Here is a 55674-nt window from a genome sequence, read left to right as displayed (position 1 = left end):
GCCCGCGAGACTGGAGGGCAGCGGATCGATGCCCGGGACGACCATCGTCGCCAGGGTGAAGGCGGCGACGGCCAGGGCGCCGGCGGCCACGGCGACGAGAGTGCAGAAGGTGGCGGGGCGACTCAGAGGTGACATGCCTCCACGCTAGGAATCCGCGGATCCCGCGACCTCGCCCGCAGGAGGCGTCACCCTCACCCGTCCGGGTGATCCTTCCGGGCCCGCCCGGTCACCCGCGCGGACGCAACAGCCCGTTCTCGTACGCCCAGATGACGACGTGCACGCGGTCGGGCACGTCGAGCTTGGCGAGCACCGCCTTGACGTGCGTCTTCACGGTGTTCGCCGACAGGAAGAGCCGACGCGCGATGTCGTCGTTCGAGGCGCCGGTGGCCAGCGCGCGCGCCACCTCCCGCTCCCGCGGGCTGAGCCGTGCGAGCACCTCGGGCGGATCGACCGTCGGAGCCCCGTCACGCACGAACCCCAGCAGCGCCGCCGTCGCGCGCGGCGACAGCACGGACCCCTCCTCGGCCACCGTGACCGCGGCGTCGGCGAGCGCCTGCGGTGTCGCATCCTTCGTGAGGAAGCCGCTCGCGCCCTCGCGGATCGCGGCGTACACGTACTCGTCGAGGTCGAACGTGGTGAGGATCAGCACGCGGAGGCGGGGACGGATGCGCAGGATCTCGCGCGTCGCGGCGATCCCGTCCATCCCGGGCATGCGGATGTCCATCAGGACCACGTCGACGGCGTGGGCGCGGACGTGCTCGACGGCGGCCTCGCCCGACGCGACGGCGACGACCTCCGCGATGCGCGCGTCCCGTTCGAGGGTCAGCGCGATCGCGGTGCGCAGCAGCTCCTGGTCGTCCACGAGCAGCACCCGCACACTCATGCCGCGCTCCGCGTCACAGGGAGGTCGACCTGCACGCACCAGCCCGCGGGACTCCGGGGTCGTGCGGTGAGCGTGCCACCCGCCAGCCGCACGCGTTCGGCGATCCCGATCAGCCCGATGCCGCTGCCGAGGTCGGACTCGGCAGGACCAGTGCCGCCGTCGTCGGTCACCGTCGCCCGCAGCCGGCCGGGGAGCCAGCGGAGGCGCACGTCGATCACGACCGGGGCCGACGTGTGCCGCAGGGCGTTGGTGAGCGCCTCCCGCACGGCGTGATGCAGCGCGAGGGCGGCGTCGGCGCGCAGCGGACCCCGCTCGCCCGACTCCTCGAGCAGCGCCCGCACCGACGGAGTGCGCACGCTCTCCACGAGGGCCGCGAGGGAGTCGACCGTGGGCAGCGGTTCACGCGGCGCCTCCGGTGCCACGGTCGACCGCATGCTGCGCAGCGCCTCCCGGCCGGTGTCGACGACGATCGCGAGGGAGGCGTCGCTGCGGGCGGGATCGTCGTCGCGCGTCAGCCGAGCGACCTCCGCCTGGGCGATCATGACGGTCACGGCGTGGGCGACGACGTCGTGCAGGTCCCGGCTGATGCGGGCGCGCTCATCCGTGATCGCACGCGCGACGCGGGCCGTGGCGCGCTCCTCCGTCTGATCCCTGCGCACGCGGACGACGAGGCCGAGCGCCCAGGCGGCCGCGATCGCGCCGCAGAGGCCGACGAACGTGCCGAGCCGGAAGTCGCCGAGGTGCGGTTCGACCACCGCGATGAGGGCGGCGCCGCCGATGCCGCCCGCCAGCGCCAGCATCGGGAACGGCCGACGCGAGCGCGCGGCCACCTGGCCGACCACCAGCAGGTAGGCCGCGGCCGAGGGCAGGAAGGCGGTGGGGACGGCGGCGGTCGGCGACAGGAGGACGAGGACGAGCATGACCGCGTCGGCGGCGGCGAGGGCGGCGAGGGGATGACGGATCGCGACGAAGGTCGCGGCATGCACGAGCAGGCAGAGGGTGACGACGATGGCGAACGCGAACGGCTCGGGGCGGAACGCCGGGTCCCCCAGCACGGCGAGGCTCGATGGCAGCAGCACGATTGCGGCGATCACGGCGACGAGGAGGTCCACGCGCACCCAGGCGCGCCCCGTCGACTCGACCGCCCTGGTGTCCGACCTCATCGTCCTCATGCTTCCACCCCGCAGGCTCGCGCGGCTCACCCGGACGGGTGAGTTCCGCGGCCTCCGCCGTCGTCCCCACCCGGTGTCGCGGCGGATGGGCGGAACCCGCGGAGGGCCGCGTCCAGCGCCCCGCGCATCGCGGTGCGCCTCCCCTCACCGTCGACGCCGCGGAGAGCGGCGTCGATTCCGGCGCCCTCGACCGCTCCCAGCGCCGCTCCCACCATCGGCGCGACGTCGGCGGCGCCCGCGTCGGTGCGCGCCGAGATCTCCCGGGTGAGCGCGCGCGCCAGCGCCAGGAGCTGAGTGGCGAGGGCGCGCGGGAACTCGCCGCGAGCCCCGAGGGCCGCGCGGATCGATGCCTGCCGAGCGAGCGCCGCGTCGGTGGTGGAGGCGTCGATGAGCACTCGCAGGGCCTCCCGCACGCGGTCGGCGGCGTGCGGTGAGGCACTGTCGTGGGCGGCGCCCAGGGCGAGCGCCGTGAAGTCGTGCACGTGGGCGAAGAGCACGTCCTCCTTCGCGGGGAAGTGCACGTAGAAGGTGCGCTCCGAGACGTTCGCGTGGCGCGCGATCTGGGCGACCGTCGTGGCGTCGTACCCCTGGGCGTGGAAGAGCTCGGACGCGCTGGCCAGCACGGCCTGTCTGGTCCGCCGGCGTCGGGCCTCGTGCCCGTTCTCGTGCGCCTCTCGCATGAGTTGAGCCTAGCGTCGCCCCGCCATAAGTTTGCAGATCTGCACTCTTTCGTCCATGCTGTGATCATGGATGCCGACCCCCGCCTGTACGTGGTCACCGGAGCGGACTCCGGCCTCGGCCGCGCCGTCGCCGAGCGGCTCTCCGCTCAGGGCCGGGTGATCACGTGCGGCATCGGCGACACGGTCGACGTCCGTGCCGACCTGGCGACGCCCGAGGGCCGCGCGCGGCTGCGCATCGAGGTCGACGCGCGCAGCGGCGGCCGCGTGGACGGCGTCGTCGCGGCGGCCGGCATCGGCGCACCGCGGGTGGAGACCGTGGCCCTCAACTACTTCGGCGCCGTCGCCGTCCTGGAGGACCTGCGGCCGCTTCTCGCCCGGTCAGCCGCCCCCGCCGCCGCCGTCGTGTCCTCGTCGTCGACGCTGAACCGCGGGAGCGGTGCACTGGTGCGGGCGTGCCTGCGGGGCGATGAGGCGACCGCGCGGCGCGTGGCCGCAAGGCTCATCCGCACGCGCCGCGGCAGCCAGCTCTACCGCTCCAGCAAGATCGCTCTCAACCAGTGGATCCGGACCGCCTCCGTGCGGCCGGAGTGGGCGGGTCGCGGCATCGTCGTGAACGCGGTCGCACCGGGGATCATCGCCACGGAACTGGTGATGCAGAGCTGGGAGCGCGAGCGGCGCCTGCTGGAGACGGCGCTGCCGCAGCCGCTGGGGGCACCGGGGCCGGTCGCGTCCGTCGCCGCCCTGCTCGCCCATGCCGTATCCGCCGAGAACCGATTTCTGACCGGCCAGGTCATCTACTGCGACGGCGGGACCGATGCCCTGACGCGGGGCACCCGACCGCAGCGGATCTTCCTGCGCTACCGCCCCCGCGAGATCCGCACACTGCTGCGGGAGTCGCGCCGGCTCAGCGCGCCGCCGTCGCCGACCCGCCCGGACCTCACTCGGGGGGCGGGCAGCTGAAAGGATGTGTCCATGATCGAGGTGGACGGTGTCACGGTGCGCACGGGCGACCTGACCCTCCTCCCGGCCGTCACGGTGTCCGCGCAGCGGGGCTCCGCGCTGGTGATCCGCGGGGCGAACGGCTCGGGCAAGTCGACGCTGCTGCGCGTGCTGGCGGGCACCCGCATGCCCTCGCACGGCCGTGTCCGCATCGACGGAGAGCCGGTGACGCCGCGTGATCCCGGGTTCCGCCGCCGCGTCGCCGCGATGATCGGCCTGCCGCCGACCGCGCCCGACCTCACGGTGTTCGAGCACGCCCTCCTGGTGGCGACGACGTGGACGGACGATGCCGCCGGCGCCGCGGAGCAGGCGCGGCGCGTGCTCGCCGAGCTCGGGCTCACCCCCCTCGAGCACCGTTTCCCCCACGAGCTGTCGTCCGGTCAGACGCAGCTGTTCGGCATCGCGCTCGTGCTCGCGCGGCCGTTCGAGGTGCTGATCCTCGACGAGCCGGAGCAGCGCCTCGACCCTGAGCATCTGGAGACGATGATCGGCGTGCTGCGGGCGCGCCGCGCCGACGGTGCCGCCGTGGTCGTGTCGACGCACAGCCCCACGCTCGCGGAGGCGATCGCCGACCAGACGCTGTGGCTGGACGCGGCAGCGTGAGCACCCGCGTCACCGCGGCCGTGCGGGTCTGGCGTTCTCGGAGCGCCCGCACCCGCGCCGACCACGCGTACGCCGCGTACCTCGGGCTCCTGGTGGCGCTGGTGGCGGTCGTCCCCCTCGTCCGAGCGGCGTGGCTGGGTCTGACCGGTCCGCAGGCGACGCTCGCGCTGACCTCGGGCGAAGCGCCTGGCGCGACCGTCGCGATCGTCGCCGGGCTGTGGGGCGGGGCCCTGCTCTGTGGCCCGAAGAGGGGACCGGCACTGCGGGCACCATTCCTCACGCATGCCCTCGCCTCGGCAGAGCTCGGCAGGACGGACGTCTTCCGTGGCCCGGTGCTGCGGGCCGGCGTCGTCGTCGCGACCCTGACCACCGCGTCGGCGGCGATGGTGGGCCTTGCCGTGGCCGCGAGCCATGGAACCGGGATGCTCGATGTCACCGTGTTCGTCGTGGCGGGCGCGCTGGTCGGCGTCATCGCGACCATCCTGTGGCTGATCGGCCAGGTGTTTCCTCGCGCGGCGTTGCCGGGTGCGGCGGCGGTCGTCGCCCTCGGCGCCGCGACCACGGCCGCGCCGGGTCTGCGGCCGTTCACGCCCTGGGGCTGGGCCGGGCTCGCGTTCCCCGCCGGCGACGCACTGCCCGCGCTCGCCGCGCTGGTCGCGCTGAGCGCGCTGGCCGTCGCGCTGGCCGCCACGGTGCCGGCGCTGCTGGATCGGCTGGAGCTCACCGACCTGCTCGCCCAGTCGCTGCGCTGGGACTCGGCGACCGTGCGGGCGACGGGGATGGACTTCGGGGCCGCGGCCGCGGTCTACCGGACTCCTCCGCGGTTCGGTCGACGGGTTCGTGCCGTGCGGCCGCACCGATGGTCCACGGTCGTGCTGCTGCGCAGTGACGCGGTCGGAGCCGTGCGCACTCCCGGGCGGCTCCTCCTCGGTGTGGTCGCCGTTGCCGGCGCCGGCGTGCTGGGCGCGTTCGCCGTGGGCGCGTCGGGGCAGCAGTGGGCCTGGGGTGCGGCGGCCGGCGTGCTCCTGTTCGCCGGGCTCGGTCCCCTCACCGACGGGATCCGGCACGCCGTGGCCGCGGCCGCCGATCTGCCGCTCTATGGGATGAGCGACGAACGACTCCTCGCCGGACACGCCCTCTTCCCGGTGTCCGTCTCGACCGCCGTGCTGCTCGTGGTGGCGGCCGTGTGCGCGGCCGCGACGGGGTCGACCGTCTGGCCACCGGTCCTCGGAGTGCTGCTCCTCGGACTGTTCGGGGTCCTCACGCGGCTGGCGACCGCACTCCAGGGGCCGCTTCCGCCCGCGCTGCTCGCGCCGATGCCGACGCCGATGGGCGACCTCGGTGGCGCCGTGCGCTTCGCCTGGGCACTCCAGGGGGTGCTGCTCGCGGGGCTCGCGGGCGCCGCGACCGCGATGATCGTCGACGTGCCCGGCTTCGCGCTCGGCACCGCGGTCGTCCTGATCGGGCTCTGCGCGCACCGCTGGCGCCACCGGCACTAGGACCACCGGTGCGGGCCGTGCCGAGCGTGCCGAGACCCGGCCGCGGTCAGTTCAGGCGCTCGGTCAGGTGCACCGTGACGCTGTCGCCGTCGGTCTTGCCGATGCGCCGGCGGATGGCGGCCGCGACGGGGAGCTTGTGCGTGCCGTCGCCGAGGGCCATGAACGCGCCGCGGAAGGGTTCGCCGTCGACCGTTCCCGCGACCTTCACCAGGCCGCGCGTTCCGAAGATCGTCGCCGAGTCGGGCAGTTGCACGCACGTCCAGGTGTCGCCGTCGCGGACCTTGCCGAGCGTCGCGGTGAAGGTGATGTCGAGCGGAGTGCTGTTCGTCATTGTGGCTCCCGTGCAGTTCAGAGGAAGAGCCCGACGATGGCGCCGGTGAGCACGAGCTTCACGACCCAGTCGAGCAGGTGGACACCGGCCGCGGGCACGGCCGTGTTCTCGTGGATCACGCCGCCCGAGAGCAGGGTGAGGGGAAGCACGGAGAGCGCGAGCCCGAGCAGCGCTCCGGCTCCGGCGCCGTGCCACCCCGCGGTCGCCATGAGCCCGGCGATCAGCCCGGCGGCGAGCAGGCTGCGGACGACGACCGTGAGCATCTGCACGGCGACGGGGAGCCCGGGGCGCGGGGTGCTGGTCCGTGCGATGAGCGTCGAGACCGCGGGGATGGCGTAGAGCGCGGCGCTGGCGAGGAACGAGGCCACCGTGGCGAGGGCGATGCCGAGGACGATCATGAGCGGCTCCTTTAGTACCGATTGGTACGAAACTACGCTCGGCATAGAGAACTGTCAAGTACTAAAGTGGGCGGTATGACCTCGCGCGCCTCCGGCCCCGGCCGCCCGCCCGGACTCACCGGCGACGCCCTCCTCGCCACCGCGCGCGACGTGTTCCTGGAGCACGGGTACGCCGGGGCGTCCATGGAGGAGGTCGCCCGACGGGCCCGCATCTCCAAGGCCTCGCTCTACCGCGACCACTCCTCCAAGACCGAGCTGTACACCGCGGTCGTGCGGCAGTGGGCGGCCGCGGGCCGCGACGCGATGCGCCCGGCGCTCGAACGGCTCGCCGCCGACGACGATGTGCGCCGCGGCCTCACCGAGCTCGCGGAGACCATGCGTGCGGGGATCCTGAGCGAGCCCGTGCTGCGGATGCGACGCCTCGTGATCGCCGAGGCCCCGGCCCACCCCGAGGTCGCGCGGCTCTACCTCGAGGAGAGCTGGAACCGGAACATCCAGAACCTCGCCGACACGCTCGCGCAGCTCCCCGTCGACCGCGGTCTGCAGATCGACGATGCGCACGCCGCGGCCTCGGAGTTCACGTGGCTCGTGATCGGGCCCGCCCTGAACGCGCAACTGCTGGGGGTCGACGAGACGGGCGGCCCAGCGCCCCGCGCGGTGGACGCGTTCCTCGCCCGCTACGGACGGCCCTGACCCGTCAGTACAGTTGAGAAGCCGACTCTCAGTGACGCCGCGCTCGACGGAGTTGCCGAGTCGAAAGCCCCCGGCATACGCGAATCCCTCAAGAGGAGGACGACCATGGGACGAACGACCGGGCGCGGCCCCGATGACACGAAGCAGCTCATACTCGACGCCGCAAAAGCGGTGGTGATCTCTCACGGCGCAAAGGCGACGCTCGATGACGTGGCTGCGGCGGCCGGCCTCTCACGCGGCGCAGTCATCTACCACTACAGCTCGAAGAACGCGTTATGGACGGCTCTCGCGGAGCACGTCCTGTTCCAGTTCCGCACCCTGGTTCACGACCGTCTCGAGGAGGGTGACACCCCCGGGCGTCTAGCGCGGGCATTCATTGCGGCGTCACTCGATGGCGACCTGATCGAAGAGGTGGGTGAGCGACTCTTCCTCCTCGCATCGCTCGCTATCGCGCCCGGCGTAAAGGAGATAGTGGCAGCGGACAACACAGCCTGGAAGACGGCACTGGCGAACGATGGGCTGCACGTCGGTGCCCAAGCAGTGATATCGAGCTCGGTGGACGGAGCTGGGCTCGCGGCGGGCTGGGGACTTGCACCGTCGAAGAAGGAGTTGCGAGCGCTGCGAGGGGAACTCGAACGCCTGGCGACGCCTGAGCCCTGAGTGCACCACCACTGTCGAGCAGCTACCACGCCCTGGCCGGAGCATACCGGGCAGAAGAGGAACCTCCTCGGCCGGGTGCGTCGCGCCTGAGTTAATCCTGTGGAGATGTCGATGATGCAATTACTGTACTGACTAGTCAGTACAGTAAGAGCATCAGCCCTCACACCCCTCGGGAGATGGATCATGAACGCACTTGCCCCACGCTCAGTCGACGTTGTCGTCGTCGGTGCCGGCCTCGCGGGTCTTTCCGCGGCCGATCGCCTCTCTCGCGCAGGGCATGACGTCGTCGTGCTCGAAGGACGCGACCGGGTGGGTGGCCGCATCCTCACCACCGAGGTCGCGGGAGTTCCCGTCGACGCCGGCGCCACCTGGGTGGCCCCGCACCACACCGCCGTTCACGATCTGATGACCCGCTTCGGCCGCGAGCTGGTGCCGCAGTTCCATCAGGGCAAGGGGCTCATCTCCTTCAACGGCAAGCGCAAGGTCGAGGGACTCACGGCGATGTCGCCCGGCGGGATGGTCGACATCGCGCGCATCCTGAGCTCCCTGCAGAAGATGGTGGATCAGCTCCCGGTCTCGGAACCCTGGTCGCATCCGCGCGCGGCCGAGTGGGACTCCCTGACGGTCGGCGAATGGCTGACCTCGAAGCGTGCGACGAAGACCGCGCGGAAGTTCATGACCATGTTCACGCTCGTGCAGTGGGGAGCTCCCGTCAGCGACGTCTCGCTCCTCCACGCCCTGCGCTACGTCAAGAACCTCGGCGGCATCGAATTCATGCTCAAGGTGGAGGGCGGCGACCAGCAGGACCGGGTGCTCGGCACGACGCACTCGCTGGTCCAGCGGCTGGCCGACACCCTCGGCGACCGCGTCTTCCTCGACGCTCCGGTCGAGCGCATCACCACGGTGGACGATCTCGTCACCGTCGAGACTCGCGACCAGAGATTCGAGGCCCGCTACGTCGTCGTCACGACCTCGCCGACTCACCGCGCCAACATCGAGTTCTCACCGGCGCTGCCGGATCAGCATCGCGGACTCGCCCGGGCCTGGCGGCTCGGCGCGCTGAGCAAGGCTTTCGTCGCTTTCGACCGGCCGTTCTGGCGCGACGAGGGCCTATCGGGCGAATCCGTCTCCGATGACGAGACGGTGTTCCTGACCTTCGACGTCAGCCCGAGTGCAGACGGCCCGGGGATCCTCATGGTGTTCTGCGATGCGCGGGGCTTCGACGCCTACGACGAGGCCGAGCGACGCCGCCGCGTCATGAAGCACATCGCGCACCTCTATGGTGACCGGGCGCTGCAGGCGATCGACTACACCGACTTCGCCTGGGGCAACGACGTGTTCGCCCCTGGCGGGCCGAGCCCCGCCGTGCCGCCCAAAGCATGGACGACCTTCGGCCGCTTCCTCCGAGAGCCGATCGGCCCCGTGCACTGGGCCGGGAGCGAGACAGCCGACGAGACGTCGGGAAGCATGAACGGCGCCATCCTGTCCGGCCACCGTGCCGCGAAAGAGATTCTCGAGCGGCTGGAGCCGCGCGGGTGGTGAAGACAGCGCACGACCCGTGCGGCGACGCGAGGAGCGAGGTGCTACTCGGGAAGCGCCTCGCCCCTCGTCAGTCCGAGTAGCAGCCGTTCCGCCTGCGCGGCGTAGGCGGCATCGTTCTCACCATAGGCAACGGACGCAGCGACACCTTCGGCAGCGTGCCGCACGACCATGATCCGCTCTGGGGACAGCCCATCGAGAGCGAGCTGAGTCTCCCACCACGCCGCGTCAGAAGTGGAGAGCGCGACGATCTCGGGGATCTGATAAATGCCTGCCCAGGCCGGCGCCGTGGTGAAGTAGTGCGTCGTCGCTTCTCCGCCGGAGCAGAGCGCGCGCACGTAGGCCCGCAGCATCTTTCCGGGCTCGTTCTCCGAGAGATCCAGGAACTCCGCGACATGCTCCCGGAATTTGCGGTTCGAGTCCTCGACCAGCGCAAGGATGAGAGCATCCTTGCTAGGGAAGTGATGGAGCAGGCCCCCCTTTGAGACGCCCGCTCGCTGTGCAATCGCAGCAAGGGAGATACCGGTTCCGTGGGTGGCGAGGGCCTCCACGGCGGCATCCAGGATCACCCCTCTGGTGCGCTCGGCATTGCGACTCGTTCGCGCGTCCTCGGATGCACCCATGATGTCGATCTCCAATCCGACCCGGACACGGTCGTCCAACGCCACTCGGCCTTATACAAGGTAGTTGGTCAGTGCGCGTGCGATGGACTGGTCCTCGATGTCCTCGATGGACGCGACGATTCCGCTGGAAAGGGCAGAGCGCCGAGTCAGGTACTCGAGCAGACGCCCGTAGAGCTTTATGTGATCGGTGTCCGTGGGCACTTCGAGGCCGTTGAGAGTGAACTCGATTCCGGGTCGTGTCGCCGCGATCTGCGAGAACCCGGCGATCACGTCGCGCACTCCTTGGCGCATGTCCCTCCGGCTCCGGGGACTTCGCGCGTCGGTGTACGCGAGAAGCAGGCCAGTCGATGGGCTCGCGAGCCACCCGAGCTCCCTCTCGAAGGTCGCGTGCGTGGTCGCGGCGCGCTCGTGCCATTGACCCCAGTCCATGCCCTCGCCGAAGAACTCAGCGATCAAGATCACCGTCGTGCGGACCTCCCGCGGTTTCACGTCGGCGTTTCCGCCGTACACGGTCCGGCCCTGTAAGCGGGTGAGTTCCGTGAGCATCGCCAGCCGGGATGCCGCACCCCCGAGAATGCGGACAGCACCTCTGGGCGCAGTGACGTCAGTCATCGAGAGCCTCCTCGTACTCGAGTGCGAATGCCTGGTCTCGCGCGAGGCCTCCGCCGTCGATCGGAACGATCGCCCCCGAGATCGTCGCCCCGAGGGGCGAGCTGAGGAACGCGACGATACCGCCAGCTGCCGGCGACGCAAGCTCGGACGACAGCAGCACGGCATTCACCCGCACCGTGTCCGGCGAACTCCGGATCAGCGAAGCCATCGTGCGCTGGAGCCAACGATGCGCGACGGTCCTTTCGCCGTCGGACGCGAGTCGATGGAGGAGGATCACGTGAAGAGCAGCCTGTGCGGATGCGCGGACCATCTCCTTCACGGCATTGCGCACCCGCTGTCGTATCTCCTTGGTCTCGCGCGCGCTGCGCCACCAACGATGAGGAGCGCGGGCTGTGAGCGCATCGATGACGTCCACGTGGAAGATCACCGCATCAGGGCAGAGCCCCTGATCGGCGAGAAAGGACGCGACTCTGCGGACGGCGCGCTCGCCGATCTCGTCTTCGATCGCGACCCATTGACGTGTGGAGGAACTGTGCTGCGCGAGATCGCCGCCGGAGTTCGCGAAGCGCGTGGCGTAGGTCGAGCATCCCTCCGACGCGAGCGAACGCAGAATCACGCGATCGACCTCGTTACCCGGGCCGAACAGCACAACGGTGGTGTTGCTGAGCTCCAGCTCCATGATGCTCCTAGCGACTGCACGGTCGGCAGTACAGACTATTCAGATGTTACGACGAGACGGAGCATCCAAACCGATCATCTGCTGTGAGAAGCCGAATAGCTTTTTGTTCCGACCGTTTGGTCTTTAGAGTATGACCGTGACTTCTTCATCTGCCCCCGCGGCCACTGCTCCCGTGACTGCCCGCTCCTGGGCGGCGCTCGGCATCCTCACCCTGGCCGTGCTGCTCCTGGCGATCGACGGCACCGTCCTCGCGCTTGCCGTGCCCGCTCTGTCGGCGGACCTCGACCCCACAGCCACCCAACTGCTCTGGATCGGCGACATCTACTCCTTCGCACTCGCGGGTCTCCTCGTGACCATGGGCAATCTGGCGGACCGTATCGGCCGCAAGAAGCTCCTTCTGATCGGCGCCGTCGGCTTCGGGCTCTCCTCGATCCTCGCCGCGGCGGCACCCACCCCCGAGATGCTCATCCTCGCGCGAGCCGTCCTGGGCATCAGCGGCGCGACGATCATGCCTTCCACTCTCGCAATCGTGCGCAACATCTTCTCCGACCCCAAACTCCGGACCCGCGCGATCGCCGTGTGGGCCGCCGGCGCCACCGCCGGCGCCGCAGTGGGGCCGATCGTCGGAGGTGCGCTTCTGGAGCACTTCCACTGGGGCAGCGTCTTCCTCATCAACGTCCCGATCATGATCCTTGTGCTCGTCGGCGGGATCTTCCTGCTGCCCGAGTCGCGCGACCCCAACGGCGGGCGCATCGACCTGCTCTCCGCGGTCCTCTCGTTCGTCGGGATCTTGAGCATCGTCTACGCCATCAAGCATGTCGTCGGCGAGGGGTTCGATCTCACCGTCCCCGCGACGGTGGTTCTCGGCCTCGCCGCGATCTGGTGGTTCATCCGTCGCCAGCGTCGCGTGTCCAACCCCCTTATCGACGTCTCGCTCTTCCACTCACCGGCGTTCTCCGGGGCCGTCGTGGCCAACACCGTCGCGATCTTCGGCTTCGTGGGCCTGCTCTTCTTCTTCTCCCAGTACCTTCAGCTCGTGCGCGGTCTACGCCCGCTCGAGGCGGGCCTGGTCGAGCTCTCGGCGACGATCGCATCCATCATCGTCATCGCCATCGCCGGCTTCGCAGTCGGATGGATCGGCCGCGGCCGCGCCATTGCAACGGGCCTCGCCCTCGGCGCGATCGGTCTCGTGATCCTCGCGATCACCGAGGGATCGCCCGGGCTCGCGGGCATCATCGTCGCCTTCGCGGTCGTGGGTTTCGGCGCGGGCCTTGCGATGACCTTGACGACGGACGCCGTCGTCGGGTCCGCACCGAAGGAGCGCGCCGGTGCCGCATCCTCCATCGCCGAGACCGCATACGAACTGGGGGCAGCCCTCGGCATCGCGGTCCTGGGATCGATACAGACCGCCCTCTACCGCGCGAACCTGGCCGAAATCGATGACCCCGAGGTCGCAGCGACGGTGCAGGAGTCGCTGGCTGGAGCCTCGTCCCATCTCGATGCGACCGCGCCGGGTATTGCAGCAATCCTCGAGCAGGCGCAGCACGCCTTCACGGTCGGCATGCAGTGGACCTCCGTGATCGCTGCGGTCCTGCTGGCCATCGCCGCCGTCGTCGCCTGGTTCGTCATCCCGTCGCACCGCGAACGCACCACATCCGCGCATCACTGATGAATCACCACCAGGAGACCCCCATGACGACATCCCCCGCCCGCGTACAGAATCCCCGCGCAGTGAAGAGAGCCTCTCGGCCTCTCGCGCGCACCCGTCAGCGGGTCCTCGTCGTCGGAGCCGGCATCGCCGGGAGCGCCACCGCCTTCATGCTCGCTCGCAGCGGTTACGACGCGACCATCATCGATGCCGCAGAGGCGCCGTACGAGGGCGGGTACCAGATCCTGCTCGATCCGACCGCCCTCGAGATCATGGAGCAGCTCGGCGTCCAGGACATCGCGCACGAACTCAGCGCTCCGGATCCGCTCGTCTCTCTCCGGCGGAACGGCTCGCAGATCGCCGAGTTCGAGATGACCGGATATCGGATGGCGAGACGCGGTGACCTCGTCGGGCGACTTTCGACGCGCTTCGCGGAATCGGTTCCGACCGTCTTCGGCAAGGAGCTCGTGGGGATCGAGCAGCGGCTCGACGCCGTGCGCGCCCACTTCGCGGACGGCTCGGAGGACGAGTATGACTTCATCGTCGGTGCGGACGGACTCGGTTCGACCGTTCGCCGGCTTGCACTGGAGTCGAATCGATCCAGCGTCCACATCAACGGGCGCATCTGCCTCTGGGTCAACGTGCCCGGTCACCTCGAGGGTCCGTCGGACGCGGCCGTGCTCACCGGGAATCGCCTGGGCGCGCTGGTCTTCCCCTATCCCGATAAGGACGAGACGTTGGTCGTCACCACGGTGCAGATGGGTGCGAGGCATCGTTTCGATGCGGCCGATCTGCAGCCGCTTGCCGCGGACCTGCTCGCCGGATCGGGCTCCGATCTCGCTCATTTCGTCGACTCCGTGCGCCACGCACCTCAGGAACAGACCCGCGTGACCGCGTTCGCGCAGGTCCGTGCACCCCGCTGGCACTCGCGCAGAGTAGTGCTGGTGGGCGACGCGGCCCACTGCATCGACCCGCTCTCGGGTCTGGGGGCGCACGGGGGACTGCTGGGAGGCAGCATCCTCGCTCAGGAGCTGCGTCGCACGCCGCAGGACTTCCATCGCGCGGCGGACCGATACCAGCGGCGAACACGTCGATTCGTGTCGGGCGCGCAACGGGTCACCGCGGGGCTGATGGAGATCGCCACAGCGAGAGGCCTCGGTGATCGCCTACACGGCATGTCCGAGCTGGTGCAGGGCGCTGGACGCGCTCGGCCGGTCCGAGCACCACGCGCGCTCTACGCGGGGCGACGCCGGTGAGAGCCGCCGTGAGACGGGATCGGCGCGGCCCGGGCACGAGACACAGCACATCCCCCGGTCAACCGCTGAGCACGAACTGCAGCACCTGGATCGCGATCGCGATGACCAAGGCGTTGTAGAAGAAGGCGACCACACCGTGCACCAGTACGACGCGGCGCACGCGCGATGACAGCACATTCACGTCGGACGTCGCGAATGTCGTGCCGATCGTGAAGGCGAAGTACAAGAAATCGATCGGCGCAGGAGACATCGTTCCCGGGAACGCCATCTGCTGCTCCTGCGCCTCCAGCGCCGTGTAACGGTAGATGTTGGCGAAACCGACCTGCAGGAGCAGCCACGAGAGCACCACCCCCACAATCGCCGCCACCGCGAACGACGACACCTCGGCGACGACCTGTGCCTCATTGCGGGCGATGAGCGCGAGCACCGCCGAGTAGGCTCCTGTGACGCTCGAGAGGAGCGGTACGACCCAGGCCCAGCGCCGGTTCTCGCCGGCGGCACGGCGATCGGCGCGACTCTGCCGCGCAGGCATCCGCCAGACCAAGACACCGCCGATGGTCAGGTAGATCAGAGCAACGGCCTCCCACGCGATGAGCGCAGCAAGCTGACCCGTGATGACGTATGCGAGGCTGGCGAGGATGATCGCTGTCTCTGCGGCGTACGCCAGCCCTGTCTGCACGCGGGCATGCCGGCGGGAGTTCATGCGGTCAGTCTGACATCCCTAGCGACGGTCTCCACGCCAGACCACCGCCCGGATCGTCGTAGGAGATCGACGAGTCGAGGGAGGCGACGACGGGCACGCTGAAGAAGGCCCCCTGGACACACCGACCAGCGTCACCCCGAACATGACGAAGGCCCCGCATCCCAGTCATATCAACGGGAGTCGGGGCCTTCGTGGTGGCGGTGACGGTGGGATTTGAACCCACGGTAGGGGGTTACCCTACACAACTTTTCGAGAGTTGCACCTTCGGCCGCTCGGACACGTCACCGCGGATCAGTTTACGACACACGGGGCGGCCGCGCGAATCGAGCGGTCACCAGGCCGCGGCGACCGCGGCGTGGGTGCGGAGGATGCCCTCGGTCGAGCCGGCGGGTGCGCGGCCGATGCCGCACTCGGTGGCGACGCCGAACGCCGGCACGTACGGGGCCGCTGCGGCGATCCGTCGACGGGCGCCCTCCTCGCCGTCCTCCCGGTGCACGAGGCCGAGGTACAGCTCGTCCACGGGCTCGAGCTGTGCGAGCGGGGCGAAGTAGGCCGCGTCGTCGTGGGCGATCGGCACCGGGAGGTGCAGCCACGTGAGCGGTCGGGAGCTCGCGGCGGCCACGGCGTTCGCGTAGCGCACGAGGTTCCCGGCGTCGGACGGCTCGAAGAAGTGCTTCTCCCCCGCGTCGCCGTAGCAGAGGTGCACCCCCACCTCGACGTCGGCGGGCACCGCGTCGACGAGGGCGGCGAGGCGCGACACCAGCCCGTCGAACGGATCGCCCGGCCACCACGCCTCCATGACCGCGCCGTAGCCCGACGCGCGTTCGATGATGCCCATCTCGCTGGCCACGTCCCACTGCACGGCGAGGTCGTGGTGCGGGATCCCGGCGAGGATCCCATCGAGCTCGCGCAGGATCGCCGCGGTGTACACCGGCTCGATCGCCGCGCGGTCGTCGCCGTGGAAGAACGAGGAGATCACGGCGAGCGGCGTGGGCAGCGACACCTGGAACCGGGTGCCCGGCGCCACGACACCCTCCTCGCGGAGCCGGGTGAACAGGGCGTACGACTCGAGCGCGGCCTCGGCATACCCGAGCGGGGGCAGCTCGATGCGCGCGGGGTCGACGCCCTCGGTGAGGCGGAGCCCCCGCGCGTCGATGCCGGCCGGGAACGGGATGGGCTCGTCGCCGATCCGCTCGATGCCGTCGGCCTGGCCGATCACGTCGGGCTGGAACATGATCCAGTGGAACCGCTTGCCGACCTCGCCGTCGGGGAGGCGGCGCAGGCGGTCGCCGAGCAGCTCCGCCGCCGTGCGCATCGTGGTCTCGGCGTCGTCGTAGTTCACACTGCCCACGAGAAGGGCACCCTGGGGCTGCGTCATCGCCCCAGGATATCGGTGGGGTGCAGCGTGACCGCCCGCGCCTTTTGCCCGGTCGTGGCGCCCGGCACCTCCGCACCAGCCGGTTAGGATTGCCTAAGAACCCGCCGTCTTGGGGTGGCATCGACGGGAAGGACAGCAGCATGGCATTCATCACCTCGGAGGCTCTCGCCGACACCGGCTACGTCGTCCTCGACGACGACACGAGCCCCATCGATCCCGCCGAGTGGCGCGACCTGGAGTACGTCGGCTGGCGCTCGTCCGGCATCACCCGCTTCGCCCCGCTCACCAGCTACGCGGGCGACATCGACTGCAACGGCTTCTGGAACCGCACGCCTCCGCGCACCGACAAGGACGGCGTGTGGATCGACGCGCAGGTCGCGATCGCGCCGACGCTGCAGAGCCGGGCGCTGGAGCCGGGCGCGGGCATCGGCCGGTGCCGCGTGATCGAGCTGCAGCCCAACGACTACGCCGACGCGATCTACAACCTGCACCAGGACGACAACAACCGGCTCAACGAACCGGGCACGGGCTGGGTGGTTCGCGGCTACGTCAACCTCACCGACGACACGGAGTCGATGCTCATCCTCCGCTCCGACCGCTTCGACCCCGCGACCGAGGTGCGTCTGCCCCTGCACGCCGGCTCCCGCATCGTGATCGACACGCAGCGGTTCTGGCACGCCGTGTGGCACCGCGGCACGGCCCCGCGGTACGCCCTCATCACGTCGTGGACCAGCGGCCCCGAGCTCGACGCCTACATCGCCGCGCACCACGGAGACCCGCACCCGCCCACCGTCGAGCTCGACCCGCGCCTGGTCGAGGCCGCGCAGGTGGAGATGCACCGCCGCATCGAGGAGCGCCGCCGCGCGTTCGAGGCGCAGGGCATCGTGATGGAGCCGCCCGTCGACATGAGCGTCTGACCTCGATGTCCCGCCGCGACGCCGGTCGCGCGACGCCTCAGAGCGTGCGACCGCCGTCGAGCCGCACCACCCGGTCCACCGTTCCCGCGGGGGGATCCACGTGCGAGATCAGCAGCACCGTCTGGTCGCCCGCGGCGTCGAGCAGGTCGCGCAGCAGGGCGTCCGAGGCCTCGGGGTCCACACCAGCGGTCGGCTCGTCGAGCACCAGTACCGGGAACCCCCGGAGCAGCGCGCGGGCCAGGGCGATGCGCTGCGCCTGGCCGCCCGACACCAGCGCCCCGCGGTCGCCCACCCTGGCGTCGAGGCCCCCGCGGTCGCGCGCCCACGCCCCGAGCCCCACGCGGTCGAGCGCGTCGAGGAGCTCCGCGTCGGTCGCGGTGTCCCTGGCGAACAGGAGGTTCTGCCGCAGATCCTCATCGAACAGCTGCGGGTGCTGCTCGCACAGGCCGATCGTGCGGCGCAGCGCCGGACCCGACAGTGCCGCGGCGTCGCGCCCGTCGATGCGGTACTCCCCTGTCACGCGGAGGAACCCGACCAGGGCGGCCGCGAGCGAGCTCTTGCCCGCACCGCTCGGACCGGTCACGAGCACGCGCTCCCCGGGCCGGAGGTCGAGGTCGACGCCGCGCAGTGCCGGAACCCCTCCGGGCCAGTGCGCCGCGACCCCGCGGAGCGTGACCCGCGGTGTGCCGTCGAACGCGACATCCTCCCCCGCGTCCGTCCGCAGCTCCGACGGCATGCGCTCCGGCAGCACGTCCACGATGCGCTCGGCGCTCGCCCGCACGCTGCGCCACGAGGCCGCGGCGATCGGCACGGCCCCGAACACCTCGAACACCACCATCGGCACGAGCACCGCGACCGCGAGCCACGGCGCATCGATCGCCCCGGTCGCGAGTCCCGGCGCGGCCGCCGCGAGCGCCCACACCGACGCAGCCCCCGCCACGAGCGACACGGTGCCCGCGGCGACGGCCTGGGCGACCGAGGCCCTGCTCACGACCCGGCGCAGGGCGGCGTCGGCCACCCGGATGCGCTCGCGCGCCTGGCCCTCCGCCCCGTAGGCGAGCAGCACGTCGAGACTGCCGAGGTAGTCGACCAGGGCCGCCGACACCTCGGCGCGACGGGCAGACACGGCCGACTCGGCCCGGGAGCCGAACACCCACCCGAGCCCGATCGCGGCGAGCGCGGCGACGACCAGGCACACGGCGAGGGTCAACGCGGCCGCGGGCGACACGAAGGCGAGGAACCCCACGGCCCCCACGGCGACGAGCGCCGACACCGCGAGCGGCTGCACCACCCGCAACGGCAGGTTCTGCAGATTCTCCACGTCGTCGACGAGCGCCGCGAGCACCTGTCCCCGGTCGGTCGCGCCGAGCCCCGCGGGAGAGAGCGGGATGAGGCGGCGCACCAGGTCGGAGCGCGTCGAGGCCAGCTGCCGCAGCGCCGCATCGTGCCCGCTGAGCCGCTCGAGGTAGCGGGTCACGGCGCGGGTCACGGCGAAGAACCGCACCCCGACCACGGCCACCGACAGCGGCACGAGCGAGTCCACGATCGAGGCGCTCACGATCAGCCAGCCGCTCACCGCGAGCAGGCTCACGGCCGCGCCCGCCGACAGCACGCCCCAGATCAGGCCGGGCAGGAACCGCGCGACGGGCGGCTGCGCCAGGCGGAGCACCTCGCGCACCCGCCGGGCCCTGGTGGTCTCGCTCATGCGCTCACCCCCAGGGCGACCACGCGGTCGGCGATGTCGCGCGCCGACCGGCGGTGGGAGACCAGCACCACGGTCGCTCCGGCGTCCGCCCGCGCGCGCAGCGAGGACCACAGCCGCTCCTCCGTGGCGGGGTCGAGCGCGCTGGAGGGTTCGTCGAGCGCGAGCACGGCGTGCGGCATCCCCGCCTGGCGGTAGAGCGCCCGCGCCACCGCGACCCGCTGCGCCTGCCCGCCCGACAGTCCGCTGCCCTGCACGCCGAGCTCCCGCGCGGGGTCGATGCCCTCGGCGCAGGCGGCGTCGAGCGCCCTCCCCACCCGCTCCGCATCGGGCTCCGGGTCGCCGAGGGCGACGTTGTCCGCCACCGTGCCGCGGATGAGCCCGGGCGACTGGCCCGCCCACGCCAGCCACTCCGACGACGCGAGGCCGCGGACGTCACGCCCGGACCACGTCGCCTCGCCCGCGAACGGCACCGCGCCCCGCAGGGCCGCCAGCAGACTCGACTTGCCCGCGCCGCTCGGCCCCTCGATGAGGGTGATGGTGCCGCGCTCGGCGGTGAACGACACGGGCGGCAGGTCGCGCACGCGCAGCTGATCCACGACGAGGGCGCCGTCCGTGCGGGTTCGCGACTCCGGAGAACGGACGGCGGCTGCGCCGGGGACCGCGCCGGAGGCGCTCACCGCGGCAGGCGCTCCCGAGTCGTGTACGCCGGAGCCGTCGCCCCGCGCCTCGTCGAGCACCGCGAACACGTCCTCGGTCGCGGCGACCCCCTCCGCCGCCGCGTGGAACTGCACGCCCACCTGCCGGATGGGGAGGAAGGCCTCGGGCGCCAGCAGCAGCACGAACAGCCCGACCTCGAGCGTGAGCTCGCCCGACAGCAGCCGGAACCCCACCGCGACCGCGATGAGCGCCACCGCCAGCGACGACAGCAGCTCCATGGAGAAGCCCGACAGGAACGAGAACCGCAGCACCTTCATGGTCTCGCGGCGGTAGTCGTCGGCGGTGGCCTCGATGCGGTCGGCCGCCCGGGCGTCGCGGCCGAACAGGCGCAGCGTCGACAGTCCCTGCACGGTGTCGGCGAACCGGGCGGCCAGTCGCTGCAGCGTCTGCCACTGCCGCTTCTGCACGGTGCGGGTGGCGATGCCGATCAGGATGAGGAACAGCGGGATGAGCGGCAGGGTGATGAGGGCCGTGAGCCCGCTCGGCCAGTCCTGCCACCACATGACCGCGACCAGCACGGGTGTCGCGATCGCCGTGAGCACCAGCTGCGGGATGTACCGGGCGAAGTAGGCGTCGAGCGCCTCCAGCCCGTGCCCCGCGGTCACCGCGAGCGCCGTCTGGTTCCGCTGCGCCAGCCACCCCGGCCCGAGGCGCCCGACGGCCGCCACGAGCGCGGACCGCAGCTGCATGCCCGTGCGCGCGGCCGCCCGTGTACCCGCGGCGTCGGACGCGGCGATCAGCAGCCCGCGCACCAGGGCCGTCGCGAGCAGCGTGAGCAGCACCACGGTGACGTCTCGGCCGGCGATCGCTCCCGTGATGGCCTCGGTCAGCAGCCACGCGAACGCGATCGTGACCGCGGTCTGGGCGACGCCGATCACCGCGGAGGCCGCGAGGTACCCACGGGCGGCGGCCGCGTAGCGCAGCAGTCTCGGGTCGACGGGTTTCATGCGGGGGCGATCATCGGGGGCGGGGCAGGGTCACGCGTGGGCCGGCGCCCCCTCGATCGAGCTGCGGGTGACGCGCTTGCGGAACACCCAGTATGTCCAGGTCTGGTACGCGATGACGAGCGGCAGCGCGATCAGCGCGGTCCAGGTCATGATCTGCAGCGTGTACGGGGTGCTCGACGCGTTCGCGATCGTCAGGCTGAACGCCGGGTCGATGGTCGACGGCATGACGAACGGGAACAGCGCGGCGAACAGCATCACCACGGCCGTCAGCACCGTGACGATGCCCGCGGTGAAGGCCTGGCCGTCTCGGCCCCGCAGCGACAGCACGATCGCGGCGATGAGCGACACCGCGGCGATGGCACCGGCACCCGCGACCAGCCACAGCAGCGGCGCCTCCCGCCCCGCGGCGAGGAAGTAGGTCCACAGCACGGTCGCGGCGGCGGCGATCACGGTGGGCACGGCCGCGCGGGCAGCGAGCTTCCGGGCATCGGCGTGCACCTGCCCGTCGGTCTTGAGCGCCACGAACAGCACGCCGTGCAGGAAGAACAGCAGCAGGGTGGTCACGCCGACCAGCAGCGCGTACGGGTTGAGCAGCGAGAAGAAGCCGCCGACGTAGATGTGGTTCTCGTCGATCGCGACGCCCTGCACGATGTTGCCGAAGGCGACGCCCCACAGCAGCGCGGGCACGACGGAGCCGATCACGATCATCCGGTCGAAGCCCTGCTTCCACTTCCTGCTCTCCCGCTGGTGGCGGTACTCGAACGAGACGCCGCGCAGGATGAGCGCGAGCAGGATGAGCAGCAGCGGCAGGTAGAACCCGCTGAAGAGGGTGGCGTACCACTCGGGGAACGACGCGAACAGCGAGGCGCCGGCGACGATGACCCACGTCTCGTTGAGGTCCCACACCGGGCCGATCGTGTTGATGACCTGCCGGCGGGAGACGTCGTCCTTGCCGAGGAACGGCAGCGACATGCCGACGCCGAAGTCGAATCCGTCGAGCACGAAGTACCCCACGAAGAGGAAGGCGACGATCCAGAACCAGAGCGTTGCGAGATCCATGATGCTCCTTCCTCTCAGTACACGACCGACGGCAGCTGAGCCGTCTCCTCATGGGGCTGTTCATCGGTGTCCGGCCCCTTCTGGGCGGCCTTCACGATCAACCGCACCTCGACCACCGCGAGGGCGGCGTAGATCGCGGTGAAGGCGATCAGCGAGATGAGCACCTCGACGCCGCTGACACCGGGCGAGACGCCGTCTCGCGTGGACATCAGCCCGAACACGATCCACGGCTGCCGACCCATCTCGGTGAACACCCAGCCCATGATGTTGGCGGCGAGCGCGAGCGGGAACGACCAGATCGCGACCTTCCACATCCACGGGGCGACCGGCTTCTTGGCGTTCTTGCGGGTGACCCAGAGGCCGGCGACCGCGACGAGGGCGGCGGCCATGCCGAGGCCGATCATCCAGCGGAACGACCAGTACGTGACCCACAGGATCGGGGCGAAGTCGGTGAGGCCCGTGGCGGCGTAGGTCTGGGCGTACTCGGCGTTGAGGTCGTTGATGCCGTGCACGCACGCGTCGAGCGTGTGCGTCGACAGCAGCGACAGCAGGTATGGGACGCGGATGGAGAACAGCTCGGAGCTGCCGTCCGGCGTGCCGAGCGTGAACAGGCTGAAGGAGGCGTCCGGTCCGCACACGGTGTTGAACGTCGCCTCGGCGGCGGCCATCTTCATGGGTTGCGCGGCGTACATCGCCAGGCCCAGCTGGTCGCCGGTGAGCACCACGCCCGCGGTGGAAAAGATCATGGCCCACAGCCCGAACTTGAGGGAGACGCGCATGGTGTCGAAGTGCTGGCCCCGCGCCAGGTGCCAGGCCGAGACCGAGATGACGACACCGGCGGCGAACATGAGCGCGCCGAAGATGGTGTGCGGGAAGGCGGCGAGCGCCACGGGGTTGGTCAGCAGCGCCCAGAAGTCGGTGAGCTCGGCACGGTTGGTCGCCTCGTTGAACGTGTAGCCGACGGGGTTCTGCATGAACGCGTTCGCCGCGATGATGAAGTACGCCGACAGGATGCTGCCGATCGAGACGCACCAGATGGTCGCGAGGTGCAGCTTCTGCGGCAGCTTGTCCCAGCCGAAGATCCACAGGCCGATGAAGGTCGCCTCGAAGAAGAAGGCGAGGAGACCCTCGAAGGCCAGCGGGGCTCCGAACACGTCGCCGACGAAGCGGGAGTAGTCCGACCAGTTCATGCCGAACTGGAACTCCTGCACGATGCCGGTGACCACGCCCATGGCGAAGTTGATCAGGAAGATCTTGCCGAAGAAGCGGGTGAGGTGGAGGTACTGCACCTTGCCGGTGCGCACCCACGCCGTCTGGAAGATCGCGGCCACCAGGGCCATGCCGATCGTCAGCGGCACGAAGAGGTAGTGGTAGACGGTCGTCAGCCCGAACTGCCATCGGGACAGGACGAGCGGATCAAGCCATTCCATGCGCGACTCCTCTTCTGTCGGACTGCTGCGTCGTGGTGTCGCGCAGCTGCACCGTGCACTCCGATGGGCTCTGAGCGTCGCGCACGCACGCGGCGACGAGCGGTCCCCCGGCCTCGGTCAGCACGCTCTGCATGAGGCCCAGGTGCACCTGGCACAGGAGCGGGCGGTCTTCGGGACGGCCGGCGGCGTGCGGGCACGGGCTCAGGTCGACCGTCAGCACCCGGTCGTCGACGACCGGTTCGAAGCCGCTCTCCTCCAGGTGCTCGACCAGGGCGTCGAGCTGGTGCACGGCGTCACGGCCGAGGGCGCTCGGGGCCGCGGAGGGCACCACGCTGCGCAGCAGGTCGCCGCGACGGGCGGCCGCCTTGGCTTTGTCCCTGGCGACCGGGCTCGACGCGTCGGACGCACCGGTCGCGGCGCGGTAGAGCGTGCGCGGGCGGCCGCGGGTGGTGCGGTGCTCCACCTCGGGGATCACGTAGCCGCCCTCGATGAGGCGCTGCAGATGCTCGCGGACGGTGTTGGCGTGCAGGCCGGTGGCCGCGCACAGTTCGCCGATCGTGAGGTGCCGGGACGCACCGGTCACCCCCGCCTCGAAGAGCAGGTGCAGGATGCGCACCCGGGAGTAGCTCGAGATCGGTCCGCAGACGGACCCGCCGTTGGACATGTCTCCATTATTCTGGCGATCCACACCCCTGTTGGGGCACCGGGCCGTGAATAATCACCCGGGCGATAGGGATGTCTGATCCCGCCGATAGCCTGGGGGCATGGCCACCCGGAAACCCGCTCCCCCTGCGTACGTGTGCACGGAGTGCGGGTGGACGACGGCGAAATGGGTCGGCCGCTGCGGCGAGTGCCAGCAGTGGGGAACCGTGCAGGAGCAGGCCGCCCAGACCGGCATCCTCCGACGCGTGAACGCCCTCGCACCCACCGCCGATCGCGCCGCCCGACCGATCACGCAGATCACGACACAGGACGCACCCCGGCGCACGAGCGGGGTCGGCGAGTTCGACCGCGTGCTGGGCGGCGGCATCGTGCCCGGCGCCGCCATCCTGCTCAGCGGCGAGCCGGGCGTCGGCAAGTCCACGCTGCTGCTCGAGGTCGCCGCGCAGGCGGCACGTGCCGGGCGGCGGGTGCTGTACGCGAGCGCCGAGGAGTCCCCCGCTCAGGTGCGGCTGCGCGCCGAGCGCACCGGCGCGCTGCACGACGAGCTGTACCTGGCGAGCGAGACCGACCTCGCCACGATCCTCGGCCACATCGACGAGGTGCAGCCGCAGCTCGTGATCGTCGACTCCGTGCAGACGGTGTCGTCGTCACTGACCGACGGCGCGGCAGGACAGCCCAGCCAGGTGCGCGAGGTCGCCGCGACCCTCATCCGCGTCGCCAAGGAGCGGGACCTGCCGATCATCATCGTCGGTCACGTCACGAAAGACGGGCAGGTCGCCGGCCCCCGCGTGCTGGAGCACCTGGTCGACGTGGTGTGCCACTTCGAGGGCGACCGGCAGACGTCGCTGCGCTTCATCCGCGCGCTCAAGAACCGCTTCGGGCCGACCGACGAGGTGGGGTGCTTCGAGATGACCGGCGACGGCATCGCCGAGGTGCCGGACCCGTCCGGTCTCTTCCTGTCTCAGGGGGCGTCCGAGCCCGGCACGTGCGTCGCGATCTCGCTGGAGGGCCGCCGCGCGCTGCCGGTGGAGGTGCAGGCGCTCACGGTGCCCAGCAACGCCCCGAACCCCCGGCGCATCGTGCACGGCCTCGACGCGTCGCGCGTCGCGATGGTGCTGGCCATCCTGGAGCGCCGGGCCGGAGTGCCCACCGGCAGCCTCGACGTGTACGTCTCCACGGTGGGCGGCGTGCGGTTCACCGAGCCCGCGGCCGACCTCGCGATCGCGATCGCGGTGGCGGGGTCGATCCAGATGATCTCGGTGCCGCGCACGGTCGCCGCGGTGGGCGAGCTCAGCCTGGCGGGTGAGGTGCGGCCGGTCACGCAGGCCGCGCAGCGCCGGACGGAGGCGGCGCGGCTGGGCTACGAGCAGGTGGTCGACGACCGGTCGAAGACGCTGCGCGCCGCCCTGGGCGACATCCGCTCGCGGAACGCGGCCCGGCGTCCCGACCGCGACATCCCGCCGTTCTGAGCCGCGGCGCAGCGATCACGCGTCGAGCGCCTTGAGCAGCTCGACCGGATCCGCCTGCATGGGATGGGGACCGGCGATGTCGAGGAACACGGTCGTGATGGGGTGGGCGGAGAGGAACCGCCGCAGCCAGGCCGCGTCGTAGATGCCCACACCGGGCGGCAGGTTGGCCGGCTTGTTCTTCGCGTCGCTGAAGAGCAGCAGCGCCAGGTCGCCCGTGTTCGGGTCGCGGTACGTCCACACCTCGCCGCCGTCGAGCGGGTTGTCGCGCGCACCGGGCTTGATGAGCGGGACGACGGTCGTGCCGTGCCGCAGGGCCAGGGCGACCGCGGCCACGTCCTGCTTCTCCAGGGCCACCGCCAGCGCCTCGGACCGGAAGTCCTCGGGTGCGGGCTTCTTCTTGCCGGACTTCGCCTTCTTCGCAGCCATGTCTCCAGCTTAGGCATCGACACGACGAGCGCGGCTCCACGGCGACCTCCGGCCGGCGCGGGAAAAAGATTGGGGCCCTCTCGAGTCCTCCATTGGGGACTGGGGTACTCGAGAGGGCCCTCGGACTCTCGAGCGGCGGTGTCGAAGCGCTGGGGACGCTGTAGTTCGACGCCACTGGGGATGGCTTATGCCGCATAGGCGGAGAGTCATGTCTATGGTATCCCAAAGAACGACTCGTGTCAGCACAAGAGGCCCTCCGACGCGAAGGTCGCCGCAATTCGGATCGGTTGCCGCAGCAGACGAAGCAATCCGAAGCCGCACGGCCGGATCACCCGCGAAGCCGTAGCGTGCGATCAGTAGAGCAGGAACTGCGCCGTCGTGGCGCTGGGGAAGCCGCCGATCGACACGGCCACATGGTACGACGCGCCGCCGCCGGGCGCCCGCTGCCGGTTCTCCTGCGCGCACGTCTCCACGCTCGACCGGGTGCGGTCCCACACCACGGGCTCCTTGCTCACCACGGTCGATCCGGCGGTGAGCGTCGCGATCATGCTGCTCGGGTTCTCCTGGCAGTCCGTCGACCGCCACCACACGTCCGCGCCGCTCGACACCGTGAACACCTGGGTGCTCGACCCCACGTCGATCGTGCAGTCCGTGGTGCCCTTGTTCGTCAGCGAGATCGACAGGCGCGGGGTGACGCCCGCCGCGTAGGTGTCGGCGTCGGTGACAGCCGTGACCTCGATGTCCTTCGCCTGGCAGGCCACGACAGCGGGCGTCTCGGAGGCGCTCGGAGTGGGCGCCGGGCTCGCGGAACCCGTGGGCGGCGGCGTGGTCTCGGTCGTCGAGGAGGACGTCGGCGCCGGGGTCGCATCGGTCGCGGCGGCCCAGGGGCGCGCGACCAGCAGCCACACCGACACCCCGATCACCGCGAGGACCAGGATCAGCCCGAGCAGCACCACCAGACGCCGACGACGGTAGACGGCGGCGGAACGACGGGGCATGGTTCCAGGTTAAGCGATCGACCCCCGCGATCCTGGGAGGCGTCGTGCGCCCGTCGGACCTCAGAGCACCTTGAGCATGCGGGTGTTGCCGAGCGTGTTCGGCTTGACGTGCGCCAGGTCGAGGAACTCCTCGACACCCGCGTCTCCACTGCGCAGCAGCTGCGAGTACACGTCGGGATCGACGACCTGCTCGCCGATGGGGGTGAAGCCGCGGCGGCCGAAGAAATCCACCTCGAACGTGAGGCAGAACAGGCGCGTCAGTCCGAGTGCGCGCGCGTTCTCCTCCAGGCGCTCCACGATCGCACGACCGATGCCGTGGTGCAGCCAGTCGTCGCGCACGAGCAGGGTGCGCACCTCGCCGAGGTCCTCCCAGATCACGTGCAGGGCGCCGCAGCCGATCAGCTCGCCGTCGGCCTCTGCCACCACGAACTCCTGCACCGCGCCGTACAGCACCGCCAGGTCTTTGCCGAGCAGGATGCGCTGCTCCACGAGCGGCTGGAGCAGGTTGCGGATGCTGACGATATCGGCGCTGCGGGCGGGCCGGACGATGTAGTCGCTCACCCGACCAGCCTAGAACCGCACCCTCCGTGCGCCTCCCAGACACGAGGAAGGGGCGGATGCCGCAGCATCCGCCCCTTCACGTCCGGGCTCACGACCCGGGTGGGATCAGTCGTTGCCGGTGATCGCCAGGTCGGGCGTGCCGGCGATGGCGCCGCCGCCGGTGTTGACACCGACCGCGACCTTCTCGCCGCGCGGACCGTGCTCGAACAGGAACTCCCCGTCCTTCGCGTCGACCTTCACGTGGTCGCCCGAGTCGAGCTCGCCGTGCAGGATCTTCTCCGACAGACGGTCCTCGATCTCGTGCTGCATCGCGCGACGCAGCGGCCGGGCGCCCAGGGCCGGGTCGAAGCCGATCTCGATCAGACGCTCCTTGGCGGCCTGCGACAGCTCGATCGTCATGTCGCGGTCGAGCAGACGCTCGCCGAGGCGCTTCGTGAACAGGTCCACGATCTGCACCAGCTCGTCCTTGCTCAGCTGCGGGAAGACGATGATGTCGTCGACACGGTTGAGGAACTCGGGCTTGAAGTGCCGCTTGAGCTCCTCGTTGACCTTGCCCTTCATCCGCTCGTAGCTGGTGGCGTTGTTGCCCTCGATCTGGAAGCCCACGGGGCCGCCGGCGATGTCGCGTGCACCGAGGTTGGTGGTCATGATGATGACCGTGTTCTTGAAGTCCACGATCCGACCCTGACCGTCGGTGAGGCGACCCTCTTCAAGGATCTGCAGCAGCGAGTTGAAGATGTCGGGGTGGGCCTTCTCGATCTCGTCGAACAGCACCACGCTGAACGGCTTGCGCCGCACCTTCTCGGTGAGCTGACCGCCCTCTTCGAAGCCGACGAACCCGGGAGGGGCACCGAACAGCCGCGAGACGGTGTGCTTCTCGCCGAACTCGCTCATGTCGAGCGAGATGAGCGCGGCCTCGTCGTCGAACAGGAACTCCGCGAGCGCCTTGGCAAGCTCCGTCTTTCCGACGCCCGTAGGGCCGGCGAAGATGAACGAACCGGAGGGGCGCTTCGGGTCCTTGAGGCCCGCACGCTGGCGACGGATGGTCTTGGAGAGGGCCGCGATGGCCTCCTCCTGACCGATGACGCGCTGGTGCAGCGCCTTCTCCATGAAGACGAGTCGGCTGGACTCCTCCTCGGTCAGCTTGAACACGGGGATGCCCGTGGCCTGCGCGAGCACCTCGGCGATCAGGCCCTCGTCGACGACCGCCTGGGTCGCGACGTCGCCCGCACGCCACTGCTTCTCGAGGCGCAGCCGCTCGGCGAGCAGGCTCTTCTCCTCGTCGCGCAGCGACGCGGCCTTCTCGAAGTCCTGCTCCTCGGAGGCGAGCTCCTTCTGCTCGCGCACGGCGGCGATCTTCTCGTCGAACTCCCGCAGCTCGGGCGGGCTCGACAGGATCGACAGACGCAGGCGCGCGCCGGCCTCGTCGATCAGGTCGATCGCCTTGTCGGGGAGGAACCGGTCGGAGACGTAGCGGTCGGCGAGGTTCGCCGCGGCCACGATCGCGCCGTCGGTGATCTGCACCTTGTGGTGCGCCTCGTAGCGGTCGCGCAGCCCCTTGAGGATGTTGATCGCGTGCGGCAGCGTCGGCTCGTTCACCTGCACCGGCTGGAAGCGGCGCTCGAGAGCGGCGTCCTTCTCGAAGTGCTTGCGGTACTCGTCGAGCGTGGTCGCGCCGATCGTCTGGAGTTCACCGCGGGCGAGCAGCGGCTTGAGGATGCTCGCCGCGTCGATCGCGCCCTCGGCGGCACCCGCACCCACGAGGGTGTGGATCTCGTCGATGAAGACGATGATGTCGCCGCGCGTGCGGATCTCCTTGGTGACCTTCTTCAGGCGCTCCTCGAAGTCGCCGCGGTAGCGGGAACCGGCGATGAGAGAGCCGAGGTCGAGCGAGTAGAGCTGCTTGTCCTTCAGCGTCTCCGGCACATCGCCCTTGACGATCGCCTGCGCCAGGCCCTCGACGACGGCGGTCTTGCCGACGCCGGGCTCACCGATCAGGACGGGGTTGTTCTTGGAGCGGCGGGAGAGGATCTGCATGACCCGCTCCGCCTCCTTCTCGCGCCCGATCACCGGGTCGAGCTTGTTGTCGCGCGCGGCCTGGGTGAGGTTGCGACCGAACTGGTCGAGCACCGCGGAGCCACCCTGGGCGCCGGCGGGCGAGTCGTTGGTCTGCGCGCCGACCGACGCGGGCTCGCGCCCCGGAGCGCCGGACAGCAGCTGGATGACCTGCTGGCGCACCTTGTTGAGGTCGGCGCCGAGCTTGACCAGCACCTGGGCGGCCACGCCCTCGCCCTCACGGATGAGGCCGAGGAGGATGTGCTCGGTGCCGATGTAGTTGTGGCCGAGCTGCAGAGCCTCGCGGAGGCTGAGCTCGAGCACCTTCTTGGCGCGCGGCGTGAACGGGATGTGGCCGGTCGGCTGCTGCTGACCCTGGCCGATGATGTCCTGCACCTGCTCGCGCACGGCGTCGAGGGAGATGCCGAGCGACTCCAGCGCCTTGGCTGCGACGCCCTCGCCCTCGTGGATGAGGCCGAGCAGGATGTGCTCGGTGCCGATGTAGTTGTGGTTGAGCATCTTCGCCTCTTCTTGGGCGAGGACGACCACTCGACGGGCTCGGTCCGTGAATCTCTCGAACATGTTGACTCCTTATTCGCACGGGGCGAAGACGCATGAAGCGCTTGTACATCGAGAGTAACGACCAGGAATGCCGGGTATGCCCGTGTTCGCCGTGGGCATAGCGGGGGCTTGACCCGTTTATCGACAGTCGTTATGTTAACGAAAGTCGATAACCCCCCGATCTCCAGGAGGAGCCCATGCTCGCCACGGATAGACGACCCTCGCTCGCCGACGGCATCGCCCTCGGACTGATCGCGACCGGAGCCGTGAGCGTCGGAATCGGTGCGATCGTCGCCGTCGCCCAGGCCGCCGCCACCCTGTTCTCGCCGTCGCCGACGATCGCGATGCCCGTGCACGACGTCGACCTCACCGCCCTCGACGGCGTGGCCGGGATCGAGGGCGCCACCGTCGACTCCGCACTCGTCACCCTCACCGCGCCGCCCACCGCCGCCCGCTGGCTGCTGCTGCTGGAGACGGCGCTGCCCGCGCTCGCCACGGTCGCCCTGTGCGCGGTGGTCTGGTGGCTGGGAGTGTCCCTCATCCGCTCCCGCCCGTTCCGCGCCTCGCTCGGGTGGATGTTCGCGGTCGCCGCCTGCCTGCTGATGGCCGGCACGCTGCTCGGGCAGTTCGCCGGCGGCATCGGCCGGGCCGAGATCGTGAAAGATCTGGCCGCGACCGAACCCGGCGTCGAAGACGTGCTGTGGACGCTGCTCGTGCAGTTCGACCTGGCACCCGTGGGGTGGGCGTTCGCCCTGGCCCTCGTGGCGGGCGTGTTCGCCGTCGGCCGCCGCCTGCAGCGCGACACGGAGGGGCTGGTCTGATGATCACGTTCGGCTCGGAGGCCGTCTGGCCCTCGCTGCTCAACATCGCGATCGCCCTCGCCGTCGGCGCCGCCGTCGTCGCCCTCGTCGTCTGGAACAGCCGCCGGCGCGGCAGCCGCACGGTCACCCTCGATGCGGCGCTCACGCTGTCGGGATGGTGGGTGATCCTGTCGGCACTCGGCGCGGTCGCGGTCGTCGTCAAGGCGTTCGCGGTCGACTGGGCGGAGCTGCACGGGCGGACCGTCGTCTTCCTCGACTGGCCCGCCGCCCTCCCCTGCTCCGAGTTCGGCGACGGTGCGCACACCGCCCTCACCTGCGGCGGCACGGAACTGACGGACTTCACCGTGGGCAACGCCTCGCTCGGGCTCCGCCTCCTCGCCGCGGCGGCACAGCTCAGCAGCCTGGCGCTCGCCACGGTGCCCGCCGTGGTCCTCGCCCTCATCTGCTTCCACACGCTGCGCGGGCGGGCGTTCTCCCTGGTCGTGACCCGCGCCCTCGTCGGCGGTGCTGTCGCGCTCGTGGTGCTCGGCGTGGCCTCCGACCTGCTGAACGGGATCGCCGCCACGGCGGGCCTGCGGGAAGCCCTTCCCACCGACAGTCCGTGGTACCCCGCGGCGTATCAGCTCACCGTGACGCCGCTGCCCTTCGCCGCCGCGCTCGGCCTGCTCGCCCTCGCCGCCGTGATCCGGCAGGGCATGCGCGTCGAGCAGCAGCGCGCCGCCCTGGAGAAGGAGACGGAGGGGCTGGTGTGAGCCCGGCCGAGAGCGACGAGGAGTTCACCGGCATCCACTGCCGCCTGGACGAGCTGCTCGCCGAGCGCGGCATGACCCTCACCGAGCTGAGCGCCGCGGTCGGCGTGAGCATCGTCAACCTCTCCGTGCTCAAGAACGACCGCGCCCGCGCGATCCGTTACTCCACGCTGCGGGCGATCTGCGAGGCGCTGGAGTGCGACGTGGGCGACCTGCTCGTGCTCGCGGCCCGCTGACGCGGAGCATGGATGCGCCCCCGCACGCAAGCCCCTTCTATGAATCTGCTGTGGCGCACTAGCGTCGTCCGCATGAAGAAGCCAGCACCCGCGGCCCGCCCGGCCGCCCGCCTCGCTGCCCTCGTGCCCGCCGTCGCGCTCGCCCTGTCCCTCGCCGCGTGCGGCGGACCGGCCCGCCCGTCGTCCGACGAGGTGGCCGAGGGGATCCAGAAGGTGTTCGCCGGCACGAGCCAGGAGCAGGCGATGACCGACGAGGCCGCCAGCTGCCTCGCCGACGCCCTGGTCGACTCCGAGCTGAGCGACGAGACGCTCACCTACATCGCCAACGGCGAAGACAAGCAGAAGGACGAAGCCGACAAGGCGCTCACGACGCAGATCATCACCGACAACCTGAACGAGTGCGTCGCGCCCTGACCCCCCCGAACCCGGAGCATGACGGCTGCGGAGGGGCGGCCGTCATGCTTCGTCATATCCGCCCAGGGAATTCCCAGCCAGCTCTAGCGTTGAGCCTCATGGCGCGCATCCCGGCGCGCCGCGATCTCTGGAGTCCCCACCTCGATGAGCACCACCGCACGCGCCCAGAAGGCGCCAGACACCCGCGGGCCGGTCCGGAAGCTGCTGACCTCGTTCGGCTTCCAGATCATCGCCGCCCTCGTCCTCGGCATCGCCGCCGGCCTGATCGGCCGTCAGCTCGGCGCCACGGCCGAGAACCCCACCGGTCTGTCCGCCACGCTCGACACGATCGGCAGCTCCTACGTCACGCTGCTGCGCGCGGCGGTCGTCCCGCTGATCTTCACCGCGATCGTCGCGAGCATCTCCAACCTGCGCCGCGTGCAGAACGCGGCACGCCTGGCCGGTCAGACCATCCTGTGGTTCGCGATCACCGCGTTCATCGCCGTCATCATCGGCATCGGGCTCGGCCTCGTGATCCAGCCGGGCAACCGCGCCGGCGAGGGCCTCGAGCCCGGCGACCCCTACACGGTCGGCACGTGGTGGAACTTCCTCCTCGGCCTGATCCCCCAGAACTTCCTCGGCCTCACGGTCAGCACCTCCCCCGGCGCGACCGAGGGCGCGTTCACCTCCACGGTGGGCTTCAACATCCTGCAGGTGATCGTCGTCGCCGCGGTCGTCGGCATCGCCGCCCTCAAGGCGGGCAAGAAGGCCGAGCCGTTCCTCGTCTTCACCGAGTCGCTGCTCAAGGTCATCCAGCGCGTGCTGTGGTGGATCATCCGCATCGCCCCGATCGGCACGTTCGGCCTCATCGGCTCCGCCGTCATCAAGTACGGCTGGGAGAAGCTCGCGTCGCTCGGCTGGTTCGCCGCCGCGATCTACATCGGCCTCGCTCTCGTGCTGTTCGTGGTCTACCCGATCCTCGTGCGCACGCACGGCCTGTCGATCAAGCAGTACTTCTCGGGCGTCTGGCCGGCGGTGCAGCTCGCGTTCGTGAGCCGCTCCTCCATCGGAACGCTGCCGCTCACGGAGCGCGTGACCGAGCGCAACCTCGGCGTGCCCCGCTCGTACGCCTCGTTCGCGGTGCCGCTCGGCGCGACAACGAAGATGGACGGCTGCGCCGCGATCTACCCGGCCATCGCCGCGATCTTCGTCGCCCAGTTCTTCGGCATCGAGCTGAACTTCGTGCAGTACCTGCTGATCGTGATCGTCTCGGTCGTGGGCTCCGCCGCCACCGCCGGCACCACGGGCGCGGTCGTCATGCTCACGCTCACGCTGTCGACCCTGGGTCTGCCGCTCGAGGGCGTTGGCCTGCTGCTCGCGATCGACCCGATCCTCGACATGGGCCGCACCGCGGTCAACGTCGCGGGCCAGGCGCTGATCCCGACCATCGTCGCCAAGCGCGAGGGCATCCTCAACGAGGAGCTCTACAATGCGCCGCGCGAGGGCCTGCCGTTCGCCGACGACTCTTCCGACGACGACGCCCCCGAGGCCGACGCCGCCTCGGACACCGCGCCGGAGCCGGCCGGCGCCCGCTGACCCGTCACGCCGGAACGCCCCGTCTCCTCCGGGAGGCGGGGCGTTCTCGTGTGCGGGGCGCGGGGCGACCGCGTCAGACGCGGCCCTGCTGACGCGTGGCGCCGCGCGTGTCCATCGCCAGCTCCTCCGCATCCATCGCGGTCAGCAGCTCCCGCATGACCTCCTCGTCGAGGTTGCCCGCGTCGCGCTCGGCGACCAGGATCTCCCTCCGCACCTGCAACCACCCCTTCGACAGCGCGACCAGGTCGTCGAACGACGGACGGCTCGAGGTGTCCTCCACCCGCTGCGCCTCGTCGGTGTCCTTCTCCACCCTGGTCATGCGCTTCGTGAAGGCGTCGAACACGCTCAGGTCGACCGCACCGTGCTTCTGCTCCCACTCGACGCGCTTCTGCGCCAGGTACTCCTTGCCCGCCTCCCGGCTCTTGGCCTTGACCGCCTCGAGCGCGGCCTCGTCCTCCGCATGCTCGACGTCGCCCCGGATCCCGAGCCGCCGGATGAGCAGCGGCAGCGTCAGCCCCTGCAGCAGCAGCGTGCCCACCGTCACGATGAACGCCACGACGACGATCGCGTGCGAGGCCTCGGTGTCGAGCGTCGCGAGGTCGGCCGCGGCCACCGCGATCGCGAGCGTGACCACGCCGCGCATCCCCGCCCAGGAGATCACGGCGTTGTCCTTCCACGTGAGCTGGAGTCCGGCCATGCGCTCCCGCACGATCTGCGTGCGCAGCTCGTCCGCGCTGTACTGCCGCCAGCGCCGCGACCGCCGCCGCCGCTCGTCGAACTCCCCCGACGCGATCCCCCGGTCCATGCGCGCGAGACGACGGCGGTCCTGGAAGTTCGCCCACGCGCTGGTGGGGTAGATGTACAGGGGCCGCACGAGCAGCACCACCACCAGCACGGCGAGGGACAGCAGCAGGATGCGCCCCACGGACTCGCTGCTCAGGTCGCGGAGCACCCGCGGGAACTGCAGCCCGATGTACGCGAACACGAAGCTCTCCAGCAGCAGGTCGGCCGACAGCCACAGTGGCGCCTCCTGCTGCCTGGTCGTGTAGTCGGTGCGCGGGGCGTTGAACCCCACGTACAGCCCCATCGCCACGACCGCGAGCACACCGGAGCCCAGGAGGTGCTCGGCGATGCCGTACGCCCCGAACGGCGCGAGCAGCCCGAACGTGCCGATCACGACGGGGTCGCTGATGCGCATGCGCAGCTGGTGGAGCACGATCCCGAACACGAGCCCGACCGCGACGCCGACGCCCACGGCGACCAGGAACTGCCAGACCCCGTCCCACACCGTCAGGGTGGCCCCGGCGAGGATCGCCGCGAACACGCGGTACAGCGTGAGCGAGGTGGCGTCGTTGATGAGGCTCTCGCCCGACAGCACCGTCATGATGCGCCGCGGGAGCCCGAGACGGCGGCCGATCGCGGCGGCGGACACGGCATCGGGCGGTGCGACGATCGCCCCGAGCAGCAGCGCACCGGGGAGGGTCAGCGACGGCAGGATCCACCACGCCACGAGGCCGACCGCGAGCGCGGTGAGCAGGACGAGCCAGATGCCGAGCCGTCGGATCTGCGGCAGGCTGCGCTTGAACCCGACGAACGACACATCCAGCGCGGCGGAGTACAGCAGCGGCGGCAGCACCAGTCCGAGCAGCAGGTGCCCGTCGATGGGGAGGTCGGGCACAATCGGCAGGAACGAGGCGGCGAGCGCGACCACCGTCACCAGCAGTGGCGCGGGCCACCCGCGCCAGCGCGCGAACGCGGCCACGGCGACGGCTCCGACGAGGACGTAGAAGATCCCGGCTTCCATGGGGGAAGCGTAGCGTCGTCCGAGGACGGGTCAGCGGGTGGGGCGACGCCGCGCGGGCGTGCGGGCGGTCTCCGCGTCGAGCGCGTCGCGGAGTCCGGCATTCTCGTCCTGCAGGTCGAGCACGCGGGCGATACCGGCGATGTTGAGCCCGTCGCCGCGGAGCTCGGCCGCGCGTCGCAGCCGCTCGATGTCGTCGTCGCTGTAGCGGCGCGTGCCACCGTCGCTGCGGGCGGGGACGAGCAGCCCCTTGCTCTCGAAGAGGCGGATGGTCGCCTCCGGCAGGTCGACGAGCTGGGCAGCCACGGCGATGCCGTAGACGGGTGTGCGCGAGTCGCGTGCGGTCATCCTGACGTGTCCTCGGATCGGGGTTGCGAGATCGGTCATCTCGTTCTATAACAAATCTATACCCCACGTGCAGATAATCTGCACACCACCTCAGCCCATACGGGCCGCACGAAAGGAGAACCTCATGGCACTGACCTTCGATCCCTTCAGCCAGCTCGATCGCTTCGCCGCGAGCGTGCTGGACTCCGTTCGCGCACCCCGGTCGATGCCGGTGGACCTGTACCGCGACGGTGACCGCTACATCCTGCACGCCGACCTCCCCGGCGCCGACCCGGGCTCGATCGACGTCGACCTCGACGGCGGTCAGCTCACCATCCGCGCCCAGCGCACCGCCGACACGCGCGAGGGCGTGCGCTGGCTCGCCCGCGAACGCGGCGCCGGCTCGTTCCTGCGCCAGTTCTCGCTCGGCGACGGCGTCGACCTCGACAGCATCAGCGCCTCCTACGAGAGCGGGGTGCTGTCGGTCGTGATCCCGGTGAGCGAGCGCGCCAAGCCGCGCAAGATCGTCGTGGAGTCCGGCGAGCAGCGCCAGGCCATCGACGCCTGACCCGCGACGGGGCGGCGCACCCGCGCCGCCCCGTCCCCCTCCCCTTTCCTCCTCCCCGCAGAAAGGACGACCATGGCCCTCTCCCCCACCCTCGATCGCTTCCTCGCCGGCATGGAGTACCCGGCGACGCGCGACGACCTGCTGCGCGAGGCCACCCGCGACGGACTCGACGCCGACGACCGTGCCGTGCTGCGCACCCTCCCCGAGCAGAGCTACAGCGCCGCCTGGCACATCCGCTACCGCCTGGCCCGCGCCGCGCTCCGCGAGTCGCTGACCCCCGCCGCCCGGGCCGCCTGAGCCCGCACCCGCGCGGTCGCGTCACGGACGCACCGGTGCGAGGCCGGGAATGCGCGCGCGACGTCTCGGGTTGCATCCGGGGATGAACGACGTCGCCCTCTCCGTCCTCGACCTCGTGCCGGTCCGCTCCGGCCAGACCAGCGCCGAGGCCATCGCCGCCTCCCTCTCGCTCGCCGAGACCGCCGACCGACTCGGCTACCGCCGCTACTGGTTCGCGGAGCATCACAACATGCCCGCGGTGGCCTCGACCACGCCCCCGGTGCTGATCGCCGCGGCGGCCGCGCGCACCCGGCGGCTGCGCCTGGGCTCGGGTGGCGTGATGCTGCCGAACCACGCACCCCTCATCGTCGCCGAGCAGTTCGCGGCGCTCGAGGCCATCGCGCCAGGACGCATCGACCTCGGCCTCGGCCGCGCGCCCGGCAGCGACCCCGTCATCACGCAGCTGCTGCGCGGCAGCGGCACCACCAGCGACGTCGAGCAGTTCCCGCGTCACGTGCAGGACATCGCGGCGCTCTTCTCCGCCGACGGTGCCACGGTGCGCTTCACGTCGGGCGGCGAGTACACCGTGCGGGCCACCCCCGCCGCGACCGGCGTGCCCGAGGTGTGGCTGCTCGGGTCGAGCGACTACTCCGCGCAGCTCGCCGCCTCGCACGGACTGCCCTACGTGTTCGCCAACCACTTCTCCGGCCAGGGGCTGGAGCGGGCGCTCGACCTGTACCGCACGAACTACCGCCCCAGCGAGGAGCACCCGGAGCCGCGCACGTTCCTCACCGTCAACGCGGTCGCCGCCCCCACCGCGGACGAGGCCGAGCAGCGCGCCCTCCCCCAGCTGCGGATGATGGCCCGGCTGCGGCTCAACCAGCCCCTGGTGGCGCTGGAGACCGTGGAGCAGGCACTCGCCGCGGCCTCCGACGCCGCGACCGACCAGGTCGTGCAGGCCGCCCGGTCGCGGTGGTTCGTCGGCACGGGCGAGTCCGTCGCCGCAGAGGTGCGGGCCTTCGCCACGCAGCACGGCGTGGACGAGGTCATGCTCTCGCCCGTCGCCGGAGCGTTCGAGGCCGAGCCCGCCGACACCTCGCCCGGACGCACGCAGACGCTCGAGCTCATCGCGACCGCCTGAACCCGGCGCGAGGGGCTGGCCCCGGCCGACTCCGTTGCCCGGGCCCCGTTGCCCGGGCCCCGTTGCCCGGGTCGAAAACGCCCCTCCCACCCCTCTCCCCGGCACGTTTCCCACCCCGCACCCACCACGCGACCCGACCCGCTCGATGCCGGGTCGAAAACGCTCCTCCCACCCCTCTCCCCGGCACGTTTCCCACTCCGCACGGTAGCCATCCCTCCGTCACCGGCAAGGGCAAGGACGGGTTCTCCCCAGGGCGTGGACAGAGGGAACGAAGGGGCGCCGTGGCGATCTTCCGCTGAGGATCATGGCCGAGTGCGACATCGGATCCCTCTCCCGCCGGAACTCGGAACACGCTTCTCGGTGCGCGACGCCACGCTCGCGGGAATCGGGCGGAAGCGCTACTCGAGTGCCGACCTGCGTCGACCCTTCGCGGGAATCCGTGCGACGTCCGACCCGACGACGTTCGAGGAGCGCGTCGCGTGTTACCTGCCTCGGCTTCGTCCCGGGCAACTGTTCGCCGGACGCACGGCCATGCGGCTCTGGGGGCTCCCGCTACCGTTCCGCTGGCGGCCGAGCGAGCCCCTCGACGTGGCGGTGGCGACCGGATCAACCCCGCCCCGAACCGCCGGGGTTCGCGGGCGACGCATCGCCCCGGGTCGCGCCGTCGAAGAGCGCGTCGACGGAGCAGCGGTCGTCGACCCGATCGCGGCACTCTTCCTGTGTGCCCCGGAACTGGAAGACCGCGCCCTCACAGTCGCCCTGGAAGCGGCGATCGCCACGGCCTCCTGCTATCCGGGGCTGCGACCCGACCGTCCCCCGGCGACCCTGGACTCGATCGAGCGACGGCTGAGCGAGTGGGGCCGTTTCCCCGGCTGTGCGCGCGTGCGGGCCCAGCTTCCCCACACGCGCTCGGGTGCGGAGTCACCCAAGGAGACCGAGACTCGGCTGCTGCTCACCGGTGCGGGGCTACCGGAGCCGATGATCCAGTTCGTCGTGTCGGCCCACGGCCGATTCGTGGCCAGGGTCGACCTCGCGTACCCGCAGTGGCGCGTCGCCATCGAGTACGAGGGAGATGGGCACCGGACGGACCGCGATCAGTGGCGGGTGGACATTCGGCGGCAGCGAGACCTCGAGGATCTCGGGTGGGTCGTCATCCGTGTCACCGAGCTCGATCTCCGCGACGGGGGACGGTCACTCGTCGCCAGGATACGCAACGCGACGAGCACCCGCTGACTCCCGCTCGTGCCAGCGCACCGACGCGAGCTCGGCGGCGTCGACGCCCTCGTGCCCTGGGGCTGGCCCGCGCCTGCCGAGAGGCGTAGCCTCGGCGACAGAGAGAGGGGTTCGACGATGAGCACCAAGACACTCGCACTCTGGGTTGCCTACGGTCCGAACGGCGTGGTGGGCAGCATCCGTCACAACGACGAGGGGTACGTCGTGACCATGGCAGGCGCGGACGCCGCGACCGGCACGTTCCCGAGCTTGGCGTCGGCGAAGGGAGCACTCCATTCGCGGCTGGTGCCGGGGAGCGCGTGGCCCCTGTTCCAGGAGCACTGAGCGGGCGCCGCCTTGCCGCCTCGCCCGTCCGGGTCACTCCGTGCGGGATCGATAACGGGCCTACCCGCGGCGCCAGAGGGACGTTTTCCACCCGACACGCGCCCCGGAGCCGTCCCCGATGCGGGGTCGGAAACGTCGCGAAAGCGCCATCGGAGGCACGAATTCCACCCGGCACCGGCTTCCACCTCGGCACCCGCACGAGCCGCGAAGCCCGGGGACGGGTGTCAGGACTCGGGCTCGCCGGAGAGGATGCCGCGCAGCCAGTCGCGTGCCTCGATGAACACGTCGTCGGAGTAGCGGTCGGGGTACTGCACGATCTGCCGGTCGGCACGCGGGTACGACCCGAGGAACACCACGCGCGGGCTGAAGCGGCGGATGCCGAGCAGGGCGTCGGCCATGCGCTCGTGCTCGATGTGACCGTCGGCGTCGATCACGAAGCGGTAGCGGCCGAGCTCGTCGCCGATCGGGCGAGACTCGATGAGCGAGAGGTTGATGCCGCGGGTGGAGAACTGCTCCAGCATCTCCAGCAGCGAGCCGGGGTGGTCGTGGGGCAGCTCCACGATGAGGGAGGTCTTGTCGGCCCCGGTCGGCTCCGGGGAGCGCGTCGTGCGGGTGACCAGCACGAAGCGCGTGACGGCGGCCGCGTTGTCGCCGATGCCCTCTGCGAGCACGTCCACGTCGTAGTGCTGCACGATGCCGGGGGCCGCGATCGCCGCCTGGGCGGGCAGCGAACCGTCGAGCACGCCGATCGCCGAGGCCACGTTGCTCGCCGCCGGCACGTGTGAGTGCCGCGGCAGGTGCTCGCCGAGCCAGCCGTGGCACTGCGCGTACGCCACGGGGTGCGCCGCGATCACCTCCACCTGGTCGAGCGTGGTGCCGCGCGGGGCGACCAGGACGAAGTTGACCCGCACCAGGTACTCGCCGATGATGCGCAGCCCGGGGAGCGTCGCCAACGCGTCTTGCGTGGTGGAGACGCCGCCCTCGATCGAGTTCTCGATCGCGATCATCGCGGCGTCGCTGCGGCCCTCCAGCACGTCGTCGAGCGCCTCGCCGACGTTGTGCACGGGACGCCACACCTGCCCCCTGGCCTCCGCCACCTGGTCGAGCGCCGCCTCGGTGAAGGTTCCGGCTGGTCCGAGATAGCTGTACGTGCGGCGATCGGTCACGGCGTTCAGCCTATCCCTCGCTCGCGCACCGGCCTCCCGGATGTCAAGCGGATGCGCGCATCCGGATCACGGGGCAGACTGAGAGGATGAGCAGTCGTGCCGGCCTCCCCGCGGAGGAAAGTGACCTGATCGACGTCGACGAGCTGATCGCCGCCTACTACGACCGCGTGCCCGACCCGACGGTCCCGGCCGAACGGGTCGTGTTCGGCACCAGCGGCCACCGCGGCTCCTCGCTGACGAAGAGCTTCAACGAGAACCACATCCTCGCCACGACGCAGGCGATCGTCGACTACCGCGCCGCGCAGGGCATCACCGGGCCGCTGTTCCTCGGCCGCGACACGCACGCCCTGTCGCTGCCCGCCGAGCGCAGCGCGATCGAGGTGCTGCTCGCGAACGGCGTGGACGTGCGCGTCGACGCCCGCGACTCCTGGGTGCCGACGCCCGCCCTGAGCCACGCGATCCTCACGTACAACAGGGGTCGCGCGACCGACGACCCCGGCCGGGCCGACGGCATCGTGGTCACCCCGTCGCACAACCCGCCCCGCGACGGCGGCTTCAAGTACAACCCGCCGCACGGTGGTCCCGCCGACACCGACGCCACGGGCTGGATCGCCGACCGCGCGAACCAGCTCATCGCCGACGGCCTCACCGAGGTGAAGCGCGAGCGGTTCGCCGACGTCGACTGGGACGCGATCACCGGGTACGACTTCCGCGACGCGTACGTGCGCGACCTGCCGTCGATCATCGACCTCGACGCGATCCGCAGCGCGGGCGTGCGCATCGGCGCCGACCCGCTCGGCGGGGCGTCGGTGGAGTACTGGGCGCTGATCGCCGAGATGCACGACCTCGACCTCGACGTGGTGAACCCCGAGGTCGACCCGACCTGGCGTTTCATGACCCTGGACTGGGACGAGAAGATCCGGATGGATCCGTCGTCTCCGTCGGCGATGGCGTCCCTGGTCGCCCGCAAGGGCGACTACGACGTGCTCACCGGGAACGACGCCGATGCCGACCGGCACGGCATCGTGACCCCGGATGCGGGGCTCATGAACCCCAACCACTACCTCGCCGTCGCGATCGACTACCTCTTCTCCCACCGCGAGCAGTGGCCGCGCGACGCCGCAGTCGGCAAGACCCTCGTGTCGTCGATGATCATCGACCGGGTGGCGGAGTCGCTGGGCCGCCGTCTGCTGGAGGTGCCGGTCGGGTTCAAGTGGTTCGTGCCCGGGCTGCTCGACGGCACGGTCGCGTTCGGCGGCGAGGAGTCGGCCGGTGCGTCGTTCCTGCGACGCGACGGCTCCGTGTGGTCGACCGACAAGGACGGCATCCTGCTGTGCCTGCTCGCGGCGGAGATCATCGCGGTCACGGGCAAGACCCCGTCGGAGCGCTACGCCGAGCTGGAGCAGGCGTTCGGCGCCTCGGCGTATCAGCGCGTCGACGCCCCGGCGACGCCGGAGCAGAAGGCCACGCTGGGCAAGCTGGCGCCGGAGTCGGTCACCGCGACCACGCTGGCCGGCGAGGACATCACGGCGAAGCTGTCGCACGCCCCCGGCAACGGTGCGGCGATCGGCGGGCTCAAGGTGCAGACCGAGCACGCGTGGTTCGCCGCCCGCCCGTCGGGCACGGAAGACGTCTACAAGCTCTACGCCGAGAGCCTGCGCGGCCCGGAGCACCTCGCCGAGGTGCAGGAGGAGGCCCGCGCCGTGGTGTCCGCCGCTCTCGGCGACTGACACCCGGGCGACCCCGGCGGGATCGGAACGGCCCCGGACGCGGGTGGGGACGTTCGCGATCCCGCGCAGGGGTGGGACCGGAGGGCGGGGCGGTTCAGTCCGCGTCGGTGGAGGAGCCGAGCAGCTCGCGCACGCGACTCGACACCCGGTGGAACTCCGGCGTCTCCAGCACCTCGGCGTACCCGCGGCGGGCCGGGAGGTCGACCCGGTGCTCCTCCAGGATCCGGCCGGGACGCGGACTCATCACGATGACGCGGCTCGCGAGGTAGACCGCCTCGGCGACCGAGTGCGTCACGAGCAGGACGGTGGTCCCGGTGGCGCTCCAGATGCGGTTCAGCTCCACGTTCATGCGCTCTCGCGTCAGGGCGTCGAGCGCACCGAACGGCTCATCCATGAGCAGCACCCGCGGCTCGTGCAGCAGCGCGCGGCACAGCGAGACGCGCTGCTGCATCCCGCCCGAGAGCTCGTGCGGCAGCGACTTCTCGAAGCCGGTGAGACCGGTCATCTCGATGAGCTCCTCGGCACGGGCCTGGGCCTTGCGCATGTCCATCCCGCGCATCTCGGCCTGGAGGAGGATGTTGCCGCGGACGCTGCGCCATTCGAGGAGCGCCGCGCGCTGGAAGACGTACCCGATGTCCCGCCGGGGACCGCGGACCTCGTCCCCGCGGAGGCGGATGCTGCCGCGGCTGGGAGCGGTGAGTCCCGCCACGGCTTTGAGCAGCGTCGACTTGCCGCATCCGGACGGGCCGGCGATGGAGAGGAACTCGCCCTCCTCCACGCGCAGGTCGACCCCCTCGAGCGCGGTGACCTGACGGCGCTTGGAGGCGAACGTGATCGCCAGGTCGGAGACCTCCAGCGCGGGGCCGGTGGGCGTGGCCGCCGTGGCGCGCGCCTGCTGATCGTGGGTGAGCATGAGATCCGACCTCACTTCCCGGGGGTGAACGCGTCGTCGTAGTAGGTCTCGACGTCACCGTCGCCGGAGATGAGGCCCGCCTTCGACAGCACCTCGAGCGTGGCCTCCCAGTCCTCGGCGGCATTCGCTCCGGGAGCCTGGCCCTCGGTGGCGTCGGTGTGCAGCAGCTCGATGGTCTCCTCCCACTGGTGCAGCAGCACCTTCTGGGCCGGCATCTGCGGGTCCTTGCCCTCCATCGCGGCGACCGCGGCCTCCGGGTCCTCCTGCGCGGCCTCGAACGCCTCCGAGGTCGCGGCGACCAGCGCCTCGACGAGTTCCGGGTCGTTCTCGATCGTGTCGTTCGGGGCGATGAGGCCGTTGCTGAAGAAGTTCAGCCCCGCGTCGGAGTAGCGCAGGTACTCGACGTCCTTGCCGCTCTTGTCGGCGATGGTCGGTCCCTGGTCGTGGGCGAACCCGATGAGCCCGTCCACCTGGCCGGAGAGCATCGCGGCGATCTTGCCCGCGGCGTCGAGGTTCTGCTGGGTCACGTCGCCCTCGTCGAGCCCGACCGCCTCGAGGTACATCGGGAACGTCGTGGTCGGAGCGTCGCCGGCGGAGACCGCGATGGTCTTGCCCTTCAGGTCCTCCGGGCCGGAGATGCCGGAGTCAGCGAAGACCTGCACGGCCGACGGCGTCGTCTGGAGGAAGACGCCGACGCTCTTGATCCCGACGCCCTTGTCGATGTTCGCGAGGACGGCGGGGGTGTCGGCCCAGCCGAAGTCGACCTGGCCCTGCCCCACGGCCTGGGCGGTCTTGGTCGAGCCCTGCCCCGCCTTGATCGTGAGGTCGATCCCGTGCTCCTCGAAGATGCCCTGGTCGACCCCGTAGTAGAACGCGGCGTGCTCGCCGTAGGGGTACCAGTTGAGCATGAGCGTGACCGAGGTGAGCGCGTCGGCGTCGTCGCCGCCCTCGCCCGCCGGGGCCGAGGAGCCGCTGCACCCGGAGAGGGCGAGCACCGCCGCGGACGCGAGGGTGATGGAGCTGAGGATGGTGCCTGACTTCTTCATCAGTGCCTTCTTTCGTGGGTGCGAGGGGGTCAGAGTCGGACGGTGGCCGCGGCGACGTCGCGCTTGGACGCGTGCCACGGGATGAGGAAGCGCTCGGCGACCTGGATGATGCCGAAGAGGATCACGCCGAGAAGCGACATGATGATCAGCGCCGCGAAGAGCATCGCGGTGTCGAGGTTGCCGTTGGCCTGCAGGATGACGTAGCCGAGCCCCTCGTTCGCGCCGACGAACTCGCCGACCACCGCGCCGGTCACCGCGAGCGTGGCGGCGACCTTCAGTCCGGACAGGAGCTCGGGGAGAGCGGCGGGCAGCCGCACCTTGAGGAAGGTCTTGAAGCGGCTCGCTCCCATGGTCGACGTGAGCTGGAGGATCTCGGGATCGACGGTGCGCAGACCTGCGAGGCCCGAGATGACGACGGGGAAGAACGCCATGAGCACGGCGACGAGGATCTTGGGCTCGGCGCCGAACCCGAGCCACACGACGAACAGCGGCGCGATCGCGATCTTCGGGATGACCTGGGCGAACAGGATCACCGGGTAGAGCGTCTGCTCCAGGCCGCGGGAGTAGACCATGAGCACCGCCACGAGGACGCCGACGACGACCGCGATGACGAATCCGATCACGGTCTCGTAGGTCGTGACCCAGGTGTTCTGCGCCAGGTAGGCCGCGTTGTCGGTGAAGGCCGCCCAGGTGTCGGCGGGCGACGGGATGATGAACGCCGGCACCCACCCGAGGCTCGTCGAGACCCACCACAGGGCGATGACCGCGAGCACGAAGACGAGCGGGTGCCAGTGGCGGCTCCACCAGCGGACGATGCCCGCGGGCTCGGGTCGGTCGGCGGCCAGCGCCAGGGTCATGGTCGCGTTGGGGGCAGACGACATGTGGTCCTCGACATCTTCGTGAAGGATTCGGGAAAGCGCATTCCCGAGCGGTGTTGCGAGTCTATGCCGCCGGTTCCCTCGTGTCAACGCGCGCGGTTCGTCGAGGCGCGTGAGCTCGGGAATCCCCGACCGGGACGCGGGTCACCGGGAGCGCGCGAGGGCGGCGCCGGCGACGCGGAGCCAGCGGGCGGGGTCCTCGAGGGCGCTCTCCCCCGAGCCGGCGAGGACGGTGAGGGAGACGGTAGCGGCGAAGATCCCGACGTCGGCGTCGGGCGTGATGCGCCCCGCCGCGAGCAGGGGGCGTGCGCCCGCCGCGGCCGCCATCCCCGCGAGGAACGACGGCACCTTCCCGTCGCCGGACTGGCCGTCGTACGACCCCTCGCCCGTGACCACCACGTCGGCGCCCCGGACGGCGTCGGCGAGGCCGATGAGCTCCGCCACCTCGGCAGCCCCCGGGGCGAGGACGGCACCCCAGCGCACGAGGGCCGCCCCGGTGCCGCCCGCCGCTCCGGCGCCCTGGTGCTCCGCGTCCACGTCCAGCAGCGACGCGAGCCGGGCGAGCGCCGCGTCGACACGGGAGATGTCGCCCGGATCGGCCAGGCCCTTCTGCGGACCGAAGACCGCCGCGGCGCCGCGTGCGCCCGTGAGCGGATTCGTCACATCGGTGAGCACCCGCACCTCGGGAGCCGCCCGCAGGCCGTCGAGGTCGACGGCCGCGACGTCGTCCAGGCCCCGGGCTCCGGGCGCGACCGGGCGTCCCGCGCCGTCGAGGAAGCGGGCGCCCAGAGCGGTGAGCATGCCGATGCCGCCGTCGGTCGACGCGCTGGAGCCGATGCCGAGCACCAGCCGCGAGACGCCGTGGTCGAGCGCGGCGACGATGGCCTGCCCGAAGCCCGTGGTGTCCGCGTCCCACGGACGCGGCGCGGCGAGCAGCTCGATGCCCGACGTGGAGGCGATGTCGACCACTCCGGTGCCGTGCGGCGCACCGTCGTCGGGCGGCAGGAGGAGCCAGGACGTGTCGTGCGCGTCGCCGGCGGGACCGGTGACGCGCACGGGCATGCGCCGCGCCCCGGGGACGGCCGCCGCGAACGCCGCCACCGTGCCCTCCCCGCCATCGGCCATCGGGCGATGCACGAACTCTGCGTCGGGCTCGACCTCCGCCCACCCCGCGGCGAGTGCCTGCGCCGCCGCAGCCGCGGTGATGCTGCCCTTGAAGCTGTCGGGCGCGAGGACGACCCGGGTCACGCCGCTCCCGGGGTGCTGTCGCGCACGACCACCTCGAGCGCGAGCGGCGGCTGGGTCCAGTCGTCGTCGACGATCGCCCGGAAGGCCTCGTACCCGGCGTCGCTGAGCGGCACCCGGACCGTGGTGAGCGCGGGGGTCACATCCCGGCTGGACGGCACGTCGTCGAAGCCGCACACCGCGATGTCCGCGCCGACCTCGCGCTGCGCCGCACGGATCGCCGCCATCGCACCGATGGCCACCACGTCGCTGATCCCGAACACGACCGTGCCCGTCGGCACGCCCGCATCGAGGGCCGCGGTCATCGCCGCCGCGGCGGACTCGCGTCGGAAGTCACCGCGGACGGTCTGCGCCACCGCGCCGCCGCCCTCCTCGAAGCCCGCGCGGAACCCGGCGAGGCGGTCGTCCGAGGTGCGCACGCCCTCCGCCGCCCCCACGAGAACGGCCGAGCGGTACCCGAGCTGTGCCATCCGGCGGCCGAGGGCCGTGGCACCGGCGCGGTTGTCGATCTCGACGCGGCGCGCTCCCTCGGCCTCCGCGCCGAAGGCCACGACACGTCCGCCGAGTCGGGTGAACTCCGCGAGCTCTCGGGCCGTCTCGGCCTGGCCCTCCTCCTGCGTGCGTGACGCGGCGAGGATGAGGCCCTGGGGCCGCTGCCCGCGCAGAGCCCGCACGATCCGCGCCTCGCGGGCGGGATCGCGCTCCGTGATCGCCACGGTGACGACGAGACCCTGCTCGTCGGCGCCGCGCGCGACGCCCGAGGCGATGAGACCGAAGTAGGGATCGGCGATGTCGGCCACGAGGAGGGCGATCACCGGCGAGCGCCCCCGTGCGGTCGCCTGGGCCGAGACGTTGGCCGTGTAGCCGAGGGTCGCGGCGGCGGCCTCCACCCTCTCGCGGAACGCGGCAGCGACCTTGCGCTCTGACCCGTTGAGCACGCGCGAGGCCGTCGCGAGCGAGACGCCGGCCTCGAGGGCGACGTCGTGCAGGGTGGGCGCCGGACCGCGGGCGTGGCGAGGACGACGCGCGGTCGGCGGCTCCGCCGGGGCGGCTGGCGTGGTCATGCCCAGAGCCTACCGGCGGGCGCCTCGGGCCCCTCGGCCGGGGTCATGCGGGCCGGCCGAGGTAGGCGCGGAGGGCGGCGGCCTCCCCCGCGAGGTGCGCGGGGTCGTCGTCCGGGACGAACTCGAGCAGGGCGTCGCGGGGCGGTCGCTCCGCCGCAGCCGCCTCCGCGGCGACGCGCGTCCACAGCGCCTCCCGGGTGCGCAGCGGGTGCCGCTCGGTGCGCGGCCACCAGGAGAACACGTGCACGGCGCTCACGTGGGCGGCGAGCCGCCGGTACTCCTCGAGCGCCTCGGCATCGGGAGCCCCGACCGTCGGCTGCCAGTAGGTCGACAGCGCGGGATGGTCGACCTCGGCGAGCACCCGGAGGGCGGCCTCGGCCGTGTCGGCGAGGGTGCCGGAATGGAACTCGAGGGCGAGCCCGATCCCGCGGGCGGCCGCCTCGACCGCGGCGGCGCGGAGGCGCGTGACCACCTCGGCGCGCTCGCGAGGGGTCGCCGCGGCGGATCCGGTCGAGCCCGCCCACACGCGCACGCGGTCGGCCCCGAGTGCAGCGGCACTGTCGAGCACGGCCGTGAGGGACTCGGCCGACCCCGCACGGAAGTACGACCCGTAGGACGCGACCGCGAGCCCGGCGTCGGCCGTGAGCCGCGCCACCTCTTCGGCACGCGCGACATCGCCAGGCGGCACGTGCACGTCACCGCCCCACTCGATCACCTCCAGGCCCGCGGCTGCCGCGAGGGCGACGATCCGGGCGGGCTCGAGCGCGCGGAACGTCACCGAGCACAATCCTGGGCGCATCCCCGTCATGGCCTCATCATCTCAATCCCCCTCGTCGACGGGACCCGGTCACGGTGGCACGACCGGCGGTCATCGCAGGTGCGGGGAGACGGCCGCGGCGAACGACTCGGCCGTGCGCCGGACCACGGCGCGCGGATCGGCGGCCCAGACGTCCGCGCGGAAGATCTCGACCTCGATGTCCCGGTCGTAGCCGGTCGCCCGCACCGCGCGGGTGAGCACGCCGAAGTCGATCACCCCCTCGCCCGGATAGTGCCGCGACAGCAGCGGGTCGGCGGCGAGCGGCGTCTTCCAGTCGCACACCTGGTACGTGGCGATGCGGCCCTCGCGCCCGGCGCGCGCGATCTGATCGAGCACCTGGGGGTCCCACCAGATGTGGAAGGTGTCCACGGCGACCCCCACCACGGCCGGGTCGAAGTCGGCGGCGATGTCGAGCGCCTGTCCGAGCGTCGACACCACGGCGCGGTCCGACGCGTAGAGGGGATGCAGCGGCTCGATCGCCAGGGTCACGCCGGCGCCGCGGGCATCGTCGGCGAGGGCTCCGATCGCGTCACGCACGCGCTCCCTGGCGCCGACGAGGTCGCGCGACCCCTCGGGCAGCCCTCCCGCGACGAGCACCAGGACCGCCGTCGACCCCTCGGCCCCCGCCGCCGCGAGCGTCGCGGTCTCCTCGATCGCCCGCCGGTTGTCGTCCAGCGCGGCCTCGCGCGCGGGGCTGGCCGGGAGCGTGAAGAAGCCGCCCCGGCAGTGCGTGCTGAAACGCAGCCCGGAGTCGGCGAGCATGCGCGCCGCCCCCGCGAGGCCCACGTCCTGCACGGGCTCCCGCCAGAGGCCGATCGCCGCGAGCCCGGCCTCGGCCGTGACCTGCAGCGCCGTGGCGAGGTCGGCGTGCTTGATCGTGGCCTGGTTGAGGGAGAGACGCGGGTCGGGGAACGGGGCGGTCATGCGTCGACGCCGTTCAGCCGGAGGAGGCCGTGCCACCGCTCACGGGCGAGCTCCGGCCGCTCGAGGGCGAGCGCCGCGTTCGCGAGCTCCACGACGCGACTGAGGTGCGGGAGGCTCCGGGCGGAGTGGAGTCCGCCCACCATCTGGAACGCCGGCTGATGGCCGTTGAGCCACGACAGGAAGGCCACGCCCGTCTTGTAGTAGTAGGTCGGCGCGGCGAACACCTGCCGGCTGAGCTCCTCGGTGGGCCCGAGCAGTGCGAGGTAGCGGTCGGGGTCGTCCGCATCCAGCGCCTGGATCGCCGCCGACGCCACGGGGGCGATCGCGGCGAAGGCCCCGAGCAGCGCATCCGAGTGCCCGTGCGAGGCCGGCGTCGCACCGCCGGAGCCCAGGCTGTCGCCGCCGATGAGGCCGACGTAGTGGAAGTCGTCGCCCGTGAACATCCGCACGCCCGCGGGGAGCCGGTCGCGCACCCAGACCTCGGAGTCGGCGTCGAGCAGGCTCATCTTCACCCCGGCGATCGCGTCGGGGTGCTCGGCGATGATGTCGAGCAGCACCCGTGCCGCTTCTTCCCATCCGGCCGAGCCGTCCGCGGCCGCCGTCGGCGCGAAGTACCCGGCCAGCTCGGGGTCGAACGCGGTGCCGAGCCAGTGCAGCACCACGGGCGCGGACGCGCGGGACAGCACCTCCCGGTACACGCGGCGGTAGTCGTCGGCGCTCTCGGCCGCCCTGGCGAGGTGTCGCGACGCCATGAGCACCGGCCCCGCTCCCTGCTCCTCGGCGAAGTCCAGCTGCTCGACGTACGCGTCGACGATGCGATCGAGCGGGATGTGCGCGTCGTCGACCTGATCGGTGTTGACCCCGACCACGACCGACCCGCCCTCCTCGCGGGCGACCTCGGCGCTGCGGGCGATGAGCTCGCGCGTCGCGACCGCGTCGAGCCCCATGTTGCGCTGCGCGGTGTCCATCGCATCCGCGACGCCGAGCCCCCACGAGTACACGTTGCGGCGGAACGCGAGCGTCGCGTCCCAGTCGATGTCGGCGGGGCGTCCGGGGGTGTTGTCGGCGTGCGGCTTCGGCACCACGTGGGCCGCCGCGTACGCCACCCGGCTGCGCAGTGGTCCGTCCGGCCGGGTCACGGCGTCGGGCGCACGCAGCTCGACGCCGGAGGTGCGCCCGTCGGCGGCGAGCAGACGGAGGGCGCTCATGCCCGGTCCAGCGTCAGCGGTTCGAGCACGATCTTGCGGCCCTCGGCGCTGGACGCCAGGCCGGCTTCCGCGAACTGCACGCCGCGGGCCCCCGCCAGCAGGTCGAACGGGTAGTCGGTGCCTTCGACGTAGGACACCAGGTACTCCTCCCACTGCTGCCGGAAGCCGTTCTGGAAGACCTGGTTGGCGGGCACCTGCTGCCAGTCGGCGTCGTAGTCGTGGTCGTCCTCCAGGTCGGGGTTCCACACCGGCTTGGGGGTGGCGTTGCGGGGCTGGATCTTCGCGCCGAAGAGTCCGACCACCGCGGAGCCGTGCGTGCCGTCGACCTGGAACTCCACGAGCTCGTCGCGGTTGACGCGGACCGTCCACGAGGAGTTGATCTCGGCGACGACGCCGCCCGCCAGCTCGAAGATGCCGTACGCCGCATCCTCGGCCGTCGCGGTGTAGTGCTCGCCCTTCTCGTCCCAGCGGTCGGCGATGTGCACGGCCGCCTGGGCGTAGACGCTCGTGACCTCGCCGAAGAGGTTCTCGAGCACGTAGTTCCAGTGCGGGAACATGTCGGTGATGATGCCGCCGCCGTCTTCCGTGCGGTAGTTCCAGCTCGGTCGCTGCGCGGGCTGCCAGTCGCCCTCGAACACCCAGTAGCCGAACTCGCCGCGCACCGACAGGATGCGCCCGAAGAATCCGGAGTCGATGAGGCGCTTGAGCTTCTGCAGGCCGGGGAGGTAGAGCTTGTCGTGCACGACGCCGGTCTTCACGCCGGCGTCGCGGGCGAGGCGGGCCAGCTCCAGCGCCTCCTCCAGCGACTCGGCCGTGGGCTTCTCGGTGTAGATCGCCTTGCCCGCGGCGATGGCTTTGCGGATCGCGGAGGCCCTGGCCTTCGTCACGAGGAAGTCGGCGTAGATCTCCCACTGCGGGTCGGCGAGCGCGGCGTCGAGGTCGGTCGTCCAGTCGGCGATGCCGTGGGCCGCGGCGAGTTCCGCCAGCTTGGCCTCGCTGCGGCCCACGAGGATCGGCTTCACGGTGACCCGCGTGCCGTCCGCGAGCTCGATGCCGCCCTGGTCGCGGATCGCGAGGATCGAGCGCACCAGGTGCTGCCGGTACCCCATGCGCCCGGAGACGCCGTTCATGATGATCCCGATCTCGCGGGTCGTGGCCTGTGCCATCTCGGTCCGTTCCTTTCGGTGGAGGGGGATGCGCGGCCCGGATTCGAGGATGCGGGTAAGCGCTTTCCGAGATCATGGCACGAGAACGTCCACCCCGCAACCGCGGCGGACCTCGGGCGCGCACGGCCGGCCGCATCACCGCGCCGCCCGCCGGGTCACGCTTCCGGCGGCGACCCCGTGCTGGCGCGCACGTGCAGAGCCGGGGCCAGCGCCACCCGCTCCGCCGGGCGATCGGTGCCGTCGCGCAGGCGGTCGCGGAGCAGCTCCACAGCGCGGCGGCCCAGCTGCGGCTTCGGCGGGCGCAGCGCGGTGAGGGGCGGGGCCCCGTTCATCGCGATCTCATCGTCGTAGGCGAGGAGCGACACGTCGCCCGGCACCCGCCACCCCGCATCGACCAGGTGCTGCTGCAGCAGGAGCGCCTGCGGGTCGGAGTGCACCAGCAGCGCGGTCGTCGCCGTCGCCCGGATCTCGTCGAGGAGCGCGGCGACGAAGGGCCCCACCGCCGACCGATCCATGCGGTCGAGGGCGACCTCGCGGTCGACCCCCGGCTCGAGACCGAGCTCCTCGACCGCACGGCCCCACCCGCGGCGCAGGGCGGCGGAGGTCGGCGACTGCGGCGAGGTGAGGATGCCGACCCGCCGATGGCCGAGGCCGGCGAGATGACTCGCGGCGACCGCTCCCCCGAACGCATGATCGGTGACGACGCTCTCGAGACGCGTCAGCGCGAGCACGTCGGGCGCGCGACGCTCGACGAGCACGACGGGCAGGGGCAGCGCATCCAGCCAGGCGAGGAGGGCATGACCGTCCGCGCCCGCGGTCTCGGGAGCCACGATCAGCCCGTGGACCGTCCCCGACGCGACCAGGGCGGAGATCTGTCGGCGCTGGTCGGCGGCCGCATAGCTCGCTCCCCGGAGCACGATCTGCGTGTCGGTCTCGATCCCCGCCACGCGGGCGCCCTCCACCACCTGCGGCCAGTAGTAGCTCAGCGACGGCACCACCATGCCGAACCGTCGCGGAGCGGACAGCGGCCGAACCGCGGCCGGGTCGAGGGTGCTGCGGAGCGTGGCGCCGCCGTGCACGCGCGTGAGGAGCCCCCGCTCCGCGAGGTCGGCGATGTCGCGGCGGATCGTCAGCTCGGCCACGCCCAGGTCGCGGGCGAGCGCGGACACCCGCACGGCCCCCGCGCGCCGCAGCTCGTCGAGGATCCGCTCGCGGCGGGAGATGCCGAAGCGCGGCGCCTCCTCCCCGCCGCTCACGTCGCGGCCTCCCCGTGTGTCGTGGACGCACGGCACCGCTCGGCCGAGCGGGCGCGGTGTGGGATCGGCATCGGGACTCCTTGTTCGAGTGTGTTCGATCATGACAGAACCTGTTCGTCTCCGTTGCGCGCACCGCCCCGCCGTCCTTCACTGGAGCGGCACCGACGTCCGTCGCGCAGGCCCCGAGGAGACCATGTCCGCCCGCCCCACCGTCCTCGTCGCGATGTCCCCCGATGCCTGGGACCTCCTGTTCGACGGCCCCCGTCGCAACCGGCTCGCGGCTCTCGCCCTGATCGACGACCCCGTTCCCGTCACCGCCGTCGACGCCGTCGCCCCGCAGGAGCGCCTGGCCCGGGTGGAGGCGCTCGTCACGGGGTGGGGCGCGCCCGCGCTCGACGAGGCGGCCCTGGCCCGGCTCCCCCGGCTGCGCGCGGTGTTCCATGCCGCCGGGAGCGTCCGCGGCCTCGTGTCCGAGGCACTGTGGCACCGGGGCATCCTCGTCACCTCCGCCGCCGACGCCAACGCGGCCCCCGTCGCCGAGTACACCCTCGCGATGATCCTCCTCGCCGGCAAGCGAGCCCTCGTGCCCCTGCGGACGGCCGACCCGCAGCACGACCTCCGCACCGGCGCCCGCGTCGGCCGTCGCATCGGCAACCTCGACCGGACGGTCGGCATCGTCGGGTTCTCGCGCATCGGCCGGCGCGTGGTGGAGCTGCTCCGGCCGTTCCCCGGCATCGAGGTGCTCGTCGCGGATCCCTTCGCCGATGCGGCCGAGGTCAGGGCCGCGGGCGCCGAGCTCGTGCCGCTGGCGACACTGCTCCCCCGCGTGGACGTGCTGTCGCTGCACGCTCCGGCGCTCCCGGCGACCCGCGGCATGATCGGACGCGCACAGCTCGCCGCCCTCCGCGATGGCACGACCATCATCAACACGGCCCGAGGAGCGCTCCTCGACCACGACGCCCTCGCCGACGAGTGCACGGACGGACGACTCGACGCCGTGCTCGACGTGACGGAACCCGAGCCCCTGCCCGTGGACTCGCGGCTGCTGCAGCTGCCGAACGTCGCGGTCACCCCGCACCTCGCCGGCTCGCTCGGCAGCGAGACGCGGCGGCTCGCCGATGCGGCCCTCGACGAGCTGGAGGCCTGGATCGCCGGGGCTCCCCCGCTCCACCCCGTGCGCCCGGCCGACCTGGAGCACGGCGCGTGAGCACTCTCCCCCTCCCTCCGGAGGACCGCGACCTGTCGCCGTACACCGGCTGGGGTCGCGCGCACCTCCAGACGGTCGCCGACGCCATCCTCGACGGGGCCGCCCGGCACGCGAGCCCCACGGGCGCCGGTGTGCGCTATCCGGGCCGCTCTGGCGGGTTCGGCCCCGCGGTCGACGCCCTGGAGGGCTTCAGCCGCACCTTCCTGCTCGCCGCGTTCCGCATCGCCGGAGACCCCGACGGCACCGGCGACCTGGCCGCGCGGTATGCGCGCGGACTCGCCGCCGGAGTGGACCGGGGGAACCCGGAGCGCTGGCCCCGGCCCGACGAGGTCGATCAGGCGAAGGTGGAGGCCGCAGCCCTCGCCGTCGGGCTCCACCTCACGCGGGACACCGTCTGGGCTCGACTCGACGACACGGCACGCACCCGCACGATCGACTACCTCGCCGGGTTCATCGGAGGCTCGTACCCGCCGAACAACTGGGCCTGGTTCCGCATCCTCGTCGAGCAGTTCCTGGAGAGCGTGGGCGGCCCGTTCTCGACCGAGGACCGCGGGGCCGACTTCGCCCTGCTCGACGGGTTCGAGCGGGCCCACGGCTGGACCTCCGACGGCGCCGCGCGCTCGTTCGACCACTACGCGGGCTGGGCGCTGTCCTTCTATCCCGCGATCTGGGCCGACATGGTCGCCGACGATCCGCGGCACACCGCCCGGATCGCCCGCTCCCGCGCCCGCCTCGACGACTACCTCGACGACGCCCTGCACCTCGTCGGCGCCGACGGCGGACCTCTGATCCAGGGCCGCAGCCTCACGTACCGGTTCGCGTCGGCGGCGGCGGCGGGCGCTGCGGTCTTCACGGGCGGATCGCGGCACGGCCCCGGCCTGCTGCGCCGCGCCATCAGCGCCCAGGTGCGGCACTTCGTCGACCGCGGGACCCCGGACGCGTCCGGCGTGCTCCCGCTGGGCTGGCACGGCGCGTGGCGGGCGCTCGCGCAGGACTACTCGGGCCCGGGGTCGCCGTCCTGGGCGGCGAAGGGGCTGTTCGCGCTCGCGCTGCCCGCCGCCCATCCGGTATGGACGGCCGTGGAAGAGCCGTTGCCCATCGATGCGGGGTCGTTCGCGCGGGTGCTCGCCGCGCCCGGGTGGCTCGCGAGCGGCACCCAGGAGGACGGTGTCGTGCGCATCGTCAACCACGGCACCGACCACGGCGTTCCGGGAGAGCGCCATCCGGACGCGCCGCTCTACGCCAAGCTCGGCTACTCGACGGCGACCGCGCCCGTGCTCCGCACGCCCGGACTGACGGAGCCGCTCGACGGCACCGCCGCCCTGGTGCGGGACGGTCGCCCGAGTCACCGCTCCGGCTTCTCGACCGGGACGCTCCGCGAGCGCGGAGGGACGCTGCTCGGCGGGTCGTCGGGGCGGGTGCACTGGCACCGGGAGTTCGTGTCGGCGTTCGACGTGGGCGGCGGTGCGGCGGCGCGCGTCACCGAGACGGGGCCGGTGCTCGACGTCGTGTCGGTCGTGCGCGGCGCCTGGGAGGTGCGGCTGGTGCGTGTCCGCGACGCGGAGGGGGAGGCGGCCGCGACGCTGGTGCGGGAGGGCGACCAGCTGCGCGTCGGGGGATGGGCGCTGTCGGGAGAGGATCTCGTCGAGGACGGCCCGGGGAGCGTGTCCGCCGGAGCCGAGGCGGGGAACGCGTCGCACGGCAGCGGGCGGCCCGGCGGTCGCG

At 71.6% G+C, this 55674-nt stretch carries 56 protein-coding genes and 1 tRNA gene (1 of these 57 only partly in view); 23 read left to right on the top strand and 34 right to left on the bottom strand.

Features of this window, described 5'->3' with window-relative positions; genetic code table 11:
- The 4 genes from DW297_RS17350 to DW297_RS17335 all read right to left on the bottom strand — a co-directional run.
- Positions 1–135 carry the beginning of a hypothetical protein gene (locus DW297_RS17350; RefSeq protein WP_136034736.1) on the bottom strand. Its footprint begins 963 nt before the window's first position, so only the first 135 of its 1098 coding nucleotides appear in the window; its start codon is at positions 133–135; its stop codon lies off the left edge, out of view.
- 91 nt (positions 136–226) lie between these two features.
- Entirely contained in the window at positions 227–883 is a 657-nt protein-coding gene (locus DW297_RS17345) for a response regulator transcription factor (RefSeq protein WP_136034734.1), read from the bottom strand.
- Positions 880–2046: a sensor histidine kinase gene (locus DW297_RS17340; RefSeq protein WP_136034731.1), complete on the bottom strand. Its 1167-nt coding sequence runs from the start codon at positions 2044–2046 to the stop codon at positions 880–882. Before DW297_RS17340 ends, DW297_RS17345 begins: the two co-directional genes overlap by 4 nt.
- A gap of 35 nt (positions 2047–2081) precedes the next feature.
- Positions 2082–2735 (bottom strand): TetR/AcrR family transcriptional regulator, encoded by a 654-nt coding sequence (locus DW297_RS17335; RefSeq protein WP_136034729.1) that lies wholly within the window; start codon positions 2733–2735, stop codon positions 2082–2084.
- A gap of 66 nt (positions 2736–2801) precedes the next feature.
- On the opposite strand from DW297_RS17335, the gene DW297_RS17330 reads away from it, so the two are divergent.
- The 3 genes from DW297_RS17330 to DW297_RS17320 are packed head-to-tail and all read left to right on the top strand — an operon-like array spanning position 2802 to position 5836.
- Positions 2802–3695, top strand: a complete 894-nt coding sequence (locus DW297_RS17330; RefSeq protein ID WP_136034727.1) for an SDR family oxidoreductase — start codon at positions 2802–2804, stop codon at positions 3693–3695.
- Positions 3696–3707: 12 nt separating this feature from the next.
- Positions 3708–4337: an ABC transporter ATP-binding protein gene (locus DW297_RS17325; protein ID WP_136034725.1), complete on the top strand. Its 630-nt coding sequence runs from the start codon at positions 3708–3710 to the stop codon at positions 4335–4337.
- Entirely contained in the window at positions 4334–5836 is a 1503-nt protein-coding gene (locus DW297_RS17320) for a hypothetical protein (RefSeq protein ID WP_136034723.1), read from the top strand. Before DW297_RS17325 ends, DW297_RS17320 begins: the two co-directional genes overlap by 4 nt.
- 46 nt (positions 5837–5882) lie before the next feature.
- Here the strand turns inward: DW297_RS17320 and DW297_RS17315 are convergent, their stop codons facing one another.
- Both DW297_RS17315 and DW297_RS17310 read right to left on the bottom strand, forming a co-directional pair.
- Positions 5883–6167 (bottom strand): DUF1905 domain-containing protein, encoded by a 285-nt coding sequence (locus DW297_RS17315; protein WP_136034721.1) that lies wholly within the window; start codon positions 6165–6167, stop codon positions 5883–5885.
- A 17-nt stretch (positions 6168–6184) separates the two neighbouring features.
- Positions 6185–6565 carry a DUF1761 family protein gene (locus DW297_RS17310; protein WP_136034719.1) on the bottom strand — a complete coding sequence of 127 codons (381 nt, stop codon included), beginning with the start codon at positions 6563–6565 and terminating at the stop codon, positions 6185–6187.
- Positions 6566–6640: 75 nt separating this feature from the next.
- Here DW297_RS17310 and DW297_RS17305 point away from each other — a divergent pair, with 75 nt between their 5' ends.
- The 3 genes from DW297_RS17305 to DW297_RS17295 all read left to right on the top strand — a co-directional run bounded on the left by DW297_RS17305 (position 6641) and on the right by DW297_RS17295 (position 9460).
- Complete coding sequence (locus DW297_RS17305; protein WP_136034717.1) at positions 6641–7258, top strand: TetR/AcrR family transcriptional regulator; 618 nt, start codon at positions 6641–6643, stop codon at positions 7256–7258.
- Positions 7259–7363: 105 nt separating this feature from the next.
- Positions 7364–7918: a TetR/AcrR family transcriptional regulator gene (locus DW297_RS17300; protein ID WP_136034716.1), complete on the top strand. Its 555-nt coding sequence runs from the start codon at positions 7364–7366 to the stop codon at positions 7916–7918.
- Positions 7919–8101: 183 nt separating this feature from the next.
- Positions 8102–9460 (top strand): flavin monoamine oxidase family protein, encoded by a 1359-nt coding sequence (locus DW297_RS17295; RefSeq protein WP_136034713.1) that lies wholly within the window; start codon positions 8102–8104, stop codon positions 9458–9460.
- A gap of 41 nt (positions 9461–9501) precedes the next feature.
- Here the strand turns inward: DW297_RS17295 and DW297_RS17290 are convergent, their stop codons facing one another.
- The 3 genes from DW297_RS17290 to DW297_RS17280 are packed head-to-tail and all read right to left on the bottom strand — an operon-like array spanning position 9502 to position 11371.
- The gene (locus DW297_RS17290; protein ID WP_136034711.1) at positions 9502–10125 is read right to left on the bottom strand and encodes a TetR/AcrR family transcriptional regulator; all 624 of its coding nucleotides are present in this window, start codon (positions 10123–10125) and stop codon (positions 9502–9504) included.
- 6 nt (positions 10126–10131) lie between these two features.
- A complete protein-coding gene (locus tag DW297_RS17285; RefSeq protein ID WP_136034709.1) occupies positions 10132–10692 on the bottom strand; it encodes a hypothetical protein in 561 nt (186 codons plus the stop codon).
- Positions 10685–11371: a hypothetical protein gene (locus DW297_RS17280; protein ID WP_136034707.1), complete on the bottom strand. Its 687-nt coding sequence runs from the start codon at positions 11369–11371 to the stop codon at positions 10685–10687. Before DW297_RS17280 ends, DW297_RS17285 begins: the two co-directional genes overlap by 8 nt.
- Before the next feature lie 136 nt (positions 11372–11507).
- Here DW297_RS17280 and DW297_RS17275 point away from each other — a divergent pair, with 136 nt between their 5' ends.
- On the top strand, positions 11508–13040 hold the full coding sequence (locus DW297_RS17275; RefSeq protein WP_240744672.1) for an MFS transporter: 1533 nt from the start codon (positions 11508–11510) through the stop codon (positions 13038–13040).
- Between the two features lie 62 nt (positions 13041–13102).
- Positions 13103–14275: an FAD-dependent oxidoreductase gene (locus DW297_RS17270; RefSeq protein WP_168442897.1), complete on the top strand. Its 1173-nt coding sequence runs from the start codon at positions 13103–13105 to the stop codon at positions 14273–14275.
- Between the two features lie 58 nt (positions 14276–14333).
- On the opposite strand, the gene DW297_RS17265 is transcribed toward DW297_RS17270, so the two are convergent.
- From DW297_RS17265 to DW297_RS17255, 3 genes are all read right to left on the bottom strand, one after another.
- A complete protein-coding gene (locus DW297_RS17265) occupies positions 14334–14978 on the bottom strand; it encodes a DUF1345 domain-containing protein (RefSeq protein ID WP_136034701.1) in 645 nt (214 codons plus the stop codon).
- Between the two features lie 195 nt (positions 14979–15173).
- Positions 15174–15264, bottom strand: a tRNA-Ser gene (locus DW297_RS17260).
- A 45-nt stretch (positions 15265–15309) separates the two neighbouring features.
- On the bottom strand, positions 15310–16356 hold the full coding sequence (locus DW297_RS17255) for a hypothetical protein (protein ID WP_136034699.1): 1047 nt from the start codon (positions 16354–16356) through the stop codon (positions 15310–15312).
- Between the two features lie 140 nt (positions 16357–16496).
- On the opposite strand from DW297_RS17255, the gene DW297_RS17250 reads away from it, so the two are divergent.
- Positions 16497–17273: a hypothetical protein gene (locus tag DW297_RS17250; RefSeq protein WP_136034697.1), complete on the top strand. Its 777-nt coding sequence runs from the start codon at positions 16497–16499 to the stop codon at positions 17271–17273.
- Positions 17274–17310: 37 nt separating this feature from the next.
- On the opposite strand, the gene cydC is transcribed toward DW297_RS17250, so the two are convergent.
- From cydC to DW297_RS17225, 5 genes are read right to left on the bottom strand one after another with little or no spacing between them, the layout of a single operon-like run.
- A complete protein-coding gene (cydC, locus tag DW297_RS17245) occupies positions 17311–18978 on the bottom strand; it encodes a thiol reductant ABC exporter subunit CydC (RefSeq protein ID WP_136034695.1) in 1668 nt (555 codons plus the stop codon).
- On the bottom strand, positions 18975–20642 hold the full coding sequence (gene cydD / locus DW297_RS17240; RefSeq protein WP_136034693.1) for a thiol reductant ABC exporter subunit CydD: 1668 nt from the start codon (positions 20640–20642) through the stop codon (positions 18975–18977). The genes cydC and cydD overlap by 4 nt, the downstream gene beginning before the upstream one ends.
- Positions 20643–20672: 30 nt before the next feature.
- The gene (cydB, locus tag DW297_RS17235) at positions 20673–21701 is read right to left on the bottom strand and encodes a cytochrome d ubiquinol oxidase subunit II (RefSeq protein ID WP_136034691.1); all 1029 of its coding nucleotides are present in this window, start codon (positions 21699–21701) and stop codon (positions 20673–20675) included.
- A gap of 14 nt (positions 21702–21715) precedes the next feature.
- Positions 21716–23131: a cytochrome ubiquinol oxidase subunit I gene (locus DW297_RS17230; protein WP_136034689.1), complete on the bottom strand. Its 1416-nt coding sequence runs from the start codon at positions 23129–23131 to the stop codon at positions 21716–21718.
- Positions 23118–23795 carry an ArsR family transcriptional regulator gene (locus tag DW297_RS17225; protein ID WP_136034687.1) on the bottom strand — a complete coding sequence of 226 codons (678 nt, stop codon included), beginning with the start codon at positions 23793–23795 and terminating at the stop codon, positions 23118–23120. Before DW297_RS17225 ends, DW297_RS17230 begins: the two co-directional genes overlap by 14 nt.
- Positions 23796–23895: 100 nt before the next feature.
- On the opposite strand from DW297_RS17225, the gene radA reads away from it, so the two are divergent.
- Positions 23896–25263 (top strand): DNA repair protein RadA, encoded by a 1368-nt coding sequence (radA, locus tag DW297_RS17220; RefSeq protein WP_136034686.1) that lies wholly within the window; start codon positions 23896–23898, stop codon positions 25261–25263.
- A gap of 15 nt (positions 25264–25278) precedes the next feature.
- Here radA and DW297_RS17215 read toward each other — a convergent pair whose 3' ends face one another.
- The 4 genes from DW297_RS17215 to DW297_RS17200 form a co-directional block, all read right to left on the bottom strand.
- On the bottom strand, positions 25279–25689 hold the full coding sequence (locus DW297_RS17215; RefSeq protein ID WP_136034683.1) for a dehydrogenase: 411 nt from the start codon (positions 25687–25689) through the stop codon (positions 25279–25281).
- A 353-nt stretch (positions 25690–26042) separates the two neighbouring features.
- A complete protein-coding gene (locus DW297_RS17210) occupies positions 26043–26687 on the bottom strand; it encodes a hypothetical protein (RefSeq protein WP_136034681.1) in 645 nt (214 codons plus the stop codon).
- Positions 26688–26747: 60 nt separating this feature from the next.
- The gene (locus DW297_RS17205; RefSeq protein ID WP_136034679.1) at positions 26748–27248 is read right to left on the bottom strand and encodes an amino-acid N-acetyltransferase; all 501 of its coding nucleotides are present in this window, start codon (positions 27246–27248) and stop codon (positions 26748–26750) included.
- Positions 27249–27353: 105 nt separating this feature from the next.
- Positions 27354–29885 (bottom strand): ATP-dependent Clp protease ATP-binding subunit, encoded by a 2532-nt coding sequence (locus tag DW297_RS17200; RefSeq protein WP_136034677.1) that lies wholly within the window; start codon positions 29883–29885, stop codon positions 27354–27356.
- Between the two features lie 176 nt (positions 29886–30061).
- Between DW297_RS17200 and DW297_RS17195 the strand changes: the two genes are divergently transcribed.
- The 5 genes from DW297_RS17195 to DW297_RS17175 all read left to right on the top strand — a co-directional run bounded on the left by DW297_RS17195 (position 30062) and on the right by DW297_RS17175 (position 33659).
- Positions 30062–30685, top strand: a complete 624-nt coding sequence (locus tag DW297_RS17195) for a hypothetical protein (RefSeq protein WP_136034674.1) — start codon at positions 30062–30064, stop codon at positions 30683–30685.
- Positions 30685–31437: a hypothetical protein gene (locus tag DW297_RS17190; protein ID WP_136034672.1), complete on the top strand. Its 753-nt coding sequence runs from the start codon at positions 30685–30687 to the stop codon at positions 31435–31437. Before DW297_RS17195 ends, DW297_RS17190 begins: the two co-directional genes overlap by 1 nt.
- Complete coding sequence (locus DW297_RS17185; protein ID WP_136034669.1) at positions 31434–31670, top strand: helix-turn-helix domain-containing protein; 237 nt, start codon at positions 31434–31436, stop codon at positions 31668–31670. Before DW297_RS17190 ends, DW297_RS17185 begins: the two co-directional genes overlap by 4 nt.
- 72 nt (positions 31671–31742) lie before the next feature.
- Complete coding sequence (locus tag DW297_RS17180; RefSeq protein ID WP_136034667.1) at positions 31743–32084, top strand: hypothetical protein; 342 nt, start codon at positions 31743–31745, stop codon at positions 32082–32084.
- A gap of 144 nt (positions 32085–32228) precedes the next feature.
- Positions 32229–33659, top strand: coding sequence for a dicarboxylate/amino acid:cation symporter (locus tag DW297_RS17175; RefSeq protein WP_205812751.1), 1431 nt, complete (start codon positions 32229–32231; stop codon positions 33657–33659).
- A 73-nt stretch (positions 33660–33732) separates the two neighbouring features.
- Here DW297_RS17175 and DW297_RS17170 read toward each other — a convergent pair whose 3' ends face one another.
- A complete protein-coding gene (locus DW297_RS17170) occupies positions 33733–35463 on the bottom strand; it encodes a cation:proton antiporter (protein ID WP_136034665.1) in 1731 nt (576 codons plus the stop codon).
- A 30-nt stretch (positions 35464–35493) separates the two neighbouring features.
- Positions 35494–35808: a MerR family transcriptional regulator gene (locus tag DW297_RS17165; protein ID WP_136034662.1), complete on the bottom strand. Its 315-nt coding sequence runs from the start codon at positions 35806–35808 to the stop codon at positions 35494–35496.
- Between the two features lie 124 nt (positions 35809–35932).
- Here DW297_RS17165 and DW297_RS17160 point away from each other — a divergent pair, with 124 nt between their 5' ends.
- From DW297_RS17160 to DW297_RS17140, 5 genes are all read left to right on the top strand, one after another.
- Positions 35933–36355: an Hsp20/alpha crystallin family protein gene (locus tag DW297_RS17160; protein WP_136034660.1), complete on the top strand. Its 423-nt coding sequence runs from the start codon at positions 35933–35935 to the stop codon at positions 36353–36355.
- Positions 36356–36427: 72 nt separating this feature from the next.
- Entirely contained in the window at positions 36428–36652 is a 225-nt protein-coding gene (locus DW297_RS17155; protein WP_136034658.1) for a DUF2795 domain-containing protein, read from the top strand.
- Positions 36653–36734: 82 nt separating this feature from the next.
- Positions 36735–37772 (top strand): LLM class flavin-dependent oxidoreductase, encoded by a 1038-nt coding sequence (locus tag DW297_RS17150; protein ID WP_136034656.1) that lies wholly within the window; start codon positions 36735–36737, stop codon positions 37770–37772.
- A gap of 360 nt (positions 37773–38132) precedes the next feature.
- The gene (locus DW297_RS17145; RefSeq protein ID WP_136034654.1) at positions 38133–39005 is read left to right on the top strand and encodes an endonuclease domain-containing protein; all 873 of its coding nucleotides are present in this window, start codon (positions 38133–38135) and stop codon (positions 39003–39005) included.
- Between the two features lie 117 nt (positions 39006–39122).
- Positions 39123–39329, top strand: a complete 207-nt coding sequence (locus tag DW297_RS17140; RefSeq protein ID WP_136034652.1) for a methyltransferase — start codon at positions 39123–39125, stop codon at positions 39327–39329.
- A gap of 224 nt (positions 39330–39553) precedes the next feature.
- On the opposite strand, the gene pheA is transcribed toward DW297_RS17140, so the two are convergent.
- Positions 39554–40504 (bottom strand): prephenate dehydratase, encoded by a 951-nt coding sequence (gene pheA, locus DW297_RS17135; protein WP_136034649.1) that lies wholly within the window; start codon positions 40502–40504, stop codon positions 39554–39556.
- Between the two features lie 77 nt (positions 40505–40581).
- Between pheA and pgm the strand changes: the two genes are divergently transcribed.
- Positions 40582–42225, top strand: a complete 1644-nt coding sequence (pgm, locus tag DW297_RS17130; RefSeq protein WP_136034647.1) for a phosphoglucomutase (alpha-D-glucose-1,6-bisphosphate-dependent) — start codon at positions 40582–40584, stop codon at positions 42223–42225.
- A 94-nt stretch (positions 42226–42319) separates the two neighbouring features.
- On the opposite strand, the gene DW297_RS17125 is transcribed toward pgm, so the two are convergent.
- The 10 genes from DW297_RS17125 to DW297_RS17080 form a co-directional block, all read right to left on the bottom strand.
- Positions 42320–43138, bottom strand: a complete 819-nt coding sequence (locus tag DW297_RS17125) for an ABC transporter ATP-binding protein (RefSeq protein ID WP_136034645.1) — start codon at positions 43136–43138, stop codon at positions 42320–42322.
- An 11-nt stretch (positions 43139–43149) separates the two neighbouring features.
- Positions 43150–44184 carry an ABC transporter substrate-binding protein gene (locus tag DW297_RS17120; RefSeq protein ID WP_136034643.1) on the bottom strand — a complete coding sequence of 345 codons (1035 nt, stop codon included), beginning with the start codon at positions 44182–44184 and terminating at the stop codon, positions 43150–43152.
- Between the two features lie 29 nt (positions 44185–44213).
- Positions 44214–45065 (bottom strand): ABC transporter permease, encoded by an 852-nt coding sequence (locus tag DW297_RS17115; protein ID WP_136034641.1) that lies wholly within the window; start codon positions 45063–45065, stop codon positions 44214–44216.
- 141 nt (positions 45066–45206) lie between these two features.
- Positions 45207–46310: a glycerate kinase gene (locus DW297_RS17110; protein WP_136034639.1), complete on the bottom strand. Its 1104-nt coding sequence runs from the start codon at positions 46308–46310 to the stop codon at positions 45207–45209.
- Positions 46307–47371, bottom strand: coding sequence for a LacI family DNA-binding transcriptional regulator (locus tag DW297_RS17105; protein ID WP_136034637.1), 1065 nt, complete (start codon positions 47369–47371; stop codon positions 46307–46309). The genes DW297_RS17110 and DW297_RS17105 overlap by 4 nt, the downstream gene beginning before the upstream one ends.
- 43 nt (positions 47372–47414) lie before the next feature.
- Positions 47415–48149 carry a sugar phosphate isomerase/epimerase family protein gene (locus tag DW297_RS17100; RefSeq protein ID WP_240744671.1) on the bottom strand — a complete coding sequence of 245 codons (735 nt, stop codon included), beginning with the start codon at positions 48147–48149 and terminating at the stop codon, positions 47415–47417.
- 90 nt (positions 48150–48239) lie between these two features.
- Complete coding sequence (locus tag DW297_RS17095) at positions 48240–49112, bottom strand: sugar phosphate isomerase/epimerase family protein (RefSeq protein WP_136034633.1); 873 nt, start codon at positions 49110–49112, stop codon at positions 48240–48242.
- Entirely contained in the window at positions 49109–50320 is a 1212-nt protein-coding gene (locus tag DW297_RS17090) for a DUF993 family protein (RefSeq protein ID WP_136034631.1), read from the bottom strand. The genes DW297_RS17095 and DW297_RS17090 overlap by 4 nt, the downstream gene beginning before the upstream one ends.
- On the bottom strand, positions 50317–51486 hold the full coding sequence (locus DW297_RS17085; protein ID WP_136034629.1) for a Gfo/Idh/MocA family protein: 1170 nt from the start codon (positions 51484–51486) through the stop codon (positions 50317–50319). The genes DW297_RS17090 and DW297_RS17085 overlap by 4 nt, the downstream gene beginning before the upstream one ends.
- 155 nt (positions 51487–51641) lie before the next feature.
- Positions 51642–52742, bottom strand: a complete 1101-nt coding sequence (locus DW297_RS17080; protein ID WP_240744670.1) for a substrate-binding domain-containing protein — start codon at positions 52740–52742, stop codon at positions 51642–51644.
- Between the two features lie 193 nt (positions 52743–52935).
- Between DW297_RS17080 and DW297_RS17075 the strand changes: the two genes are divergently transcribed.
- Together DW297_RS17075 and DW297_RS17070 are read left to right on the top strand one after the other, a co-directional pair.
- Complete coding sequence (locus tag DW297_RS17075) at positions 52936–53949, top strand: hydroxyacid dehydrogenase (RefSeq protein WP_136034625.1); 1014 nt, start codon at positions 52936–52938, stop codon at positions 53947–53949.
- Positions 53946–55674: DUF2264 domain-containing protein (locus DW297_RS17070; protein ID WP_168442896.1), on the top strand; the 1729-nt coding region annotated here is incomplete at its 3' end. The genes DW297_RS17075 and DW297_RS17070, both read left to right, overlap by 4 nt.

Source organism: Microbacterium sp. PF5, assembly GCF_004794315.1.
GTDB classification, from domain to species: Bacteria; Actinomycetota; Actinomycetes; order Actinomycetales; family Microbacteriaceae; genus Microbacterium; species Microbacterium sufflavum.
Note: the sequence above shows the minus strand (reverse complement) of the source record. Positions and strands in the feature narration are given on the sequence as shown.

Bases quoted from the DNA above. Each gene is read 5' to 3' on its own strand.
- DW297_RS17345 (WP_136034734.1), bottom strand. From the start codon at position 883: ATGAGTGTGCGGGTGCTGCTCGTGGACGACCAGGAGCTGCTGCGCACC.
- DW297_RS17340 (WP_136034731.1), bottom strand. From the start codon at position 2,046: ATGAGGTCGGACACCAGGGCGGTCGAGTCGACGGGGCGCGCCTGGGTG.
- DW297_RS17335 (WP_136034729.1), bottom strand. From the start codon at position 2,735: ATGCGAGAGGCGCACGAGAACGGGCACGAGGCCCGACGCCGGCGGACC.
- DW297_RS17330 (WP_136034727.1), top strand. From the start codon at position 2,802: ATGGATGCCGACCCCCGCCTGTACGTGGTCACCGGAGCGGACTCCGGC.
- DW297_RS17325 (WP_136034725.1), top strand. From the start codon at position 3,708: ATGATCGAGGTGGACGGTGTCACGGTGCGCACGGGCGACCTGACCCTC.
- DW297_RS17315 (WP_136034721.1), bottom strand. From the start codon at position 6,167: ATGACGAACAGCACTCCGCTCGACATCACCTTCACCGCGACGCTCGGC.
- DW297_RS17310 (WP_136034719.1), bottom strand. From the start codon at position 6,565: ATGATCGTCCTCGGCATCGCCCTCGCCACGGTGGCCTCGTTCCTCGCC.
- DW297_RS17305 (WP_136034717.1), top strand. From the start codon at position 6,641: ATGACCTCGCGCGCCTCCGGCCCCGGCCGCCCGCCCGGACTCACCGGC.
- DW297_RS17300 (WP_136034716.1), top strand. From the start codon at position 7,364: ATGGGACGAACGACCGGGCGCGGCCCCGATGACACGAAGCAGCTCATA.
- DW297_RS17295 (WP_136034713.1), top strand. From the start codon at position 8,102: ATGAACGCACTTGCCCCACGCTCAGTCGACGTTGTCGTCGTCGGTGCC.
- DW297_RS17285 (WP_136034709.1), bottom strand. From the start codon at position 10,692: ATGACTGACGTCACTGCGCCCAGAGGTGCTGTCCGCATTCTCGGGGGT.
- DW297_RS17280 (WP_136034707.1), bottom strand. From the start codon at position 11,371: ATGGAGCTGGAGCTCAGCAACACCACCGTTGTGCTGTTCGGCCCGGGT.
- DW297_RS17265 (WP_136034701.1), bottom strand. From the start codon at position 14,978: ATGAACTCCCGCCGGCATGCCCGCGTGCAGACAGGGCTGGCGTACGCC.
- DW297_RS17255 (WP_136034699.1), bottom strand. From the start codon at position 16,356: ATGACGCAGCCCCAGGGTGCCCTTCTCGTGGGCAGTGTGAACTACGAC.
- DW297_RS17250 (WP_136034697.1), top strand. From the start codon at position 16,497: ATGGCATTCATCACCTCGGAGGCTCTCGCCGACACCGGCTACGTCGTC.
- cydC (WP_136034695.1), bottom strand. From the start codon at position 18,978: ATGAGCGAGACCACCAGGGCCCGGCGGGTGCGCGAGGTGCTCCGCCTG.
- cydD (WP_136034693.1), bottom strand. From the start codon at position 20,642: ATGAAACCCGTCGACCCGAGACTGCTGCGCTACGCGGCCGCCGCCCGT.
- cydB (WP_136034691.1), bottom strand. From the start codon at position 21,701: ATGGATCTCGCAACGCTCTGGTTCTGGATCGTCGCCTTCCTCTTCGTG.
- DW297_RS17230 (WP_136034689.1), bottom strand. From the start codon at position 23,131: ATGGAATGGCTTGATCCGCTCGTCCTGTCCCGATGGCAGTTCGGGCTG.
- DW297_RS17225 (WP_136034687.1), bottom strand. From the start codon at position 23,795: ATGTCCAACGGCGGGTCCGTCTGCGGACCGATCTCGAGCTACTCCCGG.
- radA (WP_136034686.1), top strand. From the start codon at position 23,896: ATGGCCACCCGGAAACCCGCTCCCCCTGCGTACGTGTGCACGGAGTGC.
- DW297_RS17215 (WP_136034683.1), bottom strand. From the start codon at position 25,689: ATGGCTGCGAAGAAGGCGAAGTCCGGCAAGAAGAAGCCCGCACCCGAG.
- DW297_RS17210 (WP_136034681.1), bottom strand. From the start codon at position 26,687: ATGCCCCGTCGTTCCGCCGCCGTCTACCGTCGTCGGCGTCTGGTGGTG.
- DW297_RS17200 (WP_136034677.1), bottom strand. From the start codon at position 29,885: ATGTTCGAGAGATTCACGGACCGAGCCCGTCGAGTGGTCGTCCTCGCC.
- DW297_RS17195 (WP_136034674.1), top strand. From the start codon at position 30,062: ATGCTCGCCACGGATAGACGACCCTCGCTCGCCGACGGCATCGCCCTC.
- DW297_RS17190 (WP_136034672.1), top strand. From the start codon at position 30,685: ATGATCACGTTCGGCTCGGAGGCCGTCTGGCCCTCGCTGCTCAACATC.
- DW297_RS17180 (WP_136034667.1), top strand. From the start codon at position 31,743: ATGAAGAAGCCAGCACCCGCGGCCCGCCCGGCCGCCCGCCTCGCTGCC.
- DW297_RS17175 (WP_205812751.1), top strand. From the start codon at position 32,229: ATGAGCACCACCGCACGCGCCCAGAAGGCGCCAGACACCCGCGGGCCG.
- DW297_RS17170 (WP_136034665.1), bottom strand. From the start codon at position 35,463: ATGGAAGCCGGGATCTTCTACGTCCTCGTCGGAGCCGTCGCCGTGGCC.
- DW297_RS17165 (WP_136034662.1), bottom strand. From the start codon at position 35,808: ATGACCGCACGCGACTCGCGCACACCCGTCTACGGCATCGCCGTGGCT.
- DW297_RS17160 (WP_136034660.1), top strand. From the start codon at position 35,933: ATGGCACTGACCTTCGATCCCTTCAGCCAGCTCGATCGCTTCGCCGCG.
- DW297_RS17155 (WP_136034658.1), top strand. From the start codon at position 36,428: ATGGCCCTCTCCCCCACCCTCGATCGCTTCCTCGCCGGCATGGAGTAC.
- DW297_RS17150 (WP_136034656.1), top strand. From the start codon at position 36,735: ATGAACGACGTCGCCCTCTCCGTCCTCGACCTCGTGCCGGTCCGCTCC.
- DW297_RS17140 (WP_136034652.1), top strand. From the start codon at position 39,123: ATGAGCACCAAGACACTCGCACTCTGGGTTGCCTACGGTCCGAACGGC.
- pgm (WP_136034647.1), top strand. From the start codon at position 40,582: ATGAGCAGTCGTGCCGGCCTCCCCGCGGAGGAAAGTGACCTGATCGAC.
- DW297_RS17125 (WP_136034645.1), bottom strand. From the start codon at position 43,138: ATGCTCACCCACGATCAGCAGGCGCGCGCCACGGCGGCCACGCCCACC.
- DW297_RS17120 (WP_136034643.1), bottom strand. From the start codon at position 44,184: ATGAAGAAGTCAGGCACCATCCTCAGCTCCATCACCCTCGCGTCCGCG.
- DW297_RS17115 (WP_136034641.1), bottom strand. From the start codon at position 45,065: ATGTCGTCTGCCCCCAACGCGACCATGACCCTGGCGCTGGCCGCCGAC.
- DW297_RS17105 (WP_136034637.1), bottom strand. From the start codon at position 47,371: ATGACCACGCCAGCCGCCCCGGCGGAGCCGCCGACCGCGCGTCGTCCT.
- DW297_RS17095 (WP_136034633.1), bottom strand. From the start codon at position 49,112: ATGACCGCCCCGTTCCCCGACCCGCGTCTCTCCCTCAACCAGGCCACG.
- DW297_RS17090 (WP_136034631.1), bottom strand. From the start codon at position 50,320: ATGAGCGCCCTCCGTCTGCTCGCCGCCGACGGGCGCACCTCCGGCGTC.
- DW297_RS17085 (WP_136034629.1), bottom strand. From the start codon at position 51,486: ATGGCACAGGCCACGACCCGCGAGATCGGGATCATCATGAACGGCGTC.
- DW297_RS17075 (WP_136034625.1), top strand. From the start codon at position 52,936: ATGTCCGCCCGCCCCACCGTCCTCGTCGCGATGTCCCCCGATGCCTGG.